We start from the raw sequence: 55,160 nt of genomic DNA, 5'->3' as shown, positions 1-55,160 counted from the left end.
GTCAACGGTCTGATCGCCATGGCGGCCGGCTCCATCTCCGGCTTCCTGCGCAGCCGCCCGCGCTGGCTGAGCATCCAGCGCTATGTGATGGGCACCGTGCTCGCCGGCATCTCCGTGCGGGTCGCCCTCACCTGACACCCGCGAACGCCCCTCCCGTCAGCCCGTGCCGAACCCTTCGGCACGGGCTGATCTGCGTCGTCAGCGGGTCGGTAGGACGCCGTTAGGACGCCTGTAGGGCGGCGGTATGCCGGCGTCAGCGAATCGGTAGAGCGGGCTGGTGTGCTGGACGGAGTCGCGGCGCTCAAGCGCCTCCGAAGGGATGGATCCCGTCCATGACAGCATCGCCGCCCCGACCGCAGGAACACCGTCCGGCGGACGGAGCCCTCGCCGAGCGCGTAACGGCCGCCCTCCGGCGGCGGACCGGCCCGGAGCCGTTCACCGACGCGACCGAACTGGCCGCGCTGGGCGTCGACTCGCTCCTGCTGCTGCGCGTCATCGCCGACCTCGCGCTCGACCCCACCCAGGAGATCGATCCTCAGGGCCTCGCCGAGGTGATCACCGTCGCGGACCTGCGCGCGTTCGTCGCCCGCTGGCACGCCGCGTCCTGACACCACCGGCCCGAGCGACCCGTCCGGCGGACGGTGAGGAGAGAGAAGAAGAGTGGAGTACCGCCAAGAACTGCCCGTGACCCCCTCGCAGCGCAACCTCCTGTTCCTCCAGGAGGCGGTGGACCGCAAGGACCTCTACAACATCGGCTTCCGCGTCGTCTTCGACACCGTCGTGGAGGCCGGCCGGCTGCGGACCGCGCTCGACCGCCTGCTGCGCGTCCAGCCCACCCTGCGCACCGAGTTCGACCTGTCCTCCGGAACACCCCGCGCGGTGATCACCGAGCCCGCCGGGGCGCCCCTGGAGATCGTCGGCCACACCGCCGGGGACGGCGACTGGGAGCCCTGGCTGGAGGCCCGGAGCCGGGAGTTCGCCACCGAACCGGTCGACCTGCGGCAGGCACCGCTGTGCCGGTTCCGGCTGCTGCTCGGCGAAAAGCGCTCCGCGCTGCTGTGCAACGTCCACCACGCCATCAGCGACGGCGTGTCCATGGAGGTCCTCCTCGACGAGCTGTGCGAGGGCTACCGGGACGCGGACAGCGGCGCCGGCGCGGTGGCCGAACGCGAGAGGTGGCTCAAGGCCGAACTCGCCGCCCAGTGCGCCGCGTCCGAGGCGGCCGTCGAAGCCGGGGCCGTACGGGACCTCGCGGCCGCGCTCGCGGACGTCGCCCCGACCACGCTCCACCCCCTGCCCGGCCGCCCGGCCGACACCGGGTTTCGCGGCGGCATCCTGCGCGTCCTGCTGCCCACCGAGGAGCGGGCCCGCCTGGAGCGGACCGCGCGGCAGCTGTCGAGGACCCCGTACTGCATCCTGCTCGCCGCCTACGCGGTCCTCCTCGGCGACTACTCCGGCAACCCCGACGTCGTCGTCGGCAGCCCCTTCTCCGCCCGTCGCACCATCGCCTCGCACCAGCTGTGCGGCTTCTTCGTCAACACCCTCCCGGTCGTCCTGCCCGCCGTGGACCGGCCGTTCGACGAGCACCTCGCCGCCGTGTCCGAGCGGGTGCGCGAGGCCAAGCGCTACCAGTCGGTGCCCTTCGACGCCCTCGTCACCGAGCTCGCCCCCGAGCGGTCCTCCAACCGCAACCCCGTCTTCCAGTGCATGTTCGCCATGCAGGACGGGCTGCGCACCCGCCGCGAGCTCGCGCCCGGCGTCGGCGCCCGCGTCGAGTTCGTCCACAACGCCACCTCCAAGTTCGACCTCTGGCTCGGCGCGACCCCGGTCGACGACGGCCTGGAACTGGAGCTGGAGTACGACGCCGACCTGCTCCCGGCGTCCTACGCCGAGCGGTTCCTCGCCGAGTACCGGCAGCTGCTGTCCGGCGCCCTCACCACCCCGTCGGCCACCACCCGGGAGCTGCTCGGCGCGCTCGACACCCGCGAGCGGCCCGTGCTGCGGCAGGGCGGCGGCGCCGACGGGCGGGCCGAGGGCGGCCTGCTCGGCATGGTCCTCGCCGCGGCGCGGCGCACCCCGGACGCCGTGGCGGTCACCGAGCCCGGCAGCCCCGGACTGAGCTACGCGCAGCTCCTGGAGCGGGCCGCGCGCGGCGCCGCCGGGCTGCACGCCCGCGGAGTGCGGCGCGGCGACACCGTCGGGCTGGTGCCCGACTCGCTGCCCGACACCGTCACCGCGATGCTCGCCATCCTGTGGTGCGGCGCCGCCTATCTGCCGATCGACCCCGCGCTGCCGGCCGACCGGCTGTCCTACATGCTGGCCACCGCCGGGAGCCCGTTCCTGATCAGCGCCCGGCCGGTCGTCCCCGACGAGCCCCCGCGCGCCGCCATCGGCGACCTGGAGGCCGCCGGCGGCGCCCGCCTCCCGGAACCGGCGGGCACCGACCCGGTGTACGTCATGTTCACCTCGGGCTCCACCGGCCGGCCCAAGGGCGTCCGGATGGGCCAGGCGGCGTTGATCAACCTGCTGCGCTGGCAGACGGACGCCCTGGCGATGGGGCCGGACACCCGGTTCCTGCAGTTCGCGCCGCTCGGCTTCGACGTCTCGTACCAGGAGATCTTCCCGACGCTCGCCGTCGGCGGCACCGTCCACGGCCTGGGCGCGACCGACCGCAGGGACCTCGACCGGGTGACCGCCCTCGTCGACGAGGCCGCCCTGACCCACGTCTACCTGCCCGTCGCCGTGCTCGGCGCCTTCGCCGCCTCCGCCCTGGACGCCGGCCGCGGCCTCGCCGCGCTGCGGTTCCTGTGCGTGTCGGGGGAGCAACTGCACCTCGACAGCCGCGCCGAGCGGTTCCTGGCCCGCGCCGAGGGCTGCCGGGCCGTCAACCTCTACGGGCCCACCGAGACCCACGCGGTGACGTACCAGGTGCTGCCCGGCGGCGACCACGAGCGCCCCGCGCACGTGCCCATCGGGCGGCCCCTGACGGGCGTCGACGCCTACCTCCTCGGCCCGGACGGCCACCCGGTGCCGCCCGGCGCGGTGGGCGAGCTCTATCTGGGCGGGGTGTGCACCGCCGACGGCTACGTGGGCGACGAGGAGCGCACGGCCGCCGCGTTCCTGCCGGTGCCGGGCGACACCACGGGCACGGACCGGATGTACCGCACCGGCGACCTGGCGGTGCTCGCCGAGGACGACACGCTGATCTTCCTCGGCCGGCGCGACGCGCAGGTCAAGGTGCGCGGCCACCGCGTGGAGCTCGGCGAGATCGAGACCGCGGCCGAGCGCCTGCCGGCCGTGGCCGCCGCCGCGGCCGCCGTACGGGGCGCCGGCGAGCAGGCCGCCCTGTGCCTGTTCGTACGGGCCGCCGAGGGCGCGGCACCGGCCGAGGGCGAGCTCCGCGCCGCACTGGAACGGACCCTGCCGACCTACATGATCCCCCGGCACATCGTGACCGTGGAGTCCGTGCCGCTCACCCCCAACGGCAAGGTCGACCGGCCGGCCCTGCTGCGCCGCTTCGAGGCGGGGGAGTTCACGGCCCTCGCCGCCGGCGGGCCGGCCACCACCTGGGAGCCGACCGGCACCGAACGCGAGGTCCGCAAGCTGTGGGGCGAGCTCCTCGACCGCGAACCGGCGGGGCCCGAGGACTCCTTCTTCGCACTGGGCGGCAACTCCTTCGACGTGCTCAAGCTCGTCACCGCGCTGGAGCGCACCACCGGGCTGCGCGTGCCGGTCGGCGTGTTCTTCCAGCGGCCGACCGTCCGCGCCCTGGCGGCCCACATCGACGAGGAAACGGCCACGCGAGAGGGGCCGGCCCTGTGAGGAGCGGCATGACGACCACCACCGTCCAGCTGATCGAGGAACGCGTCCGGAGCGCCCCCGGCAGGACCGCCGTCATCTGCGGCACCACCCGCCTCACCTACGGCGAGCTGTGGGGGCAGGCCACCCAGGTCGCGCAGGTCCTGGCCGGGCGGCCCGACACCGAGCGGACCGTGGCCCTCCTGGGGCCGGGCACCGCGGAGTTCATGACGGCGGCGCTCGGCGCCTGGATCGCCGGCCTGGCCTGGGTCCCCCTCGACCCGAGACTGCCGGCGGAGCGCGTGCGGCACGTCCTCACCGACACCGGCGCCGGCCTGGTCCTCGACACCGGCACCACCGCGGCCGTCGGCACCGGCCTGCCGACGCTGCGCGTCGACACCCTCCCGCACCGGGCCCCCGAGGAGCCCGTACGCCCCCGGGCGACCGGCGCCGACCCGGCCTACATCATCTACACCTCGGGCTCCACGGGCGTCCCCAAGGGCGTCCGCGTCTCCCACCACCCGCTCGCCGTCTTCCTCCGAGCGGCCGTCGGTGCCTACGACTTCACCGACACCGACGTGGCGCTCTCCTTCGCCTCGCCCGGCTTCGACGCCGCCGTCGAGGAGATGTGGGCGCCCCTGGTCGCGGGCGGCACGGTACTGCTGCGCGGCGCGGCCCTGTGGACCGGTCCGCAAATGTTCGAGCGGGTCCGGACGCACGGCGTGACCTTCGTGCTGTGCACCACCGCCTACTTCGAGGCGTTCTTCGGCGAGGAGCTCACCGACGCCGACGTGGCCGCGCTGGGCGGGCTGCGGGGCATCGTCTTCGGCGGTGAGGCCGTCAGCCCGGCCGTGGTGCGGCGCTGGTCCAACGGACCCCTCGGCCGGATCCCGGTGTGCAACACCTACGGACCCACCGAGACCGTCGTCACCGCCACCCTCCACTGGATCCACCAGGGCTGGTCCGGCGGCGACCGCGTCCCCATCGGGCACGCCATGCCCGGCCACGAGCCCGTCGTCCTCGACGAGGACGGCAAGGGCGCGGCCGTCGGCGAGCTCTACCTCGGCGGCCCGTGCGTCGCCGACGGCTACCTCGGCCGCCCCGACCTCACCGCCGAACGCTTCGTACGGCTGCCCGGCCGCGAGGGGATCCACTACCGCACGGGCGACCTCGTCGAGGTGGGCGAGGACGGCGCGATGCTCTTCCTCGGCCGCGCGGACCGGCAGGTGAAGGTCCGCGGCTTCCGCATCGAGCTCGAAGAGATCGAGGTGGCCCTGCGCGGCCTGGGGCAGGTGCGCAACGCCGTCGTCGCCCTGGAGAAGGGACCCAGCGGCCGCGACCGGCTCGTCGCCTACGTCGTACCCCAACAGGGCGGTCCCGGCCCGGACTTCGTGGCCGGCATCAAGGCCGCCCTCGGGGCCAGGCTGCCGGTCTACATGGTGCCCGAGGCGGTCGCCGTACGGGAGGAGCTGCCGCTCGGCGTCACCGGCAAGGTCGACCGGGCACGGGTCGCGACCGGGGCGGGGCCGGCATGACCGGGACCCAGGCCAGCCCCCTCGCGATCGTCAGCGGCGGCACCCGGGGCATCGGGCGCACCCTGAGCGAGCGCCTCGTCAAGCTCGGCCACCGCGTCGTGGCCCTCTACCGCTCCGACGAGACCGCGGCCCGCGCCCTCCGCGACGACCTCGGGCCCGCCGTGCACACCGTGCGGGCCGACATCGCCGACGCGGACGCCGTCCGTGCCGCCGTCGCCGCCGTCACCGGCGCGCACGGCGCGCCCGCCCTGCTGGTGAACAACGCCGGCATCAACATCGACAAGCCGTTCCTGGAGATCACTCCCGAGGAATGGCGCCGCGTCCTGGACACCAACCTCTCCGGCGCCTTCCACCTCACCCAGGCCGTCGTGCCCCACATGCTGGAGCGCCCGGACGGCGGCAACGTCATCAACATCGGTGCCACCACCGGCATCCGCCCGCGCACCGACGGCGCCGGCTACTGCGCCAGCAAGGCCGGCCTGCTGCACCTGACCAAGTGCCTGGCCCTGGAACTCGCCCCCCGGATCCGCGTCAACTGCCTGATCCCCGGCATGACCTGGACCGAGGAGCTCGTCGAACGCTTCCACCTCGACGACCCCGTCGCCCGCGAGTCCGTCCTGCGCCAGATCCCCCAACGACGTATCGGCTCCACCTCCGACATCGCCGACGCCCTCGAATTCCTGACCGGCGCCTCCAGCGCCTACATCACGGGGCAGAAGCTGATCGTCGACGGTGGCCAGTTCATGTGGTAGGAGACCCATGCCCCCGTCCGTAGAAGAGGCTGCAGAAGAGACCGTCCGGGCCGCCCGGACCGCGAGCGAGACCGCGCCGCCGGTCGGCGACCCCGCCTATCAGCGCTACTGCCGCACGCTCGCCGAGCGGCTGCGGGAGGACTGGCCGGCCATCCTGAAGGCCAACGCCGAGGACGTCGGCGCGGCGACCTCCCGCGGCCTGCCCGCCACGATCGTCGACCGGCTCCGCCTGACCGACGACCACCTGGAGGTCCTGGAGCGGCTCGCCGGCGCGGTGCACGACGCGCTGCCCGCCGCCACCGCCAAGGGCCCGGAGACACCGGTCGGCGAGTGGGGCGTCCGCCGCCAGGTGCCCAAGCCGCTGGGCGTGGTCCTGATGGTCTACGAGGCCCGGCCCACCGTCACCGTCGAGGGCGCCCTGCTGAGCGTCGGCACCGGCAACGCCGTCCTGCTGCGCGGCGGAAAGGAGATCGCTGCCACCAACACCGCCCTGGCCGCCACCCTGCGCGCCGCCGCCGAACGCGCCGGCCTGCCCGCCGGCATGGCCACGGTCCTCGACGACCCCAAGCGCGCGCAGCTCCGTTGGCTCCTGGCCCACCCGGACGCCGTGGACGTCCTCATCCCCCGCGGCAGCCCCTCCCTGATCGACTACTGCCGCACGGCGACCTCCATCCCGGTCATCGCCAGCGGCGGCGGCGTCAACCACCTCTACGTGCACCGCAGCGCCGACCTGGAACGGGCCGCCGCGATCGCCCTGGACAGCAAGGTCGGCGAGCCGACCGCCTGCAACACCCTGGAACTGGCCCTCGTCGACTCCTGCGTCGCCGAGGAGTTCACCGCCCGCCTCGCCGAGGCCGCCCAGCGCGAGAGGCACCCCACGACGCTCCGCGTCGACCCGGGGCTGGGGCCGGTCGCCGCCGGCGACATGGTGCGCGTACAGCCCCTGGAGGAACACGACCTGGGGCGCGAGTTCCTCGACCGGGCGGTCGGCGTCCTGGCCGTCGACGGCCTCGACGAGGCGGTGCGGCACATCCGCCGGTACGGCTCGGGCCACACCGAGGGCGTCGTCGCCGAGGACCGGGGCACCCTCGACGCCTTCGTCGCGCGCGTCGACGCCGCCACGCTCGTCACCAACGGCTCGCTGCGCCTGCACGACGGCCCGACGATGGGGCTCGGCCCCGAACTGTCCATCAGCACCGGGCGCCTGCACGTCCGCGGCCCGGTCACCCTGGGCGACCTGCTCACCCGCAGCTGGCTGATCTCCGCGCGCGGCACCCTCCGCGACGCCCCGCGATGAGCCCGTACCCGCACCCCGTCACCCACGGCCCGCACACAGAAGGGCACACCTCCGTGCCGAGCGACACCACCGCGACACCGGACCCCACCCTGATCAGCGCGTCGGTCAAACGCGTCCTCATCACCGAGTCCCGGATCTCCGTCACGCCCGACGCGGTCCCCGACGACGAGCCGCTCAACGGCGGGCTCCTGAAGGTCAGCTCCCTGGGTTTCCTCGGCATGCTGATCCGGCTGGAGGACGACCTGGGCGTCGAGCTCCCCGACGACCTGTTCGTCGGCCGGACCTTCCACACGGTGCGCGACATCATCGACCTCGTCACCACGGCCGCCGAGGGGGACGCGTGAGCACCGCCGGCGTCCCGGCCGCCTGGCGCAGCGTCCTGCCACACCTGGACGACGCGCTGCCCGCCGACCTCGCCCCCGAGCGCGCCCCCGACGGCTCCGGCGTGCACGTCAACCTGCCGCTCGAACTCGTCCGGCAGAGCATCCAGCCGCGCGACACCTGGGCCATCCCCGAGGAGGTCGTCGCCGCCTACCGCTCCTTCCGCCCCACTCCGCTGTGGCGGGCCGCGGGCTTCGAGCGGGCGATCGGCGCGAAGGTCCCGGTGTACGTGAAGTACGAGGGCGGCAACATCTCGGGCAGCCACAAGCTCAACACCGCGCTGGCCCAAGCGTATTACTACCAGCGCGCCGGGATGACCGAGCTGGTCACCGGCACCGGGGCCGGCCAGTGGGGCACCGCCCTGGCCGCCGCCTGCGCGCTGTTCGGCCTGCGCTGCACCGTCTTCATGGTCGGCACCAGCCTCGGCAGGAAGCCCTACCGGGGCGTGCTGATGCGCATGCTCGGCGCCGAGGTGCACGCCAGCCCCAGCACCCTCACCGAGGTCGCCCGCGCCGACGACGGCACCCGGGGCAACAGCCTCTCGCTGGCCATCGGCGAGGCCGTCGAGTACGCCGCAGGGCGGCAGGGCACGGCCTTCTGCATCGGCAGCGGCGAGACGTACAGCATCCTGCACCAGTCGGTGATCGGCCTGGAGGCACAGGAGCAGCTCGCGGCGCTGGAGTGCGAGGCCGGCACGGTCGTGGGCGCGGTCGGCGCGGGATCGAACTTCGGCGGCATCGCGCTGCCCTTCTTCGCCGACGCCCGGGCGCGGGGGCAGGAGCCGCCCCGGCTGGTCGCCGCCGAGTCCGCCGCGAGCCCCAAGCTCAGCAAGGGCGTCTACGCCTACGACAAGACCGACGCCACCGGCGCCGGCCCGCGCGAGGCCATGTACACCATCGGCAGCGACTACCGGATCCCCGACGCGCACTCGGCCGGGCTGCGCTTCCACGGCGCCGCGAAGGTCATCTCGGCGATGCGCCACGCCGGTCACGTCGACGCCGTGGCCGTGGGCCAGGTCGAGGCGCTGGAGGCGGGGCGGCTGTTCACCCTGCACGAGATGGTGCTGCCGGCGCCCGAGTCCGGGCACGCCCTCGCGGTCGCCGCGCGGCTGGCCGCCGGGGACCGGGGCGACGGGCGCGGGGTGCTGGTCTGCCTGAGCGGCCACGGCTATCTCGACCTGGGCGCCTACCAGCAGCTGCTGGCCGGTGAGCTGTCCGATCCCGACCCCGACCCGGCCGCCCTGCTCGCCGCGACCAGCGGCCTCCAGCGCGCCGGTGCCCGCCCGGAGGTCCTCGCATGAGTCCCGTCACCCACCCGGCCGAGCTCCTGGACTGCCTCCAGACGAACCTGGCCCTGCTCGCCGACCGGCTGCACGGCCCCGGCACCTCCCTCCGCCTGGGCGCCCCACTGCGGCTGCGCACCCGCACCGGCGACCACGGCCTGCCCACCGTCGAGCCGACCCTCGACCAGCACACGGCCGACGCCTGCACGCTGCTGGGCCTGGCCGTGGCCGAGCACCGCACGGCGGGCCCGGCGGCCTTCGGCACCGGCCGCCCGGTGTACGTGGTCGCGGACGCCTTCCACCTGCCGTGGGTGCCCTACTTCGGGCAGAAGCACATCGAGCACAGCTTCGTCGCGGAGGCGACGGACGGCGGCGTCACGATCAGCGACGCCTACCACAACGAGACCCCGTGGGGCCCGGCCAGACCGCTGACCCGCGCCTACCGCGCGGACGAGCTGGCGGCGATCCTGGAGGGCGTCCCCGGCGGATTCGAGATCATCGAGTTCGCCCCGGCACCGCTCGGCCCCGCCCCGGACCCGGCGGTCGGGTTCGGCCCCCGGGACGCCGAGGACTACGTCCGCGCGTACGCCGGGCACCCCGACCGCGCCGCCGCCCTCGACCGGTTCACGCTGGAGACCTGGCTGCTGGCCCGCTCCCGCCGCCTGCACGCCGCCTTCCTCGAAGCGCGCGACGGCGGCGTGAGCACCGCGGTCCACCAGCACCTGGCGACCTGGAACGCCCTGGTCGAGCACGCGTACCTGGCCTTCCGCCGGGTCTCGCGCGGCCACGCCGAACCACCGGGACTCCTCATGCGCGCGGCCGCGTTGCTGCGCGCGGACGTCACGCTGTTCGCCCGCCCGGCGGGGGAGGGCGACGTGCGCGACGCCGTACGGGCGACCGTGGCCGCCGTCCTGGACGTGCCCGCGCCGCGCCTGGAGACCGAGCCGCTGACCGCGATCCCGTCCTTCGGCTCCTTCCGGATGGTGGAGATCGTGGAGCGACTGGAGAAGGACTTCGCCGTCGAGTTCGACGCGGGCGACCTCGTACCGGAGAAGCTGCACAGCCTCGACTCGCTGTGCGCGCTCGTCACCGGCGCCCTGGCCGGCACCGGGGAAGGAGACCGCCGTGGCGCCTGACCTCGCCCCGCTCCTGCACGGCCTGCTCGACACCGCCGCGCACGACCACCCGGACCGGCCGGCCGTCTCCGACCGGACGACGACCGTGACCTACCGCGAACTCGCCGCCGCCTCGCGCCGCGTCGCGGCCTGGCTGGACGGCCAGGGCCTGACCGCCGGCGACCGCGTGGTGGCCGTCTGCCCGCCGTCGGTGCCCGTCGCCGCCCTGGTCTTCGGCGCCGTCCGGCACGGCCTGGTCTTCTCCGTCCTGCACGAGCAGGTGCGCGGATCGGCCCTCGACCACGTCCTCGGCGACTGCGAACCCGCCCTGCTGATCAGCGACGACGCGGCGGCCCGGCAGGCCGCCGGCGAGCGCGGCATCCCCGCCCGCACGGTGGGCGCCCTCGCCGGCGCCATGACGGACGGCGCCGAATCCGCCGGCCCGGCCCGCGCCCCGCTGACCGTCGACCCGGTCTGCCTGATCTACACCTCCGGCACCACCTCCCGGCCCAAGGCCGTGGTCAGCACCCACCAGCAGGTGGTCTTCGCCGCGCGGGCCATCCAGGAGCGGCTGGGCTACCGCCCGGACGACGTCGTGTACTGCCCGCTGCCACTCTCCTTCGACGTCGGCCTCTACCAGCTCTTCCTCGGCGCCTGCGCGGGCGCCCACGTCCACCTGGGCGACGCCGCGCAGGCCGGGCCCCTGCTCGTACGCAACCTGGCCCGTACGGACGCGACCGTACTGCCGGCCGTGCCCGCCGTCGCCGAGGGGCTCGCCCGGATGCTGCGGCGCGGCACCACCGCGCTGCCCCGGCTGCGGCTGCTCACCAGCACCGGCGCCGCCATGCCGCCCGAGGCGCTCGCCACGCTCCGCGAGCGGCTGCCGGACCTGCGGGTGCAGCTGATGTTCGGCCTGACCGAGTGCAAGCGCATCGCGATCATGCCGCCCGACGGCGACCTGGCACGCCCCGGCGCCTGCGGGCTGCCGCTGGCCGGGACCGAGGTGTTCACCGTCGACGACAAGGGCGGGCGGCTGCCGCCCGGTGAGCTCGGCGAGTTCGTCGTGCGCGGCCCGCACGTGATGGCCGGGTACTGGCGGCGGCCCGAGCTGACCGCCGAGCGCTTCCTCCGCGACGAGGGGCTGTTCCCGCAGCTGCGGACCGGCGACTACGGCTGGATCGACGACGACGGCTATCTGTACTTCGACGGCCGCCGGGACGACATCTACAAGGAGCGCGGCTTCCGCGTGAGCACCACCGAGGTGGAGTCGGCCGCCCGGCGGGTGGCCGGAGTGGAGTCCGCCGCCGTGCTCGCCCCCACGCAGGAACGTTCCGCCGCCCTCGCCGTCGTGGGGGACGTCCGGCCCGAGGAGGTGCTGGTGGCGATGCGCGAGGAGATCGAGGAGTTCAAGATCCCCCGGCGCTGCGCCGTCCTGCCCGCCTTCCCGCTCAACGGCAACGGCAAGGTCGACCGCAAGGCCCTCGCCCTCCTCCTGGCGAGCGAGGCCCTCCATGGCTGACCCCACGGCCGCCGAGCGCGCGCTGCGCACCACCGAGACCCCGGCGTACGTCTACGACCTCGCCGAACTCCGGGCCAACCGGCAGCGCCTGCGCGCCGCCCTGCCCGGGGCCACCACCCTCTACTACTCCCTCAAGGCCAACCCGCACCCCGCCGTCCTCGCCGAGCTCCGCCGGGGCGGCCTGCTGCCCGAGGTCTGCTCGCCCGGCGAACTCGCGGCCGCGCTCGACGCCGGCTGGCCGCCGGACACCCTGCTCTACACCGGGCCGGGCAAGCGCGACACCGACCTCGCCCTCGCCCTCGACCACGGGGTGCGGCACTTCTCCGTGGACTCCGCGCACGCCCTGGACCAGTTGGACGCCGCCGCCGGCGCCCGCGCGGCCCGGGTGCGCTGCCTGCTGCGCGTCAACGACAGCCGGCCCGTACCGGGCCAGGGACTCGCGATGACGGGCGTCACCTCCCAGTTCGGCGTGGACACCGACGACGTGCTCGCGGCACCGAAGGACTTCGCCGGACGCGAGTACGCCCAGGTCGTCGGCCTGCACCTGTACATGGGCACGAACATGAGCGCGGTGGACGAGCTGCTCGGCCAGTTCGCGCACGCGCTGGCCACCGCCGGCCGGCTGCGGCGCGCCCTGGGCGAGCACGGCGTGAGCCTGGACGTGCTCGACCTCGGCGGCGGTTTCGGCGCGCCCTTCGCCAAGGACGGCACCGCCCTGGACCTCGGCGGGCTGCGCGCCGGCCTGGAGGAGCTGCTGGACCGCGAGGTCCCCGGCTGGCGGGACGGCGGGCCGGAGATCGTCTTCGAGTCGGGGCGCTACCTCGCCGGCACGGCCGGCACGCTCGTCACCACCGTCCTCGACGTCAAGACCTCCCACGGCCGGCCGGTCGCCGTCACCGACGCCGGCATCCACCACCTCGGCGGCATGTCGGGGCTGCGCCGCCTCCCGCTGCTCAACCCCCGGCTGCTGACCGGTGACGACGCCGCCGGGCGCGGCGAGGAGCGGCCCACCGTCGTCGCCGGCCCGCTGTGCACACCGCTGGACACCTGGAGCAAGAACGCGCCCCTGCCGCCGCTGCGGCCCGGGGACCGGCTCCGGGTCCCCAACACCGGGGCGTACGGGCTCTACGCGAGCCTCGTGGCGTTCCTCGGCCACCCGCCGCCGCTGGAGGTCGTCGTCGACGGCGACCTGCCGGGCCCCGAACCGCTCCACGTCTCCCGGCTGGAACTGCGCCGGACGACCGCAACCGAACCGGAAAGGTGCTGACCTCCATGGACACCCGATTCACCGAGATGCTCAAGCCGTTCCTGCCCTTCCTGAAAGACCAGCCCATCACCGACGCGACGCCCCTGCGCGACCTCGGCCTGGACTCCATGCAGGCCATCGAGCTGATGTTCGCGATCGAGGACACCTTCGGGGTCGAACTGCCCGACGAGGCCCTCAGCGAGCAGACGTTCAGTACCGCCGGGAACCTGTGGCGCACGGTCGCGGCCGCCCTGCCGTCCGGCGAGCCCGGGACGGGCGTCCTCACCGGAGCCGATGCCCAGTGAGCGACACCGTGACCACCACGCCGGCCACCCGCTCCCCGTTCGCGGGGGCCGTGGAGCAGGTGCGGGCCGTGGCCGGGAAACACGCCGAACAGACCGACGAGAAGGCAGAGTTCCCCCTGGCGGCACTCGGCAAACTGCGGGAACAGAAGCTGCTGGGGCTGCTGGTCCCCGCCGGGTACGGGGGACTCGGCGGGACCGTCGACGACATGATCGACGCCGGTATCGCGCTCGGCCGCGCCGACATGTCCGTAGCGATGATCTTCACCATGCACTGCCAGCAGGTGGCGGCACTCGTCCGCCACGCCGGCCCCGGGCTCGCCGGCGCACTGCTGCCGCGGATCGCCGCCGAGCAGCTCTACCTGGCCTCGGTCACCACCGAGGCCGGCAAGGGCGGCCACCTGCTCAGCGCCACCTCGCGGCTCACGGCCGAACCCGGATGGCTGGACATCGACCGCACCGCGCCCATCGTCACCGGCGGCCTGCACGCCGACGGCTTCCTCATCACCATGCGCAGCCCCGACGCCGAGTCGGACAGCAGCGTCTCTCTGGTGTACGCCGACCGCGACCAGCTGACCGTCACGCCCTCCGGCGACTGGAACCCGCTCGGCATGCGCGCCAGCCACAGCACGGCCCTCCACCTCACCGGCCGCGTCCCCGACCACCAGGTCGTCGGCGAGCACGGCGCGTTCCGCGCCATCGTCCTCGACACCTTCGGACCCCTGGCCCACCTGGGCTGGTCCGCGAGCTGGCTCGGCACGGCCACGGGCGCCCTCTCCCGCGTCCTGCGCACGCTCCGCAGCCCCGCCGGCCGCAAGAGCGCCGACCTCGAATCCGAGCTCCTGCTCACCCGGCTCTCCCGCGCCCGGCAGCGCCTGGACACCGTGCACGCCCTGCTGCGCCACACCGCCGCCGCGGTGCGCGCGGCGGACGGCGGTGACGCCCTCACCCGCCCCTCCTGCCAACTCCTCCTCAACGCCCTGAAGATCACGGCGTCCGAGGAGTGCCACCGCGCGGTCGAGGACCTCGTCGACGCCGTCGGCCTGCGCCACGGCTACCTCAAGGACTCGCCCACCGGCCTGGAACGCGCCCTGCGCGACCTCCGCTCGGCCCCGCTGAACTACAGCAACGACCGGCTGCACCTCGCCGACGGCTCGCTCGCCCTGCTCGACCCCGGGGTGAGCTATGCCTGACACTCCCCTGCTCCTCGACCCGGCCGCCGCCGACGTCGACGGCCTCCTGGCCGACGCCCTCGCCGCACTGCCGGACGACGCCGACGCCCGGCGGACCGCCGCGGCCCTGGGCGCCGCCGGAGCCCTCGCCCGGCTCTACGCCGGCCTGCCCGCCGGGCGGCTCCACCCCGTGCCGCTGCGCAAGCTCCTCGCCGCGGCCGAGGCCCGGGGCCGCCAGGGCACCGTCCTCGCCCTGTGCGTCCAACTCGCCTCCGCCCTCCCGCTGCTGGCCGAGGGCGCCGCCCGCTCCGCGCCGGCCGCCCGCACCCTGAGCGCGGTGACCGCCGGTGAGGAGCTCCTCGCCCTGGCCGCCACCGACGAGAGCGCCGGCTCGGACCTGACCGCCCTGACCACCGAGGTGGACCTCGGCGAGGACACGCTGACCCTCCGGGGCACCAAGCGCTGGGTCACCTCCGCCCTCACCGCCGGCCACGCGCTGGTCCTGGCCCGCCACCGCGAGGGCCGCCACTTCACCAGCTTCACCTGGGTCCTCGTACCGCTGTCGGCGCCCGGCGTGACCGTACGGGCCGTGGAGACCGAGCTGTTCGAGGGCGCGGGCCTGGGCCACATCGAGCTCGCCGGCGTCACCCTTCCCCGCGACCACCTCGTCGGCCGGCCCGGCATGGGCCTCGCCCTCTTCGCCCGGCACATCGCCACCGAGCGGCTCGCCTCGGCGGCCTGGGCCATCGCGCTGTGCCGCCGGGTCCTCGCGGACACCGAACGGCGCCTGGCCGGGCGCACGGTCGACGGCGAGCCCCTGTCCCGGTCGCCGCTGGTACGCCACCGGCTGGCCGGCTGCGCCGTCGAGGTCAGCGCCCTGCACGCTCTGTGGACCCAGCTCCACGAGAGGATCGCCACCGACCGCGACGGCACCGCCGCCGCCCTGCTCAAGGCGGCCTCCGGCACCACCGTCGAACACGTCCTCGCCGTGTGCGGCCAGCTCCAGGGGGCCGACGGCTTCGGTACGGACGGGGTCCAGCGGCTGCGCGCCGAGTCACAGGTCTTCGGCATCGGCGGCGGGACGACCGAGGTCGTCCTGGGCACCGTCGCCGACCGCCTCGACGCCGTCCTCGACGAGCTCGCGCCATGACCGGCACCCGCTGCGAACCCGCCCCGGGCGTATGGATCGCGGCCGGCCACGGCCACCCGCCGGCCGGCCTGTGCACGCCGGCCGACCGGAGCGCCGCGCTGCGGCTGGCACCCGCGCGGCGCGCGGAACACCTCGCCGGGCGGGCGCTGCTGCGGACCCTGCTGGCGGAACGGTTCCCCGACGCCCGCGACGCCGACGTCGTGCACACCGCGAAGGGCCGGCCCGAGCTGGCCGGCCACCCGGACATCGGCATCAGCGTCAGCCACGACGGCGACACCGTCGCCGCCTGCGCCGCCCGGCACCGCGCCGTGGGCGTCGACGTCCAGCACCCACCCCGTACCGTGGCCGACTCCCTGCTGCGCCGGTGCGTCCGGGCCGGGGCCGAGGACCTGGCCCGGCTGCCGGCCGGGGAGCGCGCCCGCGAGTTCACCTGGGTGTGGACCGTGCAGGAAGCGTGCGTCAAAGCCGAGGGGACCGGTCTGTCCGGCGCCCCCTGGGCCGTCGACGTCCCCGCGCCGGCCGCGTCCGGCACCTGGGGCGCGTACACCTGGACCACCCTGCGCACCCACTCGGCCACCCCGCTGAGCTGCGCGTTCACCACTGTGCCGCGACGGCACGCACGCCCGGAGGCGGCATGACCGAACCGCTGGAACTGAGCTGCTACACCGCGAACCTCGTGCCCTACCTGGAACGCGGCGCCCCCACCGTCCGCGACGACCTCGCGGCCGTCATCGGCCTGTCCGTCCGCACGGCCCCGCCCGGCGGCACCCTCGCCTTCGCGCACCATCCGCGCGTCGACGCCTGCGGCCTGGCCTACCGGTCCGCCGACGACTGGCCCACCGCGCGCGCCGCGCTCCAGGCCGAGCTCGCGCGCCTCGGCCGGGTCCTCGTCGTCGGCAACACCCGGCACATGCCCTGGTCGCCCTCCCGCCAACAGGCCGCGACCCCCCACTGGTTCGTCCTCCACGGGCACAAGAGCGGCCGGTGGCTCGCGAAGGACCGCTTCGCCGCGCTCACCCCGCACGGCGAGCAGATCCCGTACGCCGGAACGCTCACGGACGCCGAACTGCGCGACGTCCTCACCCCGCTCGGCGAGGCACCGCCCGAGATCCGCAACCGCGACCGCTACGCACTGGGCGAAGCCGTCGAGCTGCCCGCCTACTCCGCCTACCGCTGGCTGGAACCGGCGGACGCCACCGCCCCGGCCCGCCCGCCGGGGGACACCTGGGTGCACGGCCTCCTGCCCGCCCTCGAACACCTCGCCACCGCGCTGAGCGGCGACGACGAGGCCCTCGCCCGGCACGCCGACGACCTCTGGACGGCCGCCCGGCACCAGCGCTTCCGGCTCGCCCGCCGCACGGCGGCCGGCCTCCTGGACCCGGAGGCGGCCTCGCGCACGGCCGCCGCCTGGGAGGAACTCCCGCGCGCGATCCGCTTCGCCGCGGCCTCCGCGGCGCGCGGCAGGCCGCGCCACGCACTGATCGAGAAGACGTTCGCCCAGGTCGTCGACGCCGTCCGGACCCTGGAGCAGAGGAGGCCCGCCCATGTCGCCTGACCGCACGCTGTACGAGTGGTTCGCCCGGTCGGCCCTGCTGCGTCCGGCCGCCACGGCCCTGGAAGTGGACGGCCGGTCCTTCACCTACGCCGAACTGGAGGACCTGTCCGGGCGGCTGGCCGGGCGGCTGGCCGAGGCCACCGGCGGGGCCGCACCGGGGCGCGTGGGCCTGCTGGCCGCGCGCACGGCCACCGCGTACGCCGGCTACCTCGCCGTCCAGCGGCTGGGCGCCGTCGTCGTACCGCTGAACCCGGCGTTCCCCGACGGGCGCAACGCCGCCATCGCCGCCGCGGCCGGCGTCGGTCTGGTCCTGGCCCAGCCGGACCTCGCGGACGCCGGCCTGTCCGTGCCGGTCCTGGCCGCGGACGCCAGGACCCCACCCGCCGAGGCCCCGCCGGTCCACCGGCCGCGCACCACCGACCCCGCCTACATCCTCTTCACCTCCGGCTCCACCGGCACCCCCAAGGGCGTGCCCGTCACCCACCGCAACGTCTCCGCCTACCTCGACCACGTCATCGACCGGTACGAACTCGGCACCGGCTCCCGGGTCTCGCAGACCTTCGACCTCACCTTCGACCTGTCGGTCTTCGACCTCTTCGCCACCTGGGGCTCGGGCGCCACCCTCGTCGTCCCCGGCCGCGCCGACCTCATGGCCCCCGCCCGGTTCGTCAGCCGTGAGCGGATCACCCACTGGTTCTCCGTCCCGTCGGTGATCTCCCTGGCGGCCCGCCTGCGCGGACTGCCCGCCGGCGGCATGCCGACCCTGCGCTGGAGCCTGTTCTGCGGCGAGCCCCTGACCGTCGCCCAGGCCGACGCCTGGCGCGCGGCGGCACCCGGCAGCGTCCTGGAGAACCTCTACGGGCCCACCGAACTCACCCTCAGCTGCGCCCAGTACCGGCTGCCCGCCGACCGCTCGGCGTGGTGGGAGCCGGCCAACGGCACCGTCCCCATCGGGGAGCTGCACCCCGGCCTGGAACAGCTCGTCGTGGGCGAGGACGGAGCGGCCGCCGAGGAGGGGGAGCTGTGCGTGCGGGGGGTGCAGCGGTTCCCCGGCTACCTCGACCCGCGCGACAACGAGGGCCGGTTCCTGCGCTACGAGAACGGCCGGGCGCACCCGGCCGGCGCGGCGGAGCTCCCGGACGAGGCGCTCTGGTACCGCACGGGCGACCGCGTGCGCGCCGGAGAGGCGGGCCTGGTCCACCTCGGGCGGCTCGACCACCAGGTCAAGGTGCGCGGCTACCGCGTCGAACCGGGCGAGATCGAGGCCGCGTTGCGCGACCAGGCCGGCGTGCTGGACGCGGTCGTGGTGGCGGTCGAGAGCCCGGACGGCGGGCACACGCTGGAGGCCGCCTGTACCGGGAGCGGCACCGAACCGTCCGTACTCCTCGCGGCCCTGCGCGACCGGCTGCCCGCCTACATGGTCCCCGCCTCGGTCACGCTCCTGGAGGCGCTCCCGCTCAACGCCAACGGAAAGGTCGACCGCCGCGCCCTGCGGAGGGTCCTCGTGTCCGCCCGGTCCGGCTCCGTCCGTACCCCGTGACCGTCATTCGGAGAGGGAACAGCATGTCAGCGCATCTGCCGACGGCGGTCGCCGAGCGCCGCGGCGTGTCCCGGGACGACTTCCGGGAGGTCATGACGCGGTTTCCCGCCTGTGTGACCGTGGTGACCGCCTACGACGAGGACGGCCCGGCCGGCTGCACCGCGACGGCCGTCGTGTCGCTGACGGACCGGCCGCCGAGCATGGCGGTCTCCCTGAACAGCGGCAGCGGCACCCTGCGGCGGATCGTCGCGGCGGGCACGTTCGCCGTCAACGTCCTGCCGGCCCATCTGGGCCACCTGGTCGAGCAGTTCGCGACGGCCGGGGCGGCGCACCGGTTCGACGGCGTCGACTTCGGTCCGAGGCACGGCGCGCCGGTGCTGGCGGAGGCGGTGGCGAGCGTGGTGTGCGACGTGACGCACACGGTGCCGCTGCTGGACCACACGCTGCTGGTCGGCGCCGTGGTGTCCGCCGGAGCCACGGACGACGGGGAGCCTCTGGTCCTCTACCGCAGGGCGGGACACCGCCTGGGGGGACACCGCCTGGCGGAGTGAGGGCGGCGCCGGACGGGCTGATGGCGGCTGAGCTCAGCGAATTCAAGCCCGTCCGGCGTTTGAGGACGCGCCCGCAGGGCGCTGGCCGCCGCAGGCGGCAAGGACGACCCGCGGCCGAAGTCCCGCCGTAATCAAGCCCGTCCGGCGTTTGAGGACGCGCCCGCAGGGCGCCCGCCGCCGCAGGCGGCAAGGACGGCCCGCGGCCGAAATCCCGCCGTAATCAAGCGCGCTCGCCGCCGCAAGCGGCAAGCCGAAGACCCACCAAACACGCCCTACGGGCGCACGGCAGGCCGCCGCCGCTCCGCATAGGCCCGAGTCTTGGCACGGTTACCGCACACCCGCATAGAGCACCACCGCCGATTCCGATTCTTCGTCCCATCCCAGAAGCACCACCCGCACGTCGACTCCGGGCACCGCTTGAGCCGCGCGTTCTCGCCCGTGCCGACCAGCTCGGCCCAGGCGACGGCCACGGCCGCGAGCGCGTGCCGCACCGGATCGAGGCCCGGCCCGCCGGTCAGCGGCCGGCCGCCGGCCCCGGGCAGCCCGATGCTGACCTGGAGGGGCAGCCCGCGCAGGGCGTCGTTCGCCGCGCGCACGGCCTCCGGGTCGGGCTCCACCCCGACCGAGACCCCCAGCGCCTCCCGCAGGCCCGCCCGCACGGTGGTGGCCAGGGCGAGCTCGCCCGCGGTGACGCCGACCGGGGCGGCCAGCAGTCCCACCGACGTCAGCCAGGCGGCGAGGCCGTCCGGGGTGCCCAGCTCGTCGGTCCCGTCCTCGACGTCGACGGTGTTGACGAACTTCAGCACCAGCTCGCCCTGCCCGGAGAGATCCACGGCAATTCCTCCATCTCACACTGGCTAACGTGCTTTGCTGGTTATATCGTAGCGCCACGCCCCGCGACGGCGGGGCAGGCAGGAACGGAGACCGTGATGACAACCGACGGCGCGCTGTCGAGCGAGCGAGCGCCGGACGTCGGGACCGCGTCCTTATCCGGACCGTCCTCCCGGGGCGCGCGCAACACCTATGTGCTCGTGGCGTTCACCGCCCTGACCAACCTGGCGGACGGCGTCACCAAGGTGGTGCTGCCCCTGCTCGCGACCCGCGTGACCGACTCGCCCCTCCAGGTCTCCGGCGTGGCCGTCACCCTGACCCTGCCGTGGCTGCTGGTCTCCCTCTACGTCGGCGTCCTCGTCGACCGCTTCGACCGGCGGCGGCTGCTCTGGCTCGCCGACGGCGTCCGTACGGCCTCGGTCCTCGTCCTGCTGGCCGCCATGGCGGCCGACGGCATCAGCATCCCGCTGCTGTACGGCTGCGGCCTGGTGCTCGGCGTCGCGGAGGTCGTCGCGCTCACGGCGGCGACGTCGCTCGTGCCGACCGCCGTGCCGGAGGAGGGCCGGGAGCGGGCCAACGCCTGGGTCGCCGGCGCCGAGACCGTCTGCAACGAATTCGCCGGGCCGCTCGTCGGAGGGCTGCTCCTGGCGGCCGGCGCCGCCCTCGCACTGGGCACCACGGGTGCCGCCTACGCGGCCGGCGCGCTCATGCTCGTCCTGCTGATCGGCCGGTTCCGCCCGAGCGCCCCGGAGACCCCGCGGGCCTCGGTCCACCAGGAGATCCGGCAGGGTCTGACCTTCCTCTGGCGGCAGCCGATCCTGCGGTTCATGGCGCTGGCCCTGACGGTCCTGTGCGCGTGCTGGGGCGCCTGGCTCGCCCTGATCCCGCTCGCGGCCACCAAGCTGATGGGCGCGAGCTCGGGTGAGTACGGGCTGCTGCTGAGCGCGCTCGGGCTCGGCGGGGTCGCCGGAGCCCTGCTGGTCGGCCGGATCAACCGGCTGCTCGGCCGGCGCTGGGCGCTCTTCGCCGACATCCTCGGCACGTTCGCCATGGTCGCCGTGCCCGTCGTCACCACCTCCGTGCCGCTGGTGGCCGTGGCGGCCTTCGCCGGCGGCATGGGCGGCGTGCTGTGGACGGTCAACTCCCGCACGATCAGCCAGTCCCTGGTCCCCGACGCGCTGCTGGGCCGCTACAACGCCGCCGCCCGCCTCTTCAGCTGGGGAGCGATGCCCGTCGGCTCCGCGCTCGCCGGTGTGCTGGCCCAGTGGTTCGGCATGCGGGCCACCTTCGCGGTCTTCGCCGTGATCACCGCCGCGATCGTGCTGCCGTTCTTCCGCTACCTCCCCACGCGGTCGCTGCACCCGGACCGGCCGGCGACCGAGAACCGAAGGGCCTGAGACCGCATGGAAATCACCCAGGAGTCGCGCCGGGAGCTGTGGCTGCGGCCCTACAGCCGGAACCCCGACGCCCGGACGAGACTGGTCTGCCTGCCGCACGCCGGGGGAGCGCCGACGTTCTTCCGCGACTGGCCGGACCACCTCTCCCCGGACACCGAGGTCCTCGCCGTCTGCTACCCCGGACGCCAGGAGAGGATCGCCGAACGCTGCATCACCGACATGGCCGGCATGGCCCGCGAACTGGCCGCCGTCCTCGCCACGCTGGCCGACCGGCCGCTGGTGCTCTTCGGGCACAGCATGGGCGCGACCATCGCCTACGAGACGGCCCGGCTGCTGGAACGGGAGCACGGCGTCCGGCTCGCGCACCTGATCGTGTCCGGCATCGCCCCGCCGCACCGCCTGGGCCAGGGCACCCTCCACCTCGAAGCGGACGAGGTCCTGGCGGAGGCGGTCGTCGAGGCGGGCGCCGGGGACAGCGCCATCCTCGGGCACCCGGAATTCCGGGAACTCCTGATGCCCGCCATCCGCGCCGATTACCGCCTCATCGAGACCTACCGGCTCACCGGCGCCGGCACCGCGGAACAGCGACTGGACTGCCCGCTGACCGGATATCACGGAGTGGCGGACGACGACGCGGTTGCCGGCCGTTTCGAGGAATGGGCGCGCTATTCGTCCCGGCCCGCGACCATCACCTCCTTCCCCGGCGGGCACTTCTACTTGCAGGACAACGAAGGCGATCTCGTACGCGCCGTCGCCAGGCTCCTGGAGAATCCCGGAAACCATTCGGGAGAATCGAGCGCGGACTCATCGCCGGCCGACTGAGACAGAATCTCCGCCTGCAATGCGCGGAGTGGCAGCGACGGCTCGATACCCACTTCGCTCACGAGCCGTTCCCGCAGCGTCCGATAGCACTCCAGGGCCTGCGCGACCCGTCCCGAGCGATAGAGCGCGAGCATGTGCTGCGCCTGGAAATTCTCATGCGTCGGGTATTGCACGATCAGGCTGCTCAGTTCGTGGAGCAGCTCCTGGTGCAGGCCGAGCCGCAGTTCGGCGTCGATGCACTTCTCCCGGAGCGTGAGCCGCTGTTCCTCCAGCCGCGTGACGTGCGGCTGGAGCCGCAGGCCGGGGGAGACGTCGGCGAGCACCGGGCCGTGCCAGAGGTCGAGCGCGTCCCGCAGGATCAGCGACAGGGCGCGGTCGTCGGCCGCGGCCTCGGCCCGGCGGGCACCGCGCACCTGCCGCTCCAGGTCGTGCAGGTCCAGCTCGCCCGGTCCGATCCGGAGCGTATAGCTGTGGTTCCCGGTGACCAGGACGCGCTTGGCCTCGCGTGGGGTGAGGGAATTCGCGAGAAACTTCCGGATCTGGAGTACTCGCGTGTGAATGCTCTGCAGAGCCGTGGGCGGTGCGTCCTCGCCCCACAACTCCTCGATGCACTGGGATACGGATACCGGCGCGTTGGCATTGAACAGGAACAATGCGAGGAGCTGGCGGGTCTTAGGTGCGGACGGAAGCTGCGGAGAACCGTGTTCCAGCGTTGCCAAAGGGCCGAGCACACCGAATTTCATCGATCGGCCTGCGCGGTGCGAAGGGGGGTGTATATGCTTTCCGAAGCTTCCCCGGGGAGAATTGAGGAGGAGCCTGGGCCGGGGTTTCTGGAACGTGCCGATGACGCGGACATGGTGCCGCCTTTCGGGCTGTGAGAGAGAAGCGAAGATGACGTCCTCGTCATGAGGACGCAGTAGTTCCGTTCAGTCACAGGTTCGAGTTGTCGTAAGACTAGGCCAAGCGGTCACAGCTTGGCAACGGTTTGCCTGAGTGCTTGACTAGTGAATTCGTAATTCCGCTTTCTTTTGGCAATGGCGTCGACAATGCAGGCAACCCATTGCCAAGAGGGGACCGATCGGCTGGAGCGCTGATCGGCCAGGGCGCGAGCCCCCTCCATCCGTCCAACCGCTGGGATGCATCGATGCTGGAACAGCCGTTCTTCGGGCGCCGGCTCAAGACTCTGAGGGCGGAGCGCGGCCTCTCGCAGGCCAAGCTCGCCGGTGACGGCATGTCGACCGGGTACGTGTCGCGCCTGGAGTCGGCGGAGCGCCAGCCCACGGAGCGCGCCGCGGCCTATCTCGCCGAGCGGTTGGGCGTCCCGGCCTCCGTCTTCGACGAGCCCTTCCGCCCCTCCCCGGGCGGTTCGCTGGCCCAGGCGCTGACCATCGCCGCCTCGGCGGGCTCGGACGAGGCCGTCGAGGCCCTCGCCGGCGTCCTGCCGCGCAGCCGCGAGGAGGACCCCGCGCTGCGCTGGCAGGCGCTCTGGCTGCTCGCGGAGGTGAAGGGGCGGCGCGGCGACCGGGCCGCCGAACGGGACTGCCTGGAACAGCTCGTCGCGCTCGGGGACGACGTCGGCCTGACGGAGCTTCAGGTACGGGCCCTCACCCGGCTGGCCACCTGCCTGTGCGCGCTCGGCGAGGTCGCCCGGGCGGCGGAGTGCGCGGCGACCGCCCACGCCCTGTCCCAGGAGCACCGGCTCACCGAGCGCGACGCCGTCCTGGCACTGCTCGCCCTCGTCCCGGTCGAGGTCGAGGCCGGCCGGCTGCGCGACGCGGGCGACCACGCGGACGAACTGTGCGCCCTGGCCAAGGACCAGACCGACACGCTGCGCGCCGAGGCGCTCTCGACGGCCGCGGCCGTCCGCGTCCGCCAGGGCGATCACGCGGCGGCCCGGGAGCTCCTGGAACAGGCCCTGGCCCGGCTGGAGAGCCGGGCCGACCTCCTGGCCTGGGTGCGCCTCAGGCTCGCCGCGGGCTCGCTGTACCTGCGCCTGTCCCCGCCGGACGTGACGGCCGCCCGCACCCGCCTGGCGGAGGTCGAGCACGCCGTCGCCCTCGTCGGCACGCCGGACCTCCACCAGGAGCTGACGGCGCTCCAGGCGCACCTGGCCTTCCACGAGGGCAGGACCGCGCAGGCCCGCGTCCTGTGCGAACGCCTCAGCGGTGGCGACCTCCACCTCAACTACCGCGCCCGGGCCCGCCTGGCGAGCCTGCACAACCGCCTCCTGATCATCGAAGGCCACACCGACACCGGCACCACCCGCCTCCTGAGCCTCGCCCAACACGCCCAGGAGGCGGGCAACATGGACCTGGCGGCGGAGATCTGGCGCGTCCTGGCGGAAACCCTCGCGAAAACCCGTACGGCGGGGTGAGGTTGGAGCTTGGGCCAAGGCAAGACCGGGGCCTGGACCATGGGATACGGTGCGAGGCGTCAGGCCGCTTCGTCCTAAAAACGAAGCGACCCCCGGAGGTGCTGGAACACCACCCGGGGGTCTTCACCACGAGGAACAAGGCTTCCCCGAGATGCTCAAGCATGCTATCCCCCCTGCGCGTTTCTACTCGCAGGTGCCGAACGAAATCATCCGCCATCCCCGTCTGTCGTCGGATGCGGTGCGTCTGCTGACCTGGGCCCTGTCGATGGCGGACGAGGCGCTGGAAGCACTCTCCGACACCGCGAGGCGGGCGGGCATCGGAAAGTGCGCGTTCACCCGGGCCAAGCGTCAACTGGTGGCCGAGGGCTTCCTCCACGAGTGGAGACGGCAGAACGACGAAGGCCGCTGGTCCACCCAGCAGATGATCAGCAACGTCCCGCTCACACCGGCGGAAGCGGCCTCGGCGCGCGACGGCCGACCGAGTCCCCGGTTTCCGGCCGCCGGTGAACCGAAGGGCCGGTCCGTCGGCCGTCCCCTTAAGAACACGGAAGAGAACAACGACAACCCTCCCTCCCCGGACCGGCCCGCCGATCGAGGACGGGAGGGCAAGCGGGCACCCGCTTCCCCGGCAGCGGCCGGAACGGTGCCCGCGCCGCTGCTGGAACGAGGCGGACAGGCACTGGCGGCCGTCTCGCACGCCGAACCGCGCTTACGCCTGTCGGGCCGGGAGGTACGAGCCCTGGCGCCCCTCGCGGGGGACTGGTTGCAGCGCGGCGCCACGGTGGCGGACATCCGGGAAGCGCTGACCCAGTGGCTTCCCGAGCAGGTGCTCTCCCCAGCGGGCCTGATCCGTGACCGCCTGACCCGCAAGCGCCCCGCGGCTCCGACCTTCGCCAAACAACGGGCGGCAGCCCGAAGCCCGTTCGAAGCCCATGACGCGCCACGCGTGGCCGACATGCGCGAGTGCGCCGGTGACCACGTACAACCGCGCTTGTTCCGCCCGGTGGGTGACGAAACGCTGTGCGGCACATGCCGCTGCGACGAGGCCGAAGCCGGAGGGGGCACTGATGCGGCCATCGAGGCGGCCCATCGCGGCGGCGCCCTGGCCCGCGAACTACTGCGCGCACGCCGGACGAAAGCGGTGGCGTGAACCCCTTCGGCCTTCGGGTCAGAGGGTTCGCAGCATGGAGTCGAAGACGGGCGCGTCAGGGAATGGGTGCATCCGCCCGAGGTGCCTGTACCCCCACCGCTCGTACAGCGCGCGCACGCGAGGGTGAGCGGAATCCACGAGGAGGGTGACCCGTTCCTCGGGGCGGCCGGCGAGCAGCGCTGCATGGACGGCCTCTGCGGCGCCCGTCTTGCGGCGGCTGGTCAGAACCATGATCTCCGAAAGGGCGAACGTCCTGGTTCCGTCCTCGCGGACGAACGCCTCGTCCAGGGCCGGGGTGACCTTGGACCACCACGTGGTGTCCTTGGCCAACGGGGCACCGTAGGCGTATCCCACTGCTGTGTCGCCGTCGTAACCAATGGTGCATGCCCGCCCGGGCAGGGAGGACCAGTAGTCCACGAACGTCGCGAAGCGCGCACGCGTATTGAACTCGCCGGGGCTGTCGGCGTATGCGTCATCGTGGATGTCGAGCAGGAGCGTCCTGATCGTGTCGATGTCGCCGGGGCGGTAGTGGCGCAGCTCCAACGGCATGGGGCGCCTCTCCTTTCTCCTGTTTCTCCTGGTCGCTGTACCCGGTGGCGAGCAGTGGAAGCGGGTGGGCACTGCCGAGTCGCCGAAGCGGCGGGCCCGTAGGAATCGTGTGGCGTGGCCCGAAGCCGGCACGGGCCGCCGCTACGCGCCACAGCCGGGCCAATGGCCGGGCCCTGACGTCGGCGGTGAGCAGGGCGGGAGCACCGGTATCGGCAAGGCGGGCGGCCCGGGTGGTGGCGTCTGCGCGGATGGCGGCACCGAGGCCGAGTGGGTCCTGCTCGACGTCCACCCTGACAGCGAGGCGGCCGTGGCCGCGTATCGAGCGTGGGGGTACCGGAAGATCGGCGACGCGCGGCCTTGGGCAGGCGCGGATCCGCACGACGCGAGGCTGCTCTCATCAGGTCGCGGAAGTGATCCGCCGACTCCTCAACGAAAAACCGCCTCCGATCCATGTTTCCATGGATCGGAGGCGGTTCTCCTGAAGCGGTAGCGGTGGGATTTGAACCCACGGTGGAGTTGCCCCCACACACGCTTTCGAGGCGTGCTCCTTAGGCCGCTCGGACACGCTACCGAGAGAGAGCTTAGCGGACGTTTGGCCATGCTCTGAAATCGGTTCCCGCGGAGCGGCTGATCGGTTCCCGCGCAGCGGCTCAGCGGGTGCGGAAGAAGTCGGTGAGGAGGGCCGAGCACTCCTCGGCGAGGACGCCCTGGACGACCTCGGGGCGGTGGTTGAGGCGGCGGTCGCGGACGACGTCCCAGAGGGAGCCGGCGGCGCCCGCCTTCTCGTCGACCGCGCCGTAGACGACGCGGTCCAGGCGGGAGAGGACGATCGCGCCCGCGCACATCGTGCACGGCTCCAGCGTCACGACGAGCGTGCACCCGGTCAGCCGCCACTCGCCGACGGCCCGCGCGGCGTCCCGGATGGCGAGGACCTCGGCGTGCCCGGTCGGGTCGCCGGTGGCTTCGCGTTCGTTGCGGCCGCGGCCGATGACGGAGCCGTCCGGGCCCAGCACGACCGCGCCGACCGGTACGTCGCCGGTGTCCGGGGCCCGTACGGCCTCCGCCAGGGCGGCGCGCATCGGGCCCCGCCAGGGATCCCGTACGGGGTCGGGCAGGGGCGCGGGGACGGCTTCGTTCATCGCACCAGTGTGCGCGAGCGCGCCCGGCCGGACGTCAGCGGACGGCCTCCAGGACCTCGGTGCAGCCGAGCCGGTCCGCGATGGAGCTCAGCGCGTCCCCGGTGAGCAGGAGCAGCTCCCGCTCGCCGACGCCGAGGTCCGCCAGGACCTCGCTGTCGCCCAGCGGCCCGGCCGGTACGACCTCGGCGGCCGCCGACGCGTCGTCCTCGTCCTCGTCGGCCTCCGGTTCGCCGTCCTCCGTGCCGTCGAGGTCCGGCAGGCTCTCCAGGCCGCTTTCGCTCTCGCGGCCGAGCAGCTCATCGGCCAGCATCGCGCCGTAGGCGTTGCGGCTGGCAAAGGCGGCGTGCGAGAGGTAGACGCGGGGATCGTCCTCGCCGTCCACCCGGACCACACCGAACCAGGATTCTTCCTGCTCGATGAGCACCAGGACCGTGTCGTCGTCGACCGCGGCGTCGCGGGCCAGGTCGGCGAGGTCGGACAGGGTTTCCACGTTGTCGAGTTCTGTGTCGCTCGCTTGCCACCCGTCTTCGGTGCGCGCGAGCAGTGCGGCGAAGTACACCGTGACTCTCCCACTGGTCATAGGCGGTGCCGGGCCGGACGGGGACCACCCCGCCCACTCGGAATCGTGGCAGAAACCTCGCCGTCGCGAGAGGTCTTCCGCGCTGCGTCGTGGGGCAGTCCGAAGAGATGTGCCTCACGTGGGGTCCGTACGGGCGTCACGCGGGCGGGCGTGTCACCAACGGAAGGTGCGCATCCGCATCTGTTGGCGCATCCGGGCGGCCCGGGCCCGGCGCGGCTGCACCCGGTCCCGGAGTTCCTTCGCCTCGTTGAGCTCGCGCAGGAACTGGGCGCGTCTGCGCCGGCGCTCCGACTCGCCCTCCGCCCCCGCGGCGTCGCCGGCCCGGCCCCCCGGGGCGGCGGGTTCCGTGGGGTCCGTCGGGTCCGGATTGTCGTGGGTCCCGCGGTCGGTCATGGGCAGCACCACCTCGTGCCGAGGTCCTCGCCCGGCCGCTGATGGCCTCCACACCGGGCGTACGTGCCCACTTTCCCCCTAAGTGGTGGTTTGATGCCAGTGCGGCGGCAGACTCTCCCGGGGCCTTCCGGTGGCGCGCGGGCGGCGGTCCGCGGCGACCGCGCGGGAGCTGGTGCCCGAAAGCTCGGTTAATGTCGATGTCATGCGGATCCACGTCGTCGACCACCCCCTGGTGGCGCACAAGCTCACCACGCTGCGCGACAAGCGCACCGACTCCCCCACCTTCCGTCGTCTCTCGGACGAGCTGGTCACCCTGCTCGCGTACGAGGCGACGCGCGACGTGCGCACCGAGCAGGTCGACATCGAGTCCCCGGTCACGGCGACCACCGGTGTCAAGCTGTCCCACCCGCGCCCGCTGGTGGTGCCGATCCTGCGCGCCGGGCTCGGCATGCTCGACGGCATGGTCCGGCTGCTGCCGACGGCCGAGGTCGGCTTCCTCGGCATGATCCGCAACGAGGAGACCCTCCAGGCGGAGACCTACGCGACGCGCATGCCGGAGGACCTCTCGGGCCGCCAGGTCTACGTCCTGGACCCGATGCTCGCCACTGGCGGCACGCTCGTCGCGGCGATCAACGAGCTGATCAAGCGCGGCGCGGACGACGTCACCGCGATCTGCCTGCTGGCCGCCCCGGAGGGCGTCGAGGTCATGGAGCGCGAGCTCGCGGGCGCCCCGGTGACCGTCGTCACCGCCTCCGTGGACGAGCGGCTGAACGAGAACGGCTACATCGTGCCGGGCCTCGGCGACGCGGGTGACCGCATGTACGGCACGGCGGGCTGAACACCGCGCCGTACGGCCGTGAGGCCGGGCTTGATTGCGGCTGAGCTCAGCCGCAATCAAGCCCATCCGCCGGTCGGCGTCAGCACTTCGCCGGCGGCGGCTCCGGCTTCTTCTCCTGCTGCTTCTCCTCGGGCGACGGCGAGGGCGTCTGCGAAGGCTTCTCCTCGCGTTTCTCCGGCGCCGGCTGACCGCCCGCTTCCGTCAGCGCGCGGTCCGCGTCCGGCCTCGGCGAGAGTTCCTTGAACTCCGTGCCGAGGATCAGGTCGATGTCCTTGCCCGTCCGCTGGTCGTTCTTGAGCTCGGTGCCGGCGACCTGGGTGCCCAGGACCCTCAGCGCCCCTTCGGTGGCCTCCGGCGCGCCCAGCAGCAGCGCGGTGCCCTCGACCTTCTTGTCGTAGAGAGCCGGGGCGTTGCCCACCTTCCCGATCTTGAAGCCCCGCTTGGTGAGCTCGTCGGCGGTGGTCTTGGCGAGGCCGCCGCGCGGTGTGGCGTTGTAGATGTTGACGGTGATCTCGTCGGGCCTGGGCAGTGCCGCGGGCACGGCCTTGCAGTCGCCCTGGCCGCTCTTGGTGCCCTTCGCGCCCTTGCCGTGCGCCGCCTGCATCGTCTCCTCGGCGCTGCCTCCGGAGAAGACGTCGACGAGCTGGATCGTGCCCCACCCGGCCAGCGCGAGCGCGGCGGACGCGGACACCACGGCGAGCACGATCCTGCGGCGGTTTCTGGGGCGGCGCATGTGCGGGAAACGATTGCCCCTGATGCGGTACTTTCCGCCCATGCCGGGAGGGGTGAGCATGCTCATGGGCGCAGCGTAGTGCCGGGCGGACCCGCTGCCTACTAAATGATCAATGGGTTCGCGCGCCCCAACCCGAAAGGCCGAACAGCGGTCGCGAACGGACCACATGAGTCCGCAGGCGGTCAGCCCAGTTCGAGCACGCGTGCGTGCAGCACCTGGCGCTGCTGGAGCGCGGCGCGCACCGCGCGGTGCAGGCCGTCCTCCAGATAGAGGTCGCCCTGCCACTTCACGACGTGGGCGAAGAGGTCGCCGTAGAACGTCGAGTCCTCGGCCAGGAGGGTCTCCAGGTCGAGCTGCTGCTTGGTGGTCACCAACTGGTCGAGCCGCACCGGGCGGGGGGCGACGTCCGCCCACTGCCGGGTGCTCTCCCGGCCGTGGTCGGGGTACGGCCGCCCGTTTCCGATGCGCTTGAAGATCACACGGAAAGCCTACCGGGCAACCGGCTCCGAGCGCAGCCACGGCGCGGGAGCGCGAAGGCGACAATCAACCGCATACCGGGAGCGGTGCGGGCCTCCGGAGCCGTTTCCCGCCGTCCGGGCGAGCCTGCCGGCCGGTTTCGCGACGGTGCCGCCCGCCCGTGCACAGGCTGTGGACCGCGGCCCGCGGGGCCCGCGCCTCACGGCACGAGGACCACGCCCGTGTACTCGACCGGTGAGCCGGTGCGGTTGGCGTAGCCGTGCGGAAGGTCGCCCGCCATGCGCAGGCCGTGCCCGCGCGGCAGGACGGCCTCCTGGCCGCCGGCGGTGACGGTGAGCGTGCCGCGCAGGACGTGCAGCAGCTCCACCGTGCCCGCGACGTGCGCCTCGCTGCGGTGCTCCTCGCCGGGGGCGAGGTGCCAGTGCCACAGCTCGGCGCCCACCGGCTGCGCGGCGCCGGTCAGCAGGGTGCCCGTACCGCCGGCGGGCCCGTGCCACAGCACCGGTTGCTCCTCGGGCGGCGAGGGCTGGAGGAGGGGCGCGGCGGGTTGCTGGAGCAGGTCGGTCAGGGGCACGGCGAAGGCGTCGCAGAGGCGGATGAGAGTGGCGAGGTTGGGGTTGGAGCGCCCGTTCTCCAGCGCGACGAGCATGCCCTTGCTGACGTGCGCGCGGGCGGCCAGCGCGTCCAGGCTCCAGCCGCGCTCCTTGCGCAGGGCGCGGGTCCGGGCGGCGACGGCCTCCATCACGGACCGGTCGTCCGCCGCCGCCGGCCCGCCGCCCGGCAGGCCCGCCGTGCCGTCGTTCATGTGTTCCGCCCGCCTGTCCCTGCTGATCGCCGACTCCGGTCGTTCGATGTTACCGTCGATTCCACTGGAACGACCGCAGTGACCGGGGCGGCCGGACCGGCCGGCGCGACCGAAGGAGTGGGTGCCCATGTCCATGGATCTCGACGAGGTGGCCGAGAGCGTGCGCATCGACGCGGAGGTCCGCGCGCTGCGCCCCGACTTCGCCGTCCTGGTGATCGCGGCCGACGGCCTGCCGGGCGCTCCGACGGACGCCTGGTCGCGCGGGCTGCTCAAGGACGCCGCCGCGACCGCCGCCGACCTCGGCGACGTCACCGCCGAGCCGCACGTCGCCGCCTGGCGGCAGGCGTACACCGCCTTCGGCGCCAAGCCCGGCCGCACCCGCAACAGTGCGGAGGCCCTGCTCCGCCGCGCCTCCGCCGGTCTGCCCGAGGTCAATCTGCTGGTCGACGTCTACAACGCCGTCTCCGTCACCCACCGCCTCCCCATCGGGGGCGAGGACCTGGACGCGTACGCCGGTGTCCCGCGCCTGGTCCGGGCGGACGGCACCGAGCCGTTCGACACCGTCGCCGACGGCGCGCCGGCCGTCGAGCACCCCGAGCCCGGCGAGGTCGTCTGGCGCGACGACCTGGGCGTCACGTGCCGCCGCTGGAACCACCGCCAGTGCGTCCGCACCCGCATCACCGAGGGGACCACCCGCGCCCTCTTCCTCCTCGAACGGCTCGACCCCATGCCCTTCGAGGCGCTCGACGCGGCGGCCGACGACCTCCTCGACCGGCTGCTCAACCACTCTCCCGGCCTGCGCGCGGTGACCCGTCTGGTCCGCTGACCCGGCCAGGAGGTCAGCCCTTCTTCGCCTCCTTGGCCGCCCGCTTCATCTCCTGCTTGTGCGCCCGCACCTTGGCGAGCGACTCGGGCCCGGTGATGTCCGCGACCGAGCGGTACGAGCCCTCCTCGCCGTACGCCCCGGCCGCCTCCCGCCAGCCCTCGGGCGTGACGCCGAGCCGCTTGCCCAGCAGCGCCAGGAAGATCCGGGCCTTCTGCTCGCCGTAGCCGGGCAGCGCCTTCAGCCGGTCCAGCAGCTCGGCGCCGGTGGCGACGTCGTTCCACACCGCGCTCGCGTCGCCGCCGTAGTGCTCGACGAGGTACCCGCAGAGCTGCTGGACCCGCTTGGCCATCGCCCCGGGGTAGCGGTGCACGGCGGGCTTCTCCGACAGCAGGGCGGCGAACGCCTCCGGGTCGTGGGCGGCGATCTCGTGCGCGTCCAGGTCGTCGCGGCCCATCCGCCGCGCGATCGTGTACGGGCCGGCGAACGCCCACTCCATGGGGATCTGCTGGTCCAGCAGCATGCCGACCAGCGCCGCGAGCGCACTGCGGCCGAGCAGTTCGTCGGCCTCCGGCTGCTGGGCGAGGCGAAGGGAGATGTCCATCCTCCGATGATCACCCCACGGCGGGCGGGCGGCACGCGCACACGCGGGGGTGGCCCCCGCTTGACCCTGACCCCACGTCAGGCCGCAGGGTTCTCGCTCTCGGCGGCCACACCGTCTCCATTGCTCGTAATGCGCGAGTTTACCGGGAGCCCCCTTTCGTCACTCCCGGCCGACGGCATCCCCACGAGGGGTCACGCGGCCGTCGGCCCCCGCGCGCGGCGACCGATGACTGGCTAGCGTGACAAAAGGGACTGTTCACCCATGTGGAGGAGGTCGGGGCCATGGCAGCGCAACCAGAGGGCACACCGTGCTGGGCCGACGCGATGTTCACGGACCTGGAGGGAGCCAAGCGCTTCTACGGAGACGTACTGGGCTGGACCTTCGGCGAGAGCGCCTCGGAGTTCGGCAACTACACACAGGCGTACGCGGACGGCAAGGCGGTGGCCGCCGTCGTCCCGCCCATGCCGGGGCAGGAGGCCCAGTCGGCCTGGTGCCTGTACTTCGCCTCGCCGGACGCCGCCGCGACCGCCGAGAAGATCCGCGCCAACAACGGCGAACTGCTGATGGGACCGATGCAGGTCGGTGACTTCGGCTCGATGGTGATCGCCCGGGATCCCGGCGGCGTCGCCTTCGGCGTCTGGCAGGCGGGCACCCACGAGGGCTTCGAGGCGCGCGGCATCCCCGGCTCCGTCTGCTGGGCCGAGATCTTCACCCGCGCCCCCGGGAAGTCCGACGCCTTCTTCCCCGCCGTCTTCCCGTACAAGGTGCAGCGCATGGAGGACGACACCGTCGACTTCTCGGTCTTCAACCTCGGCGAGAACACCGTCCTCGGGCGGATGGCGATGACGGAGGACTTCCCGCCCGAGATGCCGCCGTACATCAACATCTTCTTCGCCGTCGACGACTGCGACGGGACGGTGGGAAAAGCGAAGGCGCTCGGCGGCGAGCTGAAGTTCGGGCCGATGAGCAGCCCGTTCGGCCGGTTCGCGGCGCTGACCGACGCCCAGGGCGCGGCGTTCTCCGTGATCGACATGAACACGACGGAGGGCGACATGCCGAAGATGACGGACGCGGCCTGAACCACCGGCCCGGGGCAGTGGTCCCGGCCGGGCCCGCCGGTCTACCGTGACCGTCATGACGATGCGCGGCCTCGAACACCACTGCGTCGAAATCATCGCCCAGACCGACCTGTTGAGAGAGCAGGTCAAGGGCGTGGACCCGGTCACGACGCCCGTGCCCTCCTGCCCCGGCTGGAACCTGGGACAGCTGCTGCGCCACGTCGGCGGCACCCACCGCTGGGCCGAGACGGTCGTACGGACCCGGACGACCGGCCCCCTGCCCCACACCCAGGTCGACGACCTGCCCTTCCTCGCCCAGGAGGACCCCGACGAGCTCGGCTCCTGGCTCGCCGAGGGTGCCGTCCGGCTGGCCGGCACCCTGCGGGCCGCCGGTCCCCGCGCCCGGGTGTGGACGGTGGCCCCGGGCGGCACCCCGGCGTTCTGGGCCCGCCGCATGGCGCACGAGACGGCCGTCCACCGGGCCGACGCCGCCTCGGCCACCGGCGCGGAGTACACGCTCGCCGTGGACGCCGCCACCGACGCGGTCGACGAGTGGATGGGCTTCAGCGCGCTGCCGCAGGCGTTCGAGAGCCAGAAGAAGATGCGCGAGCTGCTCGGGCCCGGCCGCGGCCTGAGTGTGCGGGCCACGGACGCGGCCGCCGGGTGGCTGGTCGACCTCGGCGGCGACGCCGTCGTCTGCCGGCGCGCGGACGGGGAAGAGGTCACGGGCGCCACGGCCACCGTCCGGGGCCCGCTGACCGCTCTGCTGCTGCTCCTGTACCGGCGGCCGCCGGTGCCCGGGGCGGAGGCGGTGGTCTCCGGCGACGTCCGGCTGTTCGACTCCTGGGTGGAGCGGGCCGGCTTCTGGCTGCGCAGGTGAGCGACGGCCCGGGACGCGACGAAGGCCCGGACCGCACCGCGATCCGGGCCCGCCCGCGCCGCTATTCGGCGATCTCCGTCCGCTCCCACCACTCGTAGACGGTCAACCGCCCCTGCTCGGTGTCGGCATGGCGTGACGTGGCCTTGAAGTGCTCGTACCCACCACGGAACGGGATCTTCAACTCGACCCCGGGCGGGGTGATCTCGACGATCCGCTGCGGCATGTCGTCCGGACCGCCCTCAAGAAATGCTCTGGGACCACTGCTCATGGCCCCAGTCTTCCCGCCGGACGTCCCCGACGGCCGCCCGACGCGCCGACAGGGCGGAGGCCGGCCGTCCGCCGGCGGACCCGGGAGGTGGAGACGTCCCTCCGCGGGATCCCGCCGGACCGTTGCCGGACGGCCGGCCGCCCACTGGGCCCGCGCCGCGCTGTGAAGGGGGTGCGCGGCGCGGGCCCAGGCCGGTGAGGGGCTCAGCCCGGCCGCCGGAAGGCGGCCGGTTCGAGCTCCCGTACGGAAGGGGCGCGTGTGTCGGGCAGCGGGTCGTGGCGGACGCGGTCGGCCGGCAGGAGCCGGCCGGCGAGCCGGGCCACCGTGGCGCCGACCATCGAGGGCGGGCCGCTGACGTAGGCGGTGTGCCCGGACCAGTCGCCGTGCCGCTCCACGGCCTCCGCCAGCGGCCCGTACCGGTCCGCGCCACGGCCTTGGCCGAGCACCGGGACCACGCGCAGCCACGGGCGGCGGCGCTCCAGCCCGGCCACCGCCTCCGCGTCGTACAGCCCGGTCCGGTCGCGGGCGCCGAGGAAGAGGCACACGCTCCGGCCGGCCGTGCGGCGGCCGGCCAGCTCCTCCAGCAGCGCCTTGGCGGCGGCCCACCCGGTGTCGCCCGCCACCAGCAGCAGATCGCGGGCGAGGCCGTCGTCGAGCGTCGTCGTCCCGCCCGCCGGGCCGAGGTGCAGGGTGTCACCGGGACGGGTGTGCGCGACGAGGGCCTCGCTCACCCCGCCCGTGCCCGTCCGCCGCACGTGGAACTCCAGTTCGCCGTCCGGGCGGGGCGCGCGGGCGATCACGTACTGCCGCCACGCCTGGGGCAGCAGGGGCGAGGCCACGGACGCGTACTGGCCGGCCCGGTAGGGGTACGGCTCGTGGGTACGGGCGCGCAGGACGGCGAGGTCCGGGCCCCGCCGTTCGTGCGCGGTCACGGTGGCCCGCCAGGACGGGGGTTCGGCGAGCGCGGCCTCGGCACCGTCGACCATGGCCGCCACCGCGAACCGCAGCATGCGCAGCCAGGCCCGCTCCATCTCCTCGTTCCAGCGCGGGCCCGCCGTGCGGCGCAGCGCCTTGCACAGGGCGGTCTCGAACGTCCTGAAGTGCGCGGGCCGCACCCCGAGCTTGCGGTGGTCGCGGCCGAGGCGGGTGAAGACCTCGGTGACCTCGTCGGGACGGTGCAGGTTCTCGATCAGGTAGCGGAACGCCTGGGCGAGGTGCCGGCGCTGGAACTCCATCGACTCGGGGAACAGCGACCGCAGGAAGGGCCACTGGGTGAACATCGCGTCGTAGAGGTGGCCGATCAAATCCTCGAAAGGCATGACGAGTTCGAGGTGACGCGTGATGATCAGCTGGTCGGCGGCGCCGTCGTGGCCCGGCGGCATCGCGGCCGGCGCGTCCGCGGCCCCGGAGGAGCCCGGTGACAGCAGCTGCCGGCGCAGCCGCATCGCGTCGTGCCGGGCGAGCAGCGCGTGGTAGGCGGCGTCGACAGTCACGGTGGGCGGCTCCTCACGGGGGCGCGGCGGGTCGTACCGGAGCGGCGTGCCGATGAGGGCCCGGCGAACGGGCCGCACGACGCACCGGTCCCGTCCGGTGGACGGGCGGCGCCAGTATGGCACCGGGCCGACGGGCCCGAACGGCCCTCCCCACCAGGGCCGTTCGGCCCTATCGGCGGTCGTGCGCCGGGTGTGTGCTGGGCCCGCGGCCCCAGCGCGTCCCGGGGTCCGTCCGGGCCCCGGCGGGGCGGACCCTGACAAGGGTGGCCCCGCTCCTGCCGCTCCGCCGGGCCCGGACATACTGCCCGTATGGACCAATACGCCTCCACGGCACCGCCCTTGCGCGTCTTCATCCTCGACGACCACGAGGTCGTGCGGCGAGGACTGCGCGACCTCCTCGAAGCGGAACAGGACATCGAGGTGGTGGGGGAGGCCGCCAACGCCAGGGAAGCCCTCGCGCGCGTACCGGCCACCCGCCCCCACGTCGCCGTCCTCGACGTACGGCTCGGGGAACGGGCCGGCGACGGCGGCGACCACGAGGGCATCGAGGTCTGCCGTGAGCTGCGGGCCCGCATGCCGGGGCTGGCCTGTCTGATGCTCACGTCCTTCGACGACGACGAGGCCCTGTTCGACGCCATCATGGCGGGCGCCGCCGGCTATGCGCTCAAGCAGATCAACGGCTCGGAGCTGGTGACGGCGGTCCGCACGGTCGCCACCGGCGCGTCGACGCTGGACCCGGGCACGACGTCACGGGTGATGGCCCGGCTGCGCGGACCGGAGAAGCCCGGTCCCGGTGAGGCGGCGCCCGGCTCCGAGCTCGACCGGCTCTCACCCCGGGAACGGCAGATCCTGGACCTGATCGGGGAGGGGCTGACCAACCGCCAGATAGCCGACCGGCTGGGACTGGCGGAGAAGACGGTCAAGAACCGCATCTCCTCCATCCTGGCCAAGCTGGGCGTGGGCCGCCGGGTGCAGGCCGCGGTGATCGCGGGACGGGTGCGGCAGCAGAGGGGCCGCCGGGGGAGCGCCTGACCGGGCGGCCGCCGTCATACGGGCAGGGGCACGCGCCAGACGATCCGGGTGCCGCCCGAGGCCGACGCGGGGGACTCGACGGTCAGGCCGCCGCCGTGGAGCTCGGCGCGGGAGCGCATGTTGGCGAGCCCGCCCGTGTGCCGCCCGCCGTCCGCCGCGCCGCCCACCCCGTCGTCGGTCACCGTCAGCGTGACGTGCCCGTCCACGGTGAGCTCGACGTCCACGCGCCGGGCGTGGGCGTGCCGGGCGGCGTTGCTGAGCGCCTCGGCGGTCACCGCGAGTACCTGCTCGGCCAGTTCGCCGGGGACGTTGGTGTCCACCGGGCCCTCGATCCGCAGCGCCGGGGCGAAGCCGAGCGTGCGGCCGGCCGCACCGGCGGCCTCGGCCATGTCGCGGCGCAGGCTCGGGGCGCCGGTGGCGTCGCCGGTGGTGCGCAGGCCGAAGATCGTCGAACGGATGATGCGAATGGTGGTGTCCAGGTCGTTCACCGCGCGGCCGACGCGCTCGGCGGCCTCGGGCCGGTCGATGAGCCGGGTCGCGCTCTGCAGCGTCATACCCGTGGCGAACAGCCGCTGGATCGCGAGATCGTGCAGGTCGCGGGCAATGCGGTCGCGGTCGTGCAGGACGGTCAGCTCCTCCGACTCCGCGCGCCGCTCGGCGAGTTCGAGGGCGATGGCCGCCTGGTCGGCGAAGCCGGATATGAGCTTCACCTCGGTCTCGTCGAACGGCGGCCGGCCCGCCAGCCGGCTCAGCAGCAGGGCGCCGGAGGCCCCGGCGTCGATCTGCAACGGCACGGCCACGCCGGGGCCGCAGACGTCCCGGACCTCGGTCCCGTCGAGGGGGTACGCGCGCGGATCGGTCCGTACGTCGGAGCTGGCGACCGGCCGGCCCGTCCGCGCGGCGAGGCCGGAGAGCGAGCCCTCGGACGGTACGGCCATCCCCTCGGCGAGCCCGAGGCCCTGACCGTGGACGACGTCCACGGTCAGCCTCTCCGGCGAGGCCGTCGAGGCCGACGAGGCCGGCGCGGTGGGCAGCAGGACGGCGGCGTGATCGGCGCTCGCGACCTCCATCGCGCGCTCGGCGATCAGGCGCAGCACCTCGCCGGCGTCGGTGCCGGACAGCAGGCTGCGGGTGATCTCGCCGAGGGCCTCCAGCCAGCGCTCCCGGCGGCGGCTCTCGTGGTACATCCGGGCGTTGTCGATGGCGACGCCCGCCGCGATGGACAGCGTGGTCAGCACGGCCTCGTCGTCCTCGGTGAAGGCGCCGCCGCCGCGCTTCTCGGTGAGGTAGAGATTGCCGAACACCTCGTCGCGGACCCGGACCGGCACGCCCAGGAAGGTGCGCATCGGCGGGTGGTGGGCGGGGAAACCGTAGCTGTGCGGGTGCCGGGAGAGGTCGGTGAGCCGCAGCGGCGCGGGGTGGCTGATGAGTTCACCGAGGATGCCCCGGCCGCAGGGCGTGCGGCCGATCCGCGCCGTGAGCTCGTCCGCCATGCCGACGTGCAGGAACTCCGACAGCGTCCGCCCGTCGCCGACCACTCCGAGCGCCCCGTACTCGGCGTCGGTGAGCGTCACCGCCGCCTCGACGATTCCGCGCAGCACCTGCGGCAGTTCCAGGCCGTGGCCCAGGCTCATGACGGCGTCGAGGAGGCTGCGCATCCGGTCCGGCTCGCGTAACTGCGGGCGCCGGGTCCCCTGTGTGTGCTGTTCGGATTCGGATGTGGACATGACTGCTCCCCGGGCGCCCCGTTGCCTGCCCAGCAGCGTACGACAGGGATCACTGACGGTGGGTGGCCCCTCGGTGTCCGCTCCGGTGCCCTCGAGTGTCCGCTCCGCTCTCCACCGACCGGCGGGTGGCCGCCGGAGGCCGCGCGGCGACCCGGACGGTCAGATCGGCTCGGGGTGGCCGAAGAGCAGGTCGTAGTCGGGCGGGAGCTGGAGGATCACGCGGCGCAGCAGGTCCTCGTCGGCGGCGTCGGCCACGACGCTGAGCACGGCGCCGACGTCCCACTTCGCGGTCTCCTCGGTGGCTCCCTCGATCCACGCCGCCGTCGCCCGGACGAACCGCTGGGTGCTGAGCGGCTCGGCGGCCGGCAGCGGGTTGAGGAGCACCAGCGCGCACTCCTCCGGCAGCCGCGCGGCGAGTTCGGCCTTCTCGGAGCCCACCAGGTGCGCGCCCAGGAGCGCGAGGACGACGCGGGCCGCCCGCTCGGCCTCCCGCGGGGAGGGGTACTGGCCGCGTTCCCGGACGGCGGAGAGGAACGCGTCCCACTTCATCACCATGTCGGCCCTCCTTCGGGCGCTGCCCCTTCGGCAGGCTGCCCGTCGGCGGACCGTACGGCCCGCCGGTGAGGCGGACGGGGCGGGACCGGAGGGGCAGCGTCACCGGTCCCGCCCCGGCGGGTTCAGCCGCGGATCTCCTTGCGCCGGTCCCCGCCGGTGATGGTGATCTTGCGGGGCTTGGCCTGTTCGGCGACCGGGATGCGCAGCCTCAGCACGCCGGCCTCGTACGCCGCGTCGATGCGCTCGGTCTCCAGGGTCTCACCGAGGAAGAGCTGACGGCTGAAGGCTCCGGCCGGGCGTTCCGAGATCAGCACCTCGGCGTTCTCCCCGGCGGCGGGACGGCGTTCGGCCCTGACGGTCAGCACGTTGCGCTCGACGTCCAGGTCGATGGTCTCCGGGTCCACGCCCGGCAGATCCAGCTCGACGACGAAGGTGTCACCGTCCCTGAAGGCGTCCATCGGCATGGCCGCCGGCCGCGCCGTCGTCCCCAGCACCTGCTGGGTCAGCCGGTCGAGCTCGCGGAAGGGGTCGGTTCGCATGAGCATCATCGGTCACTCCTTTCCCGTGGATAAGGGATGCGCATGGCGATACCGCCTATATAGCGCGCAGCAGCAAAGTTGACAAGCCCACGCTCAACCTCGGGCTCGGCGGTCCGCAGGCCCGAAGGTGCGCAGGCCCGCGGCAGCTGCGGAGAGGCTGGAAACTGCTCCCTCTGCTGAGGAAAATCTACTGCGATGACGGTAGACATGGAGCCCGCGCGTCGTTAGGGTTTTCCTCATAGCCAACGGTGTGAGAGCCGGCGCCCGGATGCCGGCGCGTGGTGTTGTAACCCTCGGGCCCCGGTGCCGCTCGGCACCGGGGCCCTCGACGCGTTCCCAAGAAGAGGTGCAGATGCCCCGAGAGACCCAGCCGCACGCCACCGACCGACTCGACGACGACGACTATCCCGCCTACACCATGGGCCGCGCGGCCGAGATGATCGGCGCCACGCCCGGCTTCCTCCGCACCCTCGGCGAGGCCCGGCTGATCACTCCCCTGCGCTCCGAGGGTGGCCACCGCCGCTACTCCCGCTACCAGCTGCGCATTGCCGCCCGCGCCCGCGAGCTCGTCGACGGCGGTATGCCGGTCGACGCCGCGTGCCGCATCGTCATTCTTGAGGATCAGCTGGAGGACGCGCTCCGCCTCAACGAGGAGCTGCGCCGCTCGCCGGCCGCCGGCCCCGACGCGTCCGCCGGCGCCTGAGGCGGCCACCGTTCCCGGTCCGCTCCGCCTCCGCGCTGTGCCCCGCGCATCCGAATATCTCGCGTCGCAGACACAGAAATCAGCGTCATGCGCGATGAGGAATTGTACTGCGGCGGGCGGAGTGAAATTACGTCCCGTGATCAGCCGCTTGCGCCGTGCTAGGCTGGATCTCAGTTGCAGTTGTGGTTTCCCAAGGACTTCAGGTGCTCTCCCGGCTTTCTGTGCCCGGCGGGCTCTTTTGTATTTCCGGTGCTATTCCGGCCGGGGCAATCATTACGGCGACTCGGGGTCGCACAGTGCGGCCCTCGGGCAATGCCCCGAAGGAGATATGACATGGCTACTGGCACCGTCAAGTGGTTCAACGCGGAAAAGGGCTTCGGCTTCATCGAGCAGGAGGGTGGCGGCCCGGACGTGTTCGCCCACTACTCGAACATCGCCACCCAGGGCTTCCGTGAGCTCCAGGAAGGCCAGAAGGTGAACTTCGACGTCACGCAGGGCCAGAAGGGCCCGCAGGCCGAGAACATCGTTCCCGCCTGACCTCGACGCTTCGAGGCGCATGACGCATGACGTGGCTGGGGCCCGCACCTTGGGTGCGGGCCCCAGCTCGTTGCGTTTCAGGGCGCCGGCGGGCGTGCCGGTGCCGGCACGTCCCCTTTCCTGCTAGGCGGCCCGCCGGGCCGTACGTACACCGGGTCGCCCGTCCCCGGCCACGCCCGGACACCGGTCCGCCCGAGCTCTTTCCCGGAGAGCCGGCCCGGTTTGCATACCGGCGACCGGGCTCCGTATCCGCATTTCTTCGGCTCGTTCTTGCGATCCTCTGCGCGGCCCGCCATCGCCGCCGGGAATTCCTCGATACGTTGCCGCATCGAGGAAGGTTCCCCATGAACCGCAGCACGCGCATGAACGACCGCACACCCCGCCGCAATGGCGCCCCCGCCGCCGGCTCCGGCCGCGGCTACCGCGCGCAGGCCCAGGGCCGTACGGGCGGCTCCGGCCGCTCCGGCGGCTTCGGACGCCGGCCCGCCGCTCCCCAGGGGGAGTTCGCACTGCCGGTGACCATCACCCCGGCCCTGCCTGCCGCCGCGTCGTTCGCCGACCTCGGCATGCCGGACGCGGTGCTGAAGACGCTCACCGACCTCGGCGTGACCGAGCCGTTCCCGATCCAGGCGGCGACCCTGCCGAACTCCCTGGCCGGCCGGGACGTCCTGGGCCGCGGCCGCACCGGCTCCGGCAAGACCCTGGCCTTCGGCCTGGCGCTGCTGGTCCGTACGGCCGGGCAGCGGGCCGAGGCCAGGCAGCCGCTCGCCCTCGTGCTCGTCCCCACCCGGGAACTGGCCCAGCAGGTCACCGACGCGCTCACCCCGTACGCCCGGGCGCTGCGGCTGCGGCTGGCCACCGTGGTCGGCGGCATGTCGATCGGCCGCCAGGCGAGCGCCCTGCGCGGCGGTGCCGAGGTCGTCGTCGCGACGCCGGGCCGGCTCAAGGACCTCATCGCGCGCGGCGACTGCCGTCTGGACCGCGTCGCCATCACCGTCCTGGACGAGGCCGACCAGATGGCCGACATGGGCTTCATGCCGCAGGTCACCGAACTCCTCGACCAGGTGCGCACCGAGGGCCAGCGGATGCTGTTCTCCGCCACCCTCGACCGCAACGTCGACCTGCTCGTCCGCCGCTACCTGCACGACCCGGTCGTCCACTCCGTCGACCCGTCGGCCGGCGCGGTGACCACGATGGAACACCACGTCCTGCACGTGCACGGCGCCGACAAGTACGCCACGACGACGGAGATCGCCGCCCGCGACGGCCGCGTGATCATGTTCCTGGACACCAAGCACGCCGTCGACCAGCTGACCAAGCACCTGCTGAACAGCGGTGTACGGGCCGCGGCGCTGCACGGCGGCAAGTCCCAGCCGCAGCGCACCCGTACGCTCGCCCAGTTCAAGACGGGTCACGTCACCGTGCTGGTCGCCACCAACGTCGCGGCCCGCGGCATCCACGTCGACAACCTCGACCTGGTCGTCAACGTCGATCCGCCGAGCGACCACAAGGACTACCTGCACCGCGGTGGCCGCACCGCCCGTGCCGGTGAGTCCGGCAGCGTCGTCACCCTCGTCCTGCCCAACCAGCGACGCGACATGACCCGCCTGATGGCCGACGCGGGCATCACCCCGCGGATCGCCCAGGTACGCTCCGGCGAGGCCGAACTCAGCCGCATCACCGGGGCCCAGGCGCCCTCGGGCGTTCCCGTCACCATCGCCGCTCCGCCGGCGGCGGCGGGTGGCGCCAGGCGCCGCACCTCCCCGGCCCGCGGTCGCCGTCCCTCCGGCGGCGCCCGCAGGGCCGCCTGAGCCGACGTCCTTCCCCCTTCCGTCCGGTCTTCTTCCACAACCCTGTTGAGGCACTATGCGCTGCGTCATCGCCCGCTTCCCCTTCGACCTGGTCAAGAGCGAGGTGGAGCACTCGATGAAGGGCATCAAGCCCGAACCGGTCACGGACGCGTCGGTGACCATCAACCGCCGCACCTACCCCGTCAAGCAGGTGGGTGAAGTGATCACCAAGCAGGACCGCCGCGACTTCAGCGCGGGCGAGGTGACGCGGGCCCTCACCCGCCTCGGCTTCACCTGCCACACGACCCCGGCCCCGGCCCCGGCCGTCGCGCCCACCGCGCTGGAGGCCGCGTCGGCGCTGCTCGGCAGCCCGGCCGCCAACTGATCCGACGCGCGCCAAGAGCCCCGACCGGTGTCCGGTCGGGGCTCTTCGCGTGAGGTGACGGTGCGGCTCCGCCGCCCCCGGAGTCGTACCGCCTCACGAACGTCACGCGGGCACTCTGGCGTCACGCCTCTCCCCGCCCTACCGTGACCGCGATGGGCACCTCCATCGCACGCCTTGTCATGCCCCCGTCTAGCGACTCCAGGTGACTTCAGGCAAAGAGGTGAGCCGTGTTCCTCCGCCACAGACCCGCCCGCCGGCCACGCCGGACCCCCTTACGCGCGACGGGCGTCGCCGCCCTGCTCCTCGGCCTCCTGGCCGCCGCGCTCGCCGCCGGACCCGCGCGGGCGACACCCGACGCCGCCTCCCGCGCGCGCCCGGCGCTCGTCCAGCCGGTCGACCCGCAGCGCTGGCGCAACCCGGACGACATGACCTGGGCCGAATACCGCTCGGTCCCCGGTACGCACTGGGCCGATCCCGACGTCAAGCCCACCCGGCGCACGTTCAAGGGCGCGCTGGTGCTCCTGGACTACCCCGACGAGGAGTTCTCCGTCACCAAGGCGGCCGGCGCCGCCCGGTTCGGCAACCCACTGCCCACCGCCGCCGGCATCCCCCGCGGCCAAGTCGCCAAGTTCTACCAGGACTTCCTGAACAAGCCCGGTCAGCTCAACCACGGCCACACCATCAACGAGTACTGGATGGAGGACTCCGGCGGCCGCGTCGGCGTCGACCTGACCGCCTTCGGCGTCTACCGGATGCCGGGGAAGTCCTACCAGTACGGCATCGAGCCCGGCATGAACCCCGACGCCTGCCCGCGCGGTGACACCTGCGGCAAGGACCTCCGCACCGACGGCAAGCGCGCCTGGGTCGCCGACGCGGGCGCCGGCAAGCCCGCCGAGTTCGACTTCGTCTTCTACCTCACCGCCGGCGTCGACGAGTCGTCCGCCTGGCAGGAGTTCGGGCAGATGAGGTTCCCCTCCGCACAGGACGTGCCGGCCGCCTGGGGACCGCCGGCCGCTACGCCCGGCGGCGGCAACGCCGCACGCACCCGCTACGTGCCCTGGACGTCCTGGCAGGCGGCCGCCCGCATCTGGCCCAACGCCGCGGACGGCTCGTCCACCCAGGCCGAGAGCTCCGGCATGGCCACCTTCGCCCACGAGCTCACCCACATCCTGGGCATCGGCGACAACTACAACAACCCCTACGGCACACCGCTCAGCCGCTCCTACACCGGCATCTGGGGCATGCTCTCGCGCGGCTCGTTCAACGGCCCCGGCGGCCCGCACACCCGCTGGCAGATCCCGGCCACCGCCGGCGGCTCGATGGGCGCGCAGCACGTGCTGCGGGACAAGCTCAAGCTCGGCATCGTCGACGACAAGAACGTCCTGCGCCTCGACCGCGACGCCCTCAAGGACTCCGGCCTCGTCGTCGCCCGCGTCACCGCCCGCTCCGCGCCCCCCGGCGAGAAGGGCCTCACCGGCGTCAACATCTCCATGCGCCGCGACCTCTCCCCGGCCTGCGACCGGAACACCGACCCCCTGTGCGACGGCGGCGGCTACGACAACTACACCGTCGAGGTCGTCGACCGCATGGGCATGGACTCCTTCACCCCCGACAGCGGTGTCCTGCTGAGCAAGACCAAGAACGCCGACCGGGCGCCCTTCGCCTGGGTGGTCGACGCCCACCCCGAGGACATCGGTCTGGTCGACTTCAAGCGCCCCGACGGCACCCTCCAGAAGATCACCATGGGCGACTACCGGCAGCTCAGCGACGCCCTCTTCCACGCGGGGGCCGACTCCGGCAGCTCGTACGAATACGTCGACGAGGCCAACCGCCTGCACTTCTACGTCCTCGACGTCCGGCGCGACGCCTCCGGTGTGCTCTCGTACAGCGTCGGCGTGAAGTCCCTGGACGGCGCGGGCCCGCAGGAGCGCGGACTCGCCCTCGGCCGCGGCACGGCGAAGGGCAAGCCCGCCGGCGGCCGGGCCGTGTGCACCTTCCCGCTCGCCAACACCGGGAAGACCGCCCCGGGGACCGATCCCTCGCTGTCCTCCGACGTCTACCGGCTGTCGGCCACCGCCTCCGGGCGCGGCTGGTCCGCCTGGCTCCCCCAGCGGCTCACCACGGCGGCGGCCGGCACCGCGGTCCCCGTCACCGTCGCCGTGACCGCGAAGGCGGCCGCCGACCGGGACACGAAGATCACCCTCACCGCCCGCTCGGAGAGCGACCCGAACAGGACGGCGCAGGCCACTTGCTCGCTCAAGAAGTAGCGCGCTTTCCGAAGGCTTTTCCGGACAGGCACGGCGCACCGGCCCGGGCCGGTGCGCCGCGCCCGTTCGGCCGTACCAGCGCGTGCGGCGGAAGCGCGGCTGACGTCAGACCTTGGTGAAGCACAGCGTGTAGTCGGTGCCCCGAGTGATGGAGTACTGAATGCCGTAGGCGAACTCCGGCCCGCACTTCTTGTCGGGGCCGTACAGCTTCTGACCCATCTTGTACTCGGCCTCGCCGGAGTCGCAACCGACGATGTCCGGCACCGGCTTGCCCTGGGGATCCCGGATCTTGACGCAGTCGCCGATATTCGGGTCGTGCTTCTTGTTCTCCTCGGCCTGCGCGGCCTGAGCGGCGTTCTCCTTGGCCTTGCCCCCATTGGGGTCGGTGTTGTAATCCCACACGTACCAGGCTCCGCCGCCGAAGACCGCCAGGATGACGACGATCGGGAGCAGCCTCTGCAACGCGCTCGGCCGCTGCGGCCGTTGGGGTGCGGGCGGCTGCGGGTATCCGTGCTGCTGCTGTTGTTGTTGCGGGTAGCCGTTGGGCTGCTGGTTCTGGTAGTACGGCGGCGGTGCGGACATGGCTGGGTCCCCGTGATCGACTGCGCGAAAGAGCGTCAACGTGATGTTGACCGGTGCAGGTTACCCGCCGACACTCGCCGGTCCGCCGCCCGTCCTGTGGCGCTTGGGCCGGTGGCACAGCACGTACCCGGCATATGTCATGAGGACGACGACAGCGTCCGGATCGACCTCTGTCCGGGGAGGCGGTGGTTCATTTCGTCGGCTTCTTGCGGGCCGTGACCGTCTGGGCCATTCCCGGCAGGAAGTCCGTGAACAGCTCGTGCACCTCGTGCACGAGCGGCCGCAGCACCCGGAAGCGCGCCAGCGCCACACCGCGGGTGGTCAGCCGGGCCCCGCGGTCGGCCAGCCGGCGGCTGCGTTCGCGGTCGGGGGAGCGGTCGAAGATCCAGTACAGGACGAGCCCCATCTGGGACAGCCACATCAACTCGGGCAGTACGTCCGCGAGCTCGGCCGGAACCTTCGCCTTGGAGCCCGCCAGCACCTCCCGGTGCACGTCGATGGCCGCCTCGCGCGCGTGCTCGGACTCGGGCGAGAAGGGGCTGAGGGGGCTCTCCGGGTCGGCGGCGTTCTTGAAGAACTGGGCGGCGAATTCGTGGTACGGCTCGGCGATGTCCAGCCAGGCGTGCAGGACGCCCGCGAGCCGCGCCTCCAGCCCGCTCTCCCGTTCCAGCACGTCCCGGACGGCCACTTGGTGCTCGGCGGCGATCCGGTCGTAGAAGCCCTGGATCAGGTGTTCCTTGCCGGCGAAGTAGTAGTACGCGTTGCCGACGGAGACCCCGGTCTCCTTGGCGATGGCCCGCATCGTGGTCTTGTCGTAGCCGCGTTCCTGGAAGAGCGTCATCGCGGTCTCCAGGATCGCGGTGCGGGTCTGCTCGCTCTTGGCCGGTCGGGGCTCGTTCTCTGCTGGCACGGTCAGAGCCTAGTCAATGGGCTGTGGCGCGACCGGCGGCCATGGGTACCGCGGCCACCGCGCCCCGCGGTACCCGGCGGCGGTCAGCACCGCGCCCCGCGCGAACCGGATCCCCGACGGGTCGCTGACCCTGTGCGAGAGCGGCCGGTACTCCGACAGCGCCCACAGGCATACGACCCACGCGGCCGGCCCCCGGTACACCTGCCCGCCGTCACCGACCACGGTGATCTCCTCCGGGGAGCCGGCGTGGTCGAGCCGCGGGAAGCGGCGCAGGGCCTCGTCCGATCCGGCCGGCACGAGATCGAGCGGCACCAGCCGCGGCTGCTTCGCCAGCCAGTCGCACAGGTGCAGGCAGAGGGCGCTCCGCGCGTCGTACAGCACGGTGAGCCGGTGGACCGGGGCCTGGTGCGTGCCCCGGTCGACGGTGGTGGCGGTCGGCATCGGGCTCAGTGCCCGGCCGGTGCGGCCCACGGGCCGGCCGGGGCGGTGTACCCCTGCGGCGGGACCGGCGGCCGCTGCTCGCGCTCCATCATTCCCCGGCGGCGGAACTTGTTGAGCGTGAAGACGTTGCCGAGGTGCATCACGCCCAGGACGAGCAGCACGACGCCGAGCTTTTGCGACAGCGCCTCGAACACGCCCCGGGCGTCGGTGATGGTGGTGTCGTCCTGCAGGTACAGCGCGATGAACCCCAGGTTCACCAGGTAGAAGCCGACCACCAGCAGATGGTTCACGGCCTCGGCGAGCTTGTCGTCCCCCCGCAGCACATCGGCGAGGAAGACCCGTCCGTTGCGGCTGAGCGTCCGCGCGACCCAGACGGTGAGCCCGAGGCTGACCAGCAAGTAGATGACGTATGCGACGACGCTGAGGTCCACGCTCCGACTCCTTCTTGAACGTGTTCAAAACTCTGTGGTCGTGACTGTAGACCTGTTTTTGAACGCGTTCAAGTTGCTGTCGGCGGACGGTCGGCCTGTTGTTGATATGCCGTCAGGAGGCCCGCTCCACCCGACCCACCCGCCCTACTCGCTCCACCCGCTCCGCCAGGAAGTCCTCCCAGGTCCGCTTCCCGGTGGCGGCTCCGTCGAAGGAGAGGTTCTCGCCGGCGCGGTACGCGCGGCCGGCCTTCCCCGGAATCCGGACCGGCAGCATCGGCCGGCTCTTCCCGCGTGCCCGGAGGTAACCGCGGCTCAGCTCGGCCATCCCGTACACCGTCGGCCCCGCCAGGTCGGGCACCAGGCCGGCCGGCTCGCCGAGCGTCAGTTCCACGAGCCGGGCCGCCACTTCGCGCGCGTCGACCGGCTGGAACCGCAGGCCGCCCGGGACGGGCATCACCGGAGACTTCGCCATCTTTCCCACGACCATCAGCACCAGGTCGTGGAACTGGGCGGCCCGCAGCGTCGTCCACGGAATCCCGGACTCCGCCACCGCCCGCTCGGCGCCCAGCTTGGCCCGGAAGTAGCCCAGCGGAACCCTGTCCGCCCCGATGACCGAGATGTACACCAGGTGCCGCACCCCGGCCCCCGACGCGGCCCGCACCAGGTTCCGGGTCGCCTCGTCGTCACCCTTGGGGCCGCCCGCGAGGTGCAGGACGGTCCCGACGCCCGCCACCGCGGCGTCGATTCCCTCTCCCTTGAGCAGGTCGCCGGTCACGTACTCGACACCGTCCACGGACTCGCGGGCGTGCCGGCTCAGCACCCGCACGTCGTGGCCGGCGTCCCGCAGGAGCGGCACGACGAGGCGCCCGAGCGTGCCGGTGCCGCCGGTGACCAGGAGGGGGGAGGTCGTCACGGTCTTCTCCAATTCGTTCGCCCGGGAGTTGATCACCCGGTGACAACGTCGCGTTTCGTGTGTCTACTGACATGACCCCCAGCGCGGAAGGAATGTGACACGTGGACGACAGCGCACGGCTGACGGAGCGGTTCGAGGAGCACCGGCCCCATCTGAGGGCGGTGGCCTACCGGATGCTCGGCTCGATCAGCGAGGCCGAGGACGCCGTTCAGGAGGGCTGGCTGCGCTTCGGTCGCACCGACGTCAGCGGCGTGGAGAACCTCGCCGGGTGGCTGACCACGGTGGTGGCGCGGGTGTGCCTGAACATGCTGCGCTCACGCGAGCAGCGGCGCGAGGATCCGCTGGAGTCGCGCATGCCCGACCCGGTGATCAGCCCGGCGTCCGGGGTCGTCGACCCCGAACAGGAGGTGCTGCTGGCCGACTCGGTCGGGCTGGCGCTGATGGTCGTACTCGAATCGCTGACGCCGGCCGAGCGGCTCGCGTTCGTCCTGCACGACATGTTCGCCGTCCCCTTCGACGAGATCGCGGAGATGATCGAGCGCACCCCGGCCGCGACGAGACAACTGGCGAGCCGCGCCCGCCGCCGCGTACAGGGCCAGGCCCCCGCCCCCGACCCCGACCTCGCGCGCCAGCGGGAAGTCGTCGCCGCGTTCTTCGCCGCCGCCCGCGACGGCGACTTCGAAGCGCTCGTCGGCGTGCTCGATCCCGACGTCGTCCTCCGCTCCGACGGCGGCGTCGTACGCGCCCGCCACACGGTCGCCCTCCACGGCGCCCGCACCGTGGCCGGCCAGGCGATCACCTTCGGCAAGCTCTCCCCGTTCGCCCGCCCGGCCCTCATCAACGGCACCCCGGGCGTCACGGTCGTCGCGAACGGCCGCCCGATGTCGGTCATGGCCTTCACGGTCACGAACGGCAGGATCGTCGCGATCGACGTCCTGGCCGACCCGGAACGCCTGAGCGCCCTCGACCTGAACCACTGAGCTTCGCCCCACGGGCGACCCGCCGCGCCATGACCCCCGTCGTGGCGCGGCGGGCCTTACGAGATACGTCATACGTCGGACGGCACGGCCGCGGCGACGACCGGCCGGAGAAACACGAAGGCCCCGGCCGGTTTCCCGGTCGGGGCCTTCGTTAGTGCCCGGTGAGGCACTGTGCGGAGGATACGAGATTCGAACTCGTGAGGGGTTGCCCCCAACACGCTTTCCAAATGTTCGTTTGGGTGTCCGGGGGTGGGCGGAGGCGTTACGACCTGCGGCGAAGTGGACGTCCGGGGGGGGGCTGGACGTTGGTGAATGAGACCAGAGCGTCGGGTCATACCTTCTTGACGACGATCGAGTCCGGGACCAGTTTCTCCAGGTCGTCCACGTCCGATGTGAAGACCGTGACCTGTCCCTTCTGCTGCCGCGCGATGACGGCGAGTACCGCGTCGATCGCGTACTTGTGGCCGTGCAGCTTGGCGTCGGCGAGGAGTCGGCGGGCCTGGCGAGCCTCGTCTTTCCCGATGTCGGCGACCCTCAGCCGGGAGAGCACCCAGTCCCAGCGCTGTTCGGTGGTTCTGCCGTCGTATGCCTCGACCAGTGTCATCGGGGACGTCACGACCTCGGCCTCACCTCGGGCCGCGAGGTCGAACCAGGCGATCATCTTCCGGTCGCCGCGTACGGCCAGGGACAGGGCTTCGCAGTCGAGTACGAAGATGCGCAGCGGCTGCTGCCCGCGCTCACCGGCCTGCTTCTTCACGCGGCCTCTCCGGCCTTGCGCTTTCCGGCGGCGCGGCGGCGCTCGTGCTCGGCGTCCAGATCCTCCAGTTCCTCGAACGCTGCCGCGCGTTCGTCCTCGGTGACGGGCCCATGCTCCTCCTGCAGCCAGTCGACCAGTTCCTGCAGCCGGTCCCGGTCGCGCTTGAAGCGCAGCGCCTCGGCAACGTACGCCGACAGGCCCCGCTCTGCCGCCTCCGCGCGGATCTCGTCAAGGAGATCCTCAGGGATCGTCACCGTCACCTTCTTGGTTGCCATACAAGCGACCATACTCTTGGTGTTATCCCCCTTACCACTCTGTGCCGCGGTCGGGCCGATGCGATGAAGGGGGACGGCGGTCAGGCAGCGGTGGCAGGGCGTGGACTGCCGTGGAAGACCTGACTGGTGTGCCAGGAGCGGTGGGACGCCGCGATGGGGTGGGCGCCCGGTTGAGGGCCCACGAGCGGACGGCCCGCGAGCGCTATGACGTGCTCACGGGCGGCGCGGCTGCGGCCGACAAAACGTTGCGAGACAAGGATGCGGTGGCCATCGCCGATGCCGAGGGCGCCCTTGTCGAAGAGCTTGTGGTGCAGCGAGCAGAGGCAGAGTCCGTTTTCGACGTCGTCCGGGCCACCGAACGCCCACCAGCGCACGTGCGCGGCCTCCAGCCCGACCGGCACCGCGCCGATCCTGCCGTCGTAGCCGCAGAAGGCGCACTGGTACTCGTAGGCCGTGAGGATCAGCTCCCGCATCCGCCGGTTCCGCCGCCTCCGCGCAGCCGGGAGCTGTTCGGTCTCCGCCGGCTCCAGCTCCAGGCCCACGGCTTCGCACAGCTCGCCGTGGAGTGAGGGCGGGAAGTGCAGGTCGAGCAGTGCCCGCGCAATCCGGCCGAGCAGCGACGGCTCCCGCCGCAGCGCCGCCCGCAGCTCCGGCGCCAGCCGCCCGGCCGCCCCCGCCGCTCGCAGCTCCCGCACCCCGCTGCCAGGGCTGCCCGGGCCGCGATCGGTGTATACCTCCCACACCCCGTCACTGACCAGATGATGGAACGGATAGGCAGGTGTCGTCTTGTTGGGCGGCCCGTACTCGGCCAGTAGCCGCTTCAGGTCTTCCTCCACCGCGCTGTACGGCAGCTCACCGTCGGCGTCCTGCTGGAACCGGCCCAGGGCGTAAAGGAACAGCAGCGGCTTGTGCGGAGCACGCGCCCCACTTCTGGCCCACTGCCTCAACTTCGCGGTCCGCTCCAGCCAGTCCATGACCGGCGATCGTAATGTGACCCTCGTCCCCCGGCGAGGTGCCGGCACATCTGCCATGCCCGGAAGGCGACACGACAACGGTCCCCACGCCACATCCGCGGGGACCGTCCTCACCTAGGCCTACAGGCTGTCGGTGATCGCCTTCCTCCGGTCCCGATACTCCGCGTCCGTGATCGCCCCCGCGGCACGCAGCTGGTCCAGCGTCGCCAGCCGGGAGGCCGCATCCTGACCCTGGCCAGGAGCAGGTGACGCCGGCACTGGCGCCGCGCCCGGTTGCGTGCCCTGCGCGATGCGCATGCGCAACTTGTCAGCGATGGCCTTGCCCTGGTCCTTCGGCATGTTTTTGATGTCTGCCCGGTTCCCTGACGTGTACACCGTGAGCGTCCCCATCACGATGCCGCCATGCCACTGCGCCGAGGAGACCTTGCCGTAGGGGAAGTCCTCCACAGTCTGCGACATGACGCCGTGCTTCAGGAACAGCAGCCGCATGTTCGTCATGGCGACGATGCCCGTGCCGTTGGCGTAGGTGCCTGTGGCGAGCATGTCGATGAGTTCGCCTTCCCACAGCACCTCGGGGAGTCTCTTGATCTCCCTCTTGGCGCCAAATGTGTTGTTCAGCTTCGCGGCGGCGGCATCGATGTCCGGCCGCACGTTGAAGGCCGCCATCAGGCACCTCTCTTCGGGACGGCAATGCAGGTGAGGTCCTGGGCCCGGGGGTAGCTCGGTGGCCTCCGTGGACCCGGAGCGTATCGACGTAACCGCCCAAGTGCCCTGGGAATGCGGGAAGATCCGCAGGCAGGCCGGAGGTGTCGTGGCCAACTCGGAACACGACCCGGTCACCGAGGGCGAACGCGCAAGATCTGCCCCTCCACGCGGGAGAAGGAACGGATCGCGGCCGGTACCAAGTGGGAGGACAGGGGGTGCGTCTTCGCCTCGCCGACCGACGGGCCGCCGAGTCCGAACACCGATCTACCACATCTGGAAGCGGCTGCTGCGGGACCCGGGCGTACGGGACGGGCGCCTGCCCCGAGTGCATGCACATCGCCGGGGCGATGCTCTGCAAGGTCGCGCAGCGAGTCGGAGACGCGATCTGGGAGCTGCTCGAAGCCGACGGAAAAACCAGCTGAGACAGATACGTCGAAGGGCCCCACCGCGAACGGTGGGGCCCTTCGAGTCGTGCCCGGTGAGGCACTGGCGGAGGATACGAGATTCGAACTCGTGAGGGGTTGCCCCCAACACGCTTTCCAAGCGTGCGCCCTAGGCCACTAGGCGAATCCTCCGCGGCAAACAATACAAGACCGGAAGGGGTGCTCGCGAACGCCTTCCTCCGAGGTGGGGGAGCCGAGGGGGAGGGGGCACGAGCACCGCTCAGGATCGGCTAGGCTGAGGGCAAGCCCCTCACGTGGCGCCATCTCACCGAACTCCCCCAGGGCCGGAAGGCAGCAAGGGTAAGTGAGCTCTGGTGGGTGCGTGGGGGGCCCTTGCGTTTCCTGGGGCTCCCGAGGGGTTTCCCGGAGGCCCTGGAGAGCCGGAGAAGTGTGATCGAGACCACTTGTCAGTGGGGCCGGATAACCTCGTAGACGTGTCGTCCCTCGCGCTCTACCGCCGCTACCGTCCCGAGTCCTTCGCCGAGGTCATCGGTCAGGAGCATGTCACCACCCCGTTGCAGCAGGCGCTGCGCAACAACCGGGTCAATCACGCGTACCTGTTCAGCGGGCCGCGCGGCTGTGGAAAGACGACGAGCGCGCGCATCCTCGCGCGCTGTCTGAACTGTGAGCAGGGCCCCACGCCCACGCCCTGCGGCCAGTGCCAGTCCTGCCAGGACCTCGCGCGCAACGGCCGCGGCTCGATCGACGTCATCGAGATCGACGCCGCGTCGCACGGTGGTGTGGACGACGCCCGTGAGCTGCGCGAGAAGGCATTCTTCGGGCCCGCCTCCAGCCGCTACAAGATCTACATCATCGACGAGGCGCACATGGTCACCCCGGCGGGCTTCAACGCCCTGCTGAAGGTGGTCGAGGAGCCCCCGGAGCACCTCAAGTTCATCTTCGCGACGACCGAGCCCGAGAAGGTCATCGGGACGATCCGGTCGCGTACGCACCACTATCCGTTCCGCCTCGTGCCGCCCGGCACCCTGCGCGACTATCTCGGCGAGGTCTGCGAGCAAGAGAAGATCCCCGTCGAGGACGGCGTGCTGCCGCTCGTCGTCCGGGCCGGTGCCGGTTCCGTGCGTGACTCGATGTCCGTGATGGACCAGCTCCTCGCCGGCGCCGCCGAGGACGGTGTGACATACGCCATGGCGACGTCCCTCCTCGGGTACACGGACAGCTCGCTGCTCGACTCCGTCGTCGACGCCTTCGCCGCGAGCGACGGTGCCGCCGCCTTCGAGATCGTCGACCGCGTCATCGAGGGCGGCAACGACCCCCGCCGCTTCGTCGCGGACCTCCTGGAGCGGCTGCGCGACCTCGTCATCCTCGCCGCCGTCCCGGACGCCGTGGACAAGGGCCTCATCGACGCCCCGGCCGACCTGATCGAGCGCATGCAGGCCCAGGCGTCCGTCTTCGGCGCCGCCGAGCTCAGCCGCGCCGCCGACCTCGTCAACGAGGGCCTGACCGAGATGCGCGGCGCCACCTCGCCGCGGCTCCAGCTGGAGCTGATCTGCGCGCGCGTCCTGCTGCCCGCCGCCTTCGACGACGAGCGTTCCGTACGGGCCCGGCTCGACAAGCTGGAGCGCGGCGCCCTCGCCGGCGGCGTAGGCGCTGTCGGTGGCGCCGCGGTGGTGACGGCGCCCATGGTGCCGCCCGCCGGTTACGCCCCGGCAGCCCCGGGCGTCCACGGCGCTGCCGCCGCCGGATACGTGCCCGGTCCCGACGCCCACGCGGCTCCGCCCGCCGGCGTCACCGGTCCCGCGGCCGCCCGCGCGGCCGTCTCCGGCGCCCCTGCGGCCCCGGCC

58 protein-coding genes, 2 tRNA genes and 1 other RNA gene (1 of these 61 running past the window's edge) are annotated in these 55,160 nt (G+C 72.9%); 35 read left to right on the top strand and 26 right to left on the bottom strand.

Translation table 11 applies throughout. The features are described 5' to 3' along the window. From J7E86_RS07180 to J7E86_RS07095, 18 genes are all read left to right on the top strand, one after another. Positions 1-135, top strand: partial view of a LysE family translocator gene (locus J7E86_RS07180; RefSeq protein ID WP_215080663.1) — the 3' portion only. Its footprint begins 489 nt before the window's first position; the window shows 135 of its 624 coding nt (coding positions 490-624); the start codon falls outside the window, past its left edge; it ends in the stop codon at positions 133-135. Between the two features lie 197 nt (positions 136-332). Further along, positions 333-608: a phosphopantetheine-binding protein gene (locus J7E86_RS07175; RefSeq protein WP_215080662.1), complete on the top strand. Its 276-nt coding sequence runs from the start codon at positions 333-335 to the stop codon at positions 606-608. A gap of 52 nt (positions 609-660) precedes the next feature. Further along, positions 661-3,822: a non-ribosomal peptide synthetase gene (locus tag J7E86_RS07170; protein WP_215080661.1), complete on the top strand. Its 3,162-nt coding sequence runs from the start codon at positions 661-663 to the stop codon at positions 3,820-3,822. Between the two features lie 8 nt (positions 3,823-3,830). Then, positions 3,831-5,333 (top strand): amino acid adenylation domain-containing protein, encoded by a 1,503-nt coding sequence (locus J7E86_RS07165; protein WP_215080660.1) that lies wholly within the window; start codon positions 3,831-3,833, stop codon positions 5,331-5,333. Further along, positions 5,330-6,085, top strand: coding sequence for an SDR family NAD(P)-dependent oxidoreductase (locus J7E86_RS07160; RefSeq protein ID WP_215080659.1), 756 nt, complete (start codon positions 5,330-5,332; stop codon positions 6,083-6,085). The genes J7E86_RS07165 and J7E86_RS07160 overlap by 4 nt, the downstream gene beginning before the upstream one ends. A gap of 7 nt (positions 6,086-6,092) precedes the next feature. Next, positions 6,093-7,382, top strand: a complete 1,290-nt coding sequence (locus tag J7E86_RS07155) for a glutamate-5-semialdehyde dehydrogenase (protein ID WP_215080658.1) — start codon at positions 6,093-6,095, stop codon at positions 7,380-7,382. After that, the gene (locus J7E86_RS07150; RefSeq protein WP_251018776.1) at positions 7,379-7,726 is read left to right on the top strand and encodes an acyl carrier protein; all 348 of its coding nucleotides are present in this window, start codon (positions 7,379-7,381) and stop codon (positions 7,724-7,726) included. Before J7E86_RS07155 ends, J7E86_RS07150 begins: the two co-directional genes overlap by 4 nt. Further along, a complete protein-coding gene (locus tag J7E86_RS07145; protein WP_215080657.1) occupies positions 7,723-9,063 on the top strand; it encodes a TrpB-like pyridoxal phosphate-dependent enzyme in 1,341 nt (446 codons plus the stop codon). Before J7E86_RS07150 ends, J7E86_RS07145 begins: the two co-directional genes overlap by 4 nt. Next, a complete protein-coding gene (locus J7E86_RS31570; protein WP_215080656.1) occupies positions 9,060-10,181 on the top strand; it encodes a phosphopantetheine-binding protein in 1,122 nt (373 codons plus the stop codon). The genes J7E86_RS07145 and J7E86_RS31570 overlap by 4 nt, the downstream gene beginning before the upstream one ends. After that, the gene (locus J7E86_RS07135) at positions 10,171-11,679 is read left to right on the top strand and encodes a class I adenylate-forming enzyme family protein (RefSeq protein WP_215080655.1); all 1,509 of its coding nucleotides are present in this window, start codon (positions 10,171-10,173) and stop codon (positions 11,677-11,679) included. The genes J7E86_RS31570 and J7E86_RS07135 overlap by 11 nt, the downstream gene beginning before the upstream one ends. Then, positions 11,672-12,946, top strand: a complete 1,275-nt coding sequence (locus tag J7E86_RS07130) for an alanine racemase (RefSeq protein ID WP_215080654.1) — start codon at positions 11,672-11,674, stop codon at positions 12,944-12,946. Before J7E86_RS07135 ends, J7E86_RS07130 begins: the two co-directional genes overlap by 8 nt. Before the next feature lie 5 nt (positions 12,947-12,951). Beyond that, entirely contained in the window at positions 12,952-13,230 is a 279-nt protein-coding gene (locus J7E86_RS07125; protein WP_215080653.1) for a phosphopantetheine-binding protein, read from the top strand. A gap of 8 nt (positions 13,231-13,238) precedes the next feature. After that, entirely contained in the window at positions 13,239-14,420 is a 1,182-nt protein-coding gene (locus J7E86_RS31790; RefSeq protein ID WP_215080652.1) for an acyl-CoA dehydrogenase family protein, read from the top strand. Further along, positions 14,413-15,549 carry an acyl-CoA dehydrogenase family protein gene (locus tag J7E86_RS07115; RefSeq protein WP_215080651.1) on the top strand — a complete coding sequence of 379 codons (1,137 nt, stop codon included), beginning with the start codon at positions 14,413-14,415 and terminating at the stop codon, positions 15,547-15,549. Before J7E86_RS31790 ends, J7E86_RS07115 begins: the two co-directional genes overlap by 8 nt. Beyond that, positions 15,546-16,187 (top strand): 4'-phosphopantetheinyl transferase superfamily protein, encoded by a 642-nt coding sequence (locus J7E86_RS07110; RefSeq protein ID WP_215080650.1) that lies wholly within the window; start codon positions 15,546-15,548, stop codon positions 16,185-16,187. Before J7E86_RS07115 ends, J7E86_RS07110 begins: the two co-directional genes overlap by 4 nt. Next, on the top strand, positions 16,184-17,104 hold the full coding sequence (locus J7E86_RS07105; RefSeq protein WP_215080649.1) for a hypothetical protein: 921 nt from the start codon (positions 16,184-16,186) through the stop codon (positions 17,102-17,104). The genes J7E86_RS07110 and J7E86_RS07105 overlap by 4 nt, the downstream gene beginning before the upstream one ends. Continuing rightward, positions 17,094-18,644: an amino acid adenylation domain-containing protein gene (locus J7E86_RS07100; protein ID WP_215080648.1), complete on the top strand. Its 1,551-nt coding sequence runs from the start codon at positions 17,094-17,096 to the stop codon at positions 18,642-18,644. The genes J7E86_RS07105 and J7E86_RS07100 overlap by 11 nt, the downstream gene beginning before the upstream one ends. 23 nt (positions 18,645-18,667) lie before the next feature. Continuing rightward, a complete protein-coding gene (locus tag J7E86_RS07095) occupies positions 18,668-19,195 on the top strand; it encodes a flavin reductase family protein (RefSeq protein ID WP_215080647.1) in 528 nt (175 codons plus the stop codon). A gap of 272 nt (positions 19,196-19,467) precedes the next feature. On the opposite strand, the gene J7E86_RS07090 is transcribed toward J7E86_RS07095, so the two are convergent. Further along, entirely contained in the window at positions 19,468-20,028 is a 561-nt protein-coding gene (locus J7E86_RS07090; RefSeq protein ID WP_215080646.1) for an ABATE domain-containing protein, read from the bottom strand. A 96-nt stretch (positions 20,029-20,124) separates the two neighbouring features. Between J7E86_RS07090 and J7E86_RS07085 the strand changes: the two genes are divergently transcribed. Together J7E86_RS07085 and J7E86_RS07080 are read left to right on the top strand one after the other, a co-directional pair. Beyond that, positions 20,125-21,423 carry an MFS transporter gene (locus J7E86_RS07085; RefSeq protein ID WP_215080645.1) on the top strand — a complete coding sequence of 433 codons (1,299 nt, stop codon included), beginning with the start codon at positions 20,125-20,127 and terminating at the stop codon, positions 21,421-21,423. Between the two features lie 6 nt (positions 21,424-21,429). Beyond that, positions 21,430-22,245, top strand: coding sequence for a thioesterase II family protein (locus J7E86_RS07080; RefSeq protein ID WP_215080644.1), 816 nt, complete (start codon positions 21,430-21,432; stop codon positions 22,243-22,245). On the opposite strand, the gene J7E86_RS07075 is transcribed toward J7E86_RS07080, so the two are convergent. Then, complete coding sequence (locus J7E86_RS07075; RefSeq protein WP_215080643.1) at positions 22,137-22,964, bottom strand: AfsR/SARP family transcriptional regulator; 828 nt, start codon at positions 22,962-22,964, stop codon at positions 22,137-22,139. The two genes, J7E86_RS07080 and J7E86_RS07075, sit on opposite strands and share 109 nt — an antisense overlap. Before the next feature lie 425 nt (positions 22,965-23,389). On the opposite strand from J7E86_RS07075, the gene J7E86_RS07070 reads away from it, so the two are divergent. Both J7E86_RS07070 and J7E86_RS07065 read left to right on the top strand, forming a co-directional pair. Then, a complete protein-coding gene (locus J7E86_RS07070; RefSeq protein ID WP_215080642.1) occupies positions 23,390-24,619 on the top strand; it encodes a helix-turn-helix domain-containing protein in 1,230 nt (409 codons plus the stop codon). Between the two features lie 49 nt (positions 24,620-24,668). Continuing rightward, entirely contained in the window at positions 24,669-25,769 is a 1,101-nt protein-coding gene (locus J7E86_RS07065) for a hypothetical protein (protein ID WP_215080641.1), read from the top strand. A gap of 18 nt (positions 25,770-25,787) precedes the next feature. Here the strand turns inward: J7E86_RS07065 and J7E86_RS07060 are convergent, their stop codons facing one another. The 5 genes from J7E86_RS07060 to J7E86_RS07040 form a co-directional block, all read right to left on the bottom strand. Beyond that, a complete protein-coding gene (locus tag J7E86_RS07060) occupies positions 25,788-26,318 on the bottom strand; it encodes a GNAT family N-acetyltransferase (protein ID WP_215080640.1) in 531 nt (176 codons plus the stop codon). Positions 26,319-26,802: 484 nt separating this feature from the next. Next, positions 26,803-26,889: transfer RNA gene (locus J7E86_RS07055), tRNA-Ser, on the bottom strand. Between the two features lie 79 nt (positions 26,890-26,968). Then, entirely contained in the window at positions 26,969-27,457 is a 489-nt protein-coding gene (gene tadA, locus J7E86_RS07050; protein WP_215080639.1) for a tRNA adenosine(34) deaminase TadA, read from the bottom strand. Between the two features lie 34 nt (positions 27,458-27,491). After that, positions 27,492-28,016, bottom strand: coding sequence for a hypothetical protein (locus tag J7E86_RS07045; RefSeq protein ID WP_215080638.1), 525 nt, complete (start codon positions 28,014-28,016; stop codon positions 27,492-27,494). Positions 28,017-28,190: 174 nt separating this feature from the next. After that, positions 28,191-28,430, bottom strand: coding sequence for a hypothetical protein (locus J7E86_RS07040; RefSeq protein WP_215080747.1), 240 nt, complete (start codon positions 28,428-28,430; stop codon positions 28,191-28,193). A gap of 202 nt (positions 28,431-28,632) precedes the next feature. Between J7E86_RS07040 and upp the strand changes: the two genes are divergently transcribed. Then, complete coding sequence (upp, locus tag J7E86_RS07035; protein WP_215080637.1) at positions 28,633-29,268, top strand: uracil phosphoribosyltransferase; 636 nt, start codon at positions 28,633-28,635, stop codon at positions 29,266-29,268. 79 nt (positions 29,269-29,347) lie between these two features. On the opposite strand, the gene J7E86_RS07030 is transcribed toward upp, so the two are convergent. From J7E86_RS07030 to J7E86_RS07020, 3 genes are all read right to left on the bottom strand, one after another. Then, entirely contained in the window at positions 29,348-30,067 is a 720-nt protein-coding gene (locus tag J7E86_RS07030) for a LytR C-terminal domain-containing protein (protein WP_215080636.1), read from the bottom strand. A 116-nt stretch (positions 30,068-30,183) separates the two neighbouring features. Next, entirely contained in the window at positions 30,184-30,480 is a 297-nt protein-coding gene (locus J7E86_RS07025; RefSeq protein WP_003986294.1) for a type II toxin-antitoxin system VapB family antitoxin, read from the bottom strand. A gap of 197 nt (positions 30,481-30,677) precedes the next feature. After that, on the bottom strand, positions 30,678-31,283 hold the full coding sequence (locus J7E86_RS07020) for a helix-turn-helix domain-containing protein (RefSeq protein ID WP_215080635.1): 606 nt from the start codon (positions 31,281-31,283) through the stop codon (positions 30,678-30,680). A 127-nt stretch (positions 31,284-31,410) separates the two neighbouring features. Here J7E86_RS07020 and J7E86_RS07015 point away from each other — a divergent pair, with 127 nt between their 5' ends. Continuing rightward, positions 31,411-32,109: a B3/4 domain-containing protein gene (locus tag J7E86_RS07015; protein WP_215080634.1), complete on the top strand. Its 699-nt coding sequence runs from the start codon at positions 31,411-31,413 to the stop codon at positions 32,107-32,109. A gap of 13 nt (positions 32,110-32,122) precedes the next feature. On the opposite strand, the gene J7E86_RS07010 is transcribed toward J7E86_RS07015, so the two are convergent. Continuing rightward, complete coding sequence (locus J7E86_RS07010; RefSeq protein ID WP_215080633.1) at positions 32,123-32,710, bottom strand: HhH-GPD-type base excision DNA repair protein; 588 nt, start codon at positions 32,708-32,710, stop codon at positions 32,123-32,125. Positions 32,711-32,991: 281 nt separating this feature from the next. Between J7E86_RS07010 and J7E86_RS07005 the strand changes: the two genes are divergently transcribed. Next, positions 32,992-33,789 (top strand): VOC family protein, encoded by a 798-nt coding sequence (locus J7E86_RS07005; protein ID WP_215080632.1) that lies wholly within the window; start codon positions 32,992-32,994, stop codon positions 33,787-33,789. A gap of 55 nt (positions 33,790-33,844) precedes the next feature. Further along, positions 33,845-34,648 (top strand): maleylpyruvate isomerase family mycothiol-dependent enzyme, encoded by an 804-nt coding sequence (locus J7E86_RS07000; protein ID WP_308312503.1) that lies wholly within the window; start codon positions 33,845-33,847, stop codon positions 34,646-34,648. Between the two features lie 61 nt (positions 34,649-34,709). Here the strand turns inward: J7E86_RS07000 and J7E86_RS06995 are convergent, their stop codons facing one another. Together J7E86_RS06995 and J7E86_RS06990 are read right to left on the bottom strand one after the other, a co-directional pair. Continuing rightward, positions 34,710-34,916, bottom strand: a complete 207-nt coding sequence (locus J7E86_RS06995) for a DUF5988 family protein (protein WP_215080631.1) — start codon at positions 34,914-34,916, stop codon at positions 34,710-34,712. 203 nt (positions 34,917-35,119) lie between these two features. Beyond that, on the bottom strand, positions 35,120-36,361 hold the full coding sequence (locus tag J7E86_RS06990; RefSeq protein ID WP_215080738.1) for a globin domain-containing protein: 1,242 nt from the start codon (positions 36,359-36,361) through the stop codon (positions 35,120-35,122). Between the two features lie 357 nt (positions 36,362-36,718). On the opposite strand from J7E86_RS06990, the gene J7E86_RS06985 reads away from it, so the two are divergent. Beyond that, positions 36,719-37,441 (top strand): response regulator transcription factor, encoded by a 723-nt coding sequence (locus J7E86_RS06985; RefSeq protein ID WP_215080630.1) that lies wholly within the window; start codon positions 36,719-36,721, stop codon positions 37,439-37,441. Between the two features lie 14 nt (positions 37,442-37,455). On the opposite strand, the gene J7E86_RS06980 is transcribed toward J7E86_RS06985, so the two are convergent. The 3 genes from J7E86_RS06980 to J7E86_RS06970 form a co-directional block, all read right to left on the bottom strand. Beyond that, on the bottom strand, positions 37,456-39,099 hold the full coding sequence (locus J7E86_RS06980) for a GAF domain-containing protein (protein ID WP_215080737.1): 1,644 nt from the start codon (positions 39,097-39,099) through the stop codon (positions 37,456-37,458). A 228-nt stretch (positions 39,100-39,327) separates the two neighbouring features. Beyond that, positions 39,328-39,723, bottom strand: coding sequence for a DUF2267 domain-containing protein (locus J7E86_RS06975; RefSeq protein WP_215080629.1), 396 nt, complete (start codon positions 39,721-39,723; stop codon positions 39,328-39,330). 122 nt (positions 39,724-39,845) lie between these two features. Further along, positions 39,846-40,268: an Hsp20/alpha crystallin family protein gene (locus tag J7E86_RS06970; RefSeq protein WP_215080736.1), complete on the bottom strand. Its 423-nt coding sequence runs from the start codon at positions 40,266-40,268 to the stop codon at positions 39,846-39,848. 346 nt (positions 40,269-40,614) lie between these two features. Here J7E86_RS06970 and J7E86_RS06965 point away from each other — a divergent pair, with 346 nt between their 5' ends. From J7E86_RS06965 to J7E86_RS06945, 5 genes are all read left to right on the top strand, one after another. Beyond that, entirely contained in the window at positions 40,615-40,965 is a 351-nt protein-coding gene (locus J7E86_RS06965; RefSeq protein WP_215080628.1) for a MerR family transcriptional regulator, read from the top strand. A 333-nt stretch (positions 40,966-41,298) separates the two neighbouring features. Then, complete coding sequence (locus J7E86_RS06960; RefSeq protein WP_018536328.1) at positions 41,299-41,502, top strand: cold-shock protein; 204 nt, start codon at positions 41,299-41,301, stop codon at positions 41,500-41,502. A gap of 344 nt (positions 41,503-41,846) precedes the next feature. Continuing rightward, positions 41,847-43,313, top strand: coding sequence for a DEAD/DEAH box helicase (locus J7E86_RS06955; protein WP_215080627.1), 1,467 nt, complete (start codon positions 41,847-41,849; stop codon positions 43,311-43,313). Between the two features lie 55 nt (positions 43,314-43,368). Further along, a complete protein-coding gene (locus J7E86_RS06950; protein WP_215080626.1) occupies positions 43,369-43,677 on the top strand; it encodes an SCO5918 family protein in 309 nt (102 codons plus the stop codon). Between the two features lie 227 nt (positions 43,678-43,904). After that, positions 43,905-45,944, top strand: coding sequence for a M6 family metalloprotease domain-containing protein (locus J7E86_RS06945; protein ID WP_215080625.1), 2,040 nt, complete (start codon positions 43,905-43,907; stop codon positions 45,942-45,944). A gap of 105 nt (positions 45,945-46,049) precedes the next feature. Here J7E86_RS06945 and J7E86_RS06940 read toward each other — a convergent pair whose 3' ends face one another. From J7E86_RS06940 to J7E86_RS06920, 5 genes are all read right to left on the bottom strand, one after another. After that, positions 46,050-46,526 (bottom strand): hypothetical protein, encoded by a 477-nt coding sequence (locus tag J7E86_RS06940; RefSeq protein ID WP_215080624.1) that lies wholly within the window; start codon positions 46,524-46,526, stop codon positions 46,050-46,052. A gap of 190 nt (positions 46,527-46,716) precedes the next feature. Beyond that, positions 46,717-47,436 (bottom strand): TetR family transcriptional regulator, encoded by a 720-nt coding sequence (locus J7E86_RS06935; RefSeq protein WP_308312502.1) that lies wholly within the window; start codon positions 47,434-47,436, stop codon positions 46,717-46,719. Between the two features lie 9 nt (positions 47,437-47,445). Then, positions 47,446-47,877, bottom strand: a complete 432-nt coding sequence (locus J7E86_RS06930; protein WP_215080623.1) for a DUF393 domain-containing protein — start codon at positions 47,875-47,877, stop codon at positions 47,446-47,448. Positions 47,878-47,882: 5 nt separating this feature from the next. Next, on the bottom strand, positions 47,883-48,308 hold the full coding sequence (locus J7E86_RS06925) for a hypothetical protein (protein ID WP_215080622.1): 426 nt from the start codon (positions 48,306-48,308) through the stop codon (positions 47,883-47,885). Positions 48,309-48,420: 112 nt separating this feature from the next. Continuing rightward, positions 48,421-49,221 (bottom strand): NAD(P)H-binding protein, encoded by an 801-nt coding sequence (locus J7E86_RS06920; protein WP_308312501.1) that lies wholly within the window; start codon positions 49,219-49,221, stop codon positions 48,421-48,423. Between the two features lie 101 nt (positions 49,222-49,322). Here J7E86_RS06920 and sigJ point away from each other — a divergent pair, with 101 nt between their 5' ends. After that, positions 49,323-50,201: an RNA polymerase sigma factor SigJ gene (sigJ, locus tag J7E86_RS06915; protein WP_215080621.1), complete on the top strand. Its 879-nt coding sequence runs from the start codon at positions 49,323-49,325 to the stop codon at positions 50,199-50,201. A 331-nt stretch (positions 50,202-50,532) separates the two neighbouring features. Here sigJ and J7E86_RS06910 read toward each other — a convergent pair whose 3' ends face one another. From J7E86_RS06910 to J7E86_RS06890, 5 genes are all read right to left on the bottom strand, one after another. Beyond that, positions 50,533-50,958, bottom strand: a complete 426-nt coding sequence (locus tag J7E86_RS06910; protein WP_215080620.1) for a PIN domain-containing protein — start codon at positions 50,956-50,958, stop codon at positions 50,533-50,535. After that, positions 50,955-51,233 carry a ribbon-helix-helix domain-containing protein gene (locus J7E86_RS06905; RefSeq protein ID WP_215080619.1) on the bottom strand — a complete coding sequence of 93 codons (279 nt, stop codon included), beginning with the start codon at positions 51,231-51,233 and terminating at the stop codon, positions 50,955-50,957. The genes J7E86_RS06910 and J7E86_RS06905 overlap by 4 nt, the downstream gene beginning before the upstream one ends. An 80-nt stretch (positions 51,234-51,313) precedes the next feature. After that, positions 51,314-52,207, bottom strand: a complete 894-nt coding sequence (locus tag J7E86_RS06900; RefSeq protein WP_215080618.1) for a phosphorothioated DNA-binding restriction endonuclease — start codon at positions 52,205-52,207, stop codon at positions 51,314-51,316. Between the two features lie 120 nt (positions 52,208-52,327). After that, positions 52,328-52,873, bottom strand: a complete 546-nt coding sequence (locus tag J7E86_RS06895) for a PH domain-containing protein (RefSeq protein ID WP_215080733.1) — start codon at positions 52,871-52,873, stop codon at positions 52,328-52,330. Positions 52,874-53,399: 526 nt separating this feature from the next. Further along, positions 53,400-53,487: transfer RNA gene (locus J7E86_RS06890), tRNA-Ser, on the bottom strand. 110 nt (positions 53,488-53,597) lie between these two features. Here J7E86_RS06890 and ffs point away from each other — a divergent pair. Further along, an RNA gene (gene ffs / locus J7E86_RS06885) (signal recognition particle sRNA small type) lies at positions 53,598-53,692 on the top strand. 97 nt (positions 53,693-53,789) lie between these two features. Next, on the top strand, positions 53,790-55,160 hold a 1,371-nt coding region (locus J7E86_RS06880; protein ID WP_215080617.1), incomplete at its 3' end, for a DNA polymerase III subunit gamma and tau.

Origin of the sequence: Streptomyces sp. ISL-11 (assembly GCF_018614525.1) — a bacterium.
Classification (GTDB): Bacteria; Actinomycetota; Actinomycetes; order Streptomycetales; family Streptomycetaceae; genus Streptomyces.
Note: the sequence above shows the minus strand (reverse complement) of the source record. Positions and strands in the feature narration are given on the sequence as shown.

Coding starts and splice junctions, on each gene's coding strand:
- J7E86_RS06960 (WP_018536328.1), top strand. CDS start 41,299: ATGGCTACTGGCACCGTCAAGTGGTTCAACGCGGAAAAGGGCTTCGGC.
- J7E86_RS07070 (WP_215080642.1), top strand. CDS start 23,390: ATGCTGGAACAGCCGTTCTTCGGGCGCCGGCTCAAGACTCTGAGGGCG.
- J7E86_RS07105 (WP_215080649.1), top strand. CDS start 16,184: ATGACCGAACCGCTGGAACTGAGCTGCTACACCGCGAACCTCGTGCCC.
- tadA (WP_215080639.1), bottom strand. CDS start 27,457: ATGAACGAAGCCGTCCCCGCGCCCCTGCCCGACCCCGTACGGGATCCC.
- J7E86_RS07095 (WP_215080647.1), top strand. CDS start 18,668: ATGTCAGCGCATCTGCCGACGGCGGTCGCCGAGCGCCGCGGCGTGTCC.
- upp (WP_215080637.1), top strand. CDS start 28,633: ATGCGGATCCACGTCGTCGACCACCCCCTGGTGGCGCACAAGCTCACC.
- J7E86_RS06965 (WP_215080628.1), top strand. CDS start 40,615: ATGCCCCGAGAGACCCAGCCGCACGCCACCGACCGACTCGACGACGAC.
- J7E86_RS07100 (WP_215080648.1), top strand. CDS start 17,094: ATGTCGCCTGACCGCACGCTGTACGAGTGGTTCGCCCGGTCGGCCCTG.
- J7E86_RS06900 (WP_215080618.1), bottom strand. CDS start 52,207: ATGGACTGGCTGGAGCGGACCGCGAAGTTGAGGCAGTGGGCCAGAAGT.
- J7E86_RS07115 (WP_215080651.1), top strand. CDS start 14,413: ATGCCTGACACTCCCCTGCTCCTCGACCCGGCCGCCGCCGACGTCGAC.
- J7E86_RS07005 (WP_215080632.1), top strand. CDS start 32,992: ATGGCAGCGCAACCAGAGGGCACACCGTGCTGGGCCGACGCGATGTTC.
- J7E86_RS07080 (WP_215080644.1), top strand. CDS start 21,430: ATGGAAATCACCCAGGAGTCGCGCCGGGAGCTGTGGCTGCGGCCCTAC.
- J7E86_RS06905 (WP_215080619.1), bottom strand. CDS start 51,233: ATGGCAACCAAGAAGGTGACGGTGACGATCCCTGAGGATCTCCTTGAC.
- J7E86_RS07020 (WP_215080635.1), bottom strand. CDS start 31,283: ATGAACGACGGCACGGCGGGCCTGCCGGGCGGCGGGCCGGCGGCGGCG.
- J7E86_RS06955 (WP_215080627.1), top strand. CDS start 41,847: ATGAACCGCAGCACGCGCATGAACGACCGCACACCCCGCCGCAATGGC.
- J7E86_RS07160 (WP_215080659.1), top strand. CDS start 5,330: ATGACCGGGACCCAGGCCAGCCCCCTCGCGATCGTCAGCGGCGGCACC.
- J7E86_RS07125 (WP_215080653.1), top strand. CDS start 12,952: ATGGACACCCGATTCACCGAGATGCTCAAGCCGTTCCTGCCCTTCCTG.
- J7E86_RS07000 (WP_308312503.1), top strand. CDS start 33,845: ATGACGATGCGCGGCCTCGAACACCACTGCGTCGAAATCATCGCCCAG.
- J7E86_RS07165 (WP_215080660.1), top strand. CDS start 3,831: ATGACGACCACCACCGTCCAGCTGATCGAGGAACGCGTCCGGAGCGCC.
- J7E86_RS07030 (WP_215080636.1), bottom strand. CDS start 30,067: ATGAGCATGCTCACCCCTCCCGGCATGGGCGGAAAGTACCGCATCAGG.
- J7E86_RS06930 (WP_215080623.1), bottom strand. CDS start 47,877: ATGCCGACCGCCACCACCGTCGACCGGGGCACGCACCAGGCCCCGGTC.
- J7E86_RS07085 (WP_215080645.1), top strand. CDS start 20,125: ATGACAACCGACGGCGCGCTGTCGAGCGAGCGAGCGCCGGACGTCGGG.
- J7E86_RS07040 (WP_215080747.1), bottom strand. CDS start 28,430: ATGACCGACCGCGGGACCCACGACAATCCGGACCCGACGGACCCCACG.
- J7E86_RS07010 (WP_215080633.1), bottom strand. CDS start 32,710: ATGGACATCTCCCTTCGCCTCGCCCAGCAGCCGGAGGCCGACGAACTG.
- J7E86_RS06940 (WP_215080624.1), bottom strand. CDS start 46,526: ATGTCCGCACCGCCGCCGTACTACCAGAACCAGCAGCCCAACGGCTAC.
- J7E86_RS06950 (WP_215080626.1), top strand. CDS start 43,369: ATGCGCTGCGTCATCGCCCGCTTCCCCTTCGACCTGGTCAAGAGCGAG.
- J7E86_RS06995 (WP_215080631.1), bottom strand. CDS start 34,916: ATGAGCAGTGGTCCCAGAGCATTTCTTGAGGGCGGTCCGGACGACATG.
- J7E86_RS06990 (WP_215080738.1), bottom strand. CDS start 36,361: ATGCGGCTGCGCCGGCAGCTGCTGTCACCGGGCTCCTCCGGGGCCGCG.
- J7E86_RS06970 (WP_215080736.1), bottom strand. CDS start 40,268: ATGCTCATGCGAACCGACCCCTTCCGCGAGCTCGACCGGCTGACCCAG.
- J7E86_RS07150 (WP_251018776.1), top strand. CDS start 7,379: ATGAGCCCGTACCCGCACCCCGTCACCCACGGCCCGCACACAGAAGGG.
- J7E86_RS07110 (WP_215080650.1), top strand. CDS start 15,546: ATGACCGGCACCCGCTGCGAACCCGCCCCGGGCGTATGGATCGCGGCC.
- J7E86_RS07130 (WP_215080654.1), top strand. CDS start 11,672: ATGGCTGACCCCACGGCCGCCGAGCGCGCGCTGCGCACCACCGAGACC.
- J7E86_RS31570 (WP_215080656.1), top strand. CDS start 9,060: ATGAGTCCCGTCACCCACCCGGCCGAGCTCCTGGACTGCCTCCAGACG.
- J7E86_RS07155 (WP_215080658.1), top strand. CDS start 6,093: ATGCCCCCGTCCGTAGAAGAGGCTGCAGAAGAGACCGTCCGGGCCGCC.
- J7E86_RS06980 (WP_215080737.1), bottom strand. CDS start 39,099: ATGCGCAGCCTCCTCGACGCCGTCATGAGCCTGGGCCACGGCCTGGAA.
- J7E86_RS07015 (WP_215080634.1), top strand. CDS start 31,411: ATGTCCATGGATCTCGACGAGGTGGCCGAGAGCGTGCGCATCGACGCG.
- J7E86_RS06985 (WP_215080630.1), top strand. CDS start 36,719: ATGGACCAATACGCCTCCACGGCACCGCCCTTGCGCGTCTTCATCCTC.
- J7E86_RS06895 (WP_215080733.1), bottom strand. CDS start 52,873: ATGGCGGCCTTCAACGTGCGGCCGGACATCGATGCCGCCGCCGCGAAG.
- J7E86_RS07060 (WP_215080640.1), bottom strand. CDS start 26,318: ATGCCGTTGGAGCTGCGCCACTACCGCCCCGGCGACATCGACACGATC.
- J7E86_RS07175 (WP_215080662.1), top strand. CDS start 333: ATGACAGCATCGCCGCCCCGACCGCAGGAACACCGTCCGGCGGACGGA.
- J7E86_RS06975 (WP_215080629.1), bottom strand. CDS start 39,723: ATGGTGATGAAGTGGGACGCGTTCCTCTCCGCCGTCCGGGAACGCGGC.